Annotated in this window: 48 protein-coding genes and 1 other annotated feature (2 of these 49 only partly in view); of the genes, 36 read left to right on the forward strand and 12 right to left on the reverse strand. The window is 33.7% G+C overall.

The window, feature by feature from the left end:
- Positions 1–254, reverse strand: partial view of a cysteine synthase A gene (gene cysK, locus BKP45_RS11450; protein ID WP_071389815.1) — the 5' portion only. Its footprint begins 682 nt before the window's first position; 254 of the gene's 936 nt are visible here — the first part of the coding sequence; its start codon is at positions 252–254; its stop codon lies off the left edge, out of view.
- A 210-nt stretch (positions 255–464) separates the two neighbouring features.
- On the opposite strand from cysK, the gene thpR reads away from it, so the two are divergent.
- From thpR to BKP45_RS11470, 4 genes are all read left to right on the forward strand, one after another.
- Positions 465–1,028 (forward strand): RNA 2',3'-cyclic phosphodiesterase, encoded by a 564-nt coding sequence (thpR, locus tag BKP45_RS11455; RefSeq protein ID WP_071390148.1) that lies wholly within the window; start codon positions 465–467, stop codon positions 1,026–1,028.
- A gap of 128 nt (positions 1,029–1,156) precedes the next feature.
- Positions 1,157–2,104 carry a nuclease-related domain-containing protein gene (locus BKP45_RS11460; protein WP_071389816.1) on the forward strand — a complete coding sequence of 316 codons (948 nt, stop codon included), beginning with the start codon at positions 1,157–1,159 and terminating at the stop codon, positions 2,102–2,104.
- A 650-nt stretch (positions 2,105–2,754) separates the two neighbouring features.
- Positions 2,755–4,887 carry a type I pullulanase gene (pulA, locus tag BKP45_RS11465; RefSeq protein WP_139193815.1) on the forward strand — a complete coding sequence of 711 codons (2,133 nt, stop codon included), beginning with the start codon at positions 2,755–2,757 and terminating at the stop codon, positions 4,885–4,887.
- 612 nt (positions 4,888–5,499) lie between these two features.
- Entirely contained in the window at positions 5,500–6,285 is a 786-nt protein-coding gene (locus tag BKP45_RS11470; protein ID WP_071390150.1) for a phosphotransferase family protein, read from the forward strand.
- A 161-nt stretch (positions 6,286–6,446) separates the two neighbouring features.
- On the opposite strand, the gene BKP45_RS11475 is transcribed toward BKP45_RS11470, so the two are convergent.
- The gene (locus tag BKP45_RS11475) at positions 6,447–6,710 is read right to left on the reverse strand and encodes a YtzH-like family protein (RefSeq protein ID WP_071389817.1); all 264 of its coding nucleotides are present in this window, start codon (positions 6,708–6,710) and stop codon (positions 6,447–6,449) included.
- 75 nt (positions 6,711–6,785) lie between these two features.
- Positions 6,786–7,592 carry a hypothetical protein gene (locus BKP45_RS11480; protein WP_071389818.1) on the reverse strand — a complete coding sequence of 269 codons (807 nt, stop codon included), beginning with the start codon at positions 7,590–7,592 and terminating at the stop codon, positions 6,786–6,788.
- Between the two features lie 175 nt (positions 7,593–7,767).
- On the opposite strand from BKP45_RS11480, the gene BKP45_RS11485 reads away from it, so the two are divergent.
- From BKP45_RS11485 to BKP45_RS11495, 3 genes are all read left to right on the forward strand, one after another.
- Entirely contained in the window at positions 7,768–8,118 is a 351-nt protein-coding gene (locus BKP45_RS11485; RefSeq protein ID WP_071389819.1) for a hypothetical protein, read from the forward strand.
- A gap of 77 nt (positions 8,119–8,195) precedes the next feature.
- Complete coding sequence (gene trmB / locus BKP45_RS11490) at positions 8,196–8,834, forward strand: tRNA (guanosine(46)-N7)-methyltransferase TrmB (RefSeq protein WP_071389820.1); 639 nt, start codon at positions 8,196–8,198, stop codon at positions 8,832–8,834.
- 166 nt (positions 8,835–9,000) lie between these two features.
- Complete coding sequence (locus tag BKP45_RS11495) at positions 9,001–9,864, forward strand: YtnP family quorum-quenching lactonase (RefSeq protein WP_071389821.1); 864 nt, start codon at positions 9,001–9,003, stop codon at positions 9,862–9,864.
- Positions 9,865–10,146: 282 nt separating this feature from the next.
- On the opposite strand, the gene BKP45_RS11500 is transcribed toward BKP45_RS11495, so the two are convergent.
- Positions 10,147–10,467, reverse strand: a complete 321-nt coding sequence (locus BKP45_RS11500; protein ID WP_071389822.1) for a PepSY domain-containing protein — start codon at positions 10,465–10,467, stop codon at positions 10,147–10,149.
- A 299-nt stretch (positions 10,468–10,766) separates the two neighbouring features.
- Here BKP45_RS11500 and BKP45_RS11505 point away from each other — a divergent pair, with 299 nt between their 5' ends.
- Complete coding sequence (locus BKP45_RS11505; protein ID WP_071389823.1) at positions 10,767–11,840, forward strand: M42 family metallopeptidase; 1,074 nt, start codon at positions 10,767–10,769, stop codon at positions 11,838–11,840.
- 440 nt (positions 11,841–12,280) lie between these two features.
- Positions 12,281–13,492: a methyl-accepting chemotaxis protein gene (locus BKP45_RS11510; RefSeq protein ID WP_071389824.1), complete on the forward strand. Its 1,212-nt coding sequence runs from the start codon at positions 12,281–12,283 to the stop codon at positions 13,490–13,492.
- Positions 13,493–13,624: 132 nt separating this feature from the next.
- Here BKP45_RS11510 and phnC read toward each other — a convergent pair whose 3' ends face one another.
- The 3 genes from phnC to phnD all read right to left on the reverse strand — a co-directional run bounded on the left by phnC (position 13,625) and on the right by phnD (position 16,224).
- Positions 13,625–14,359, reverse strand: a complete 735-nt coding sequence (gene phnC / locus BKP45_RS11515) for a phosphonate ABC transporter ATP-binding protein (protein ID WP_071389825.1) — start codon at positions 14,357–14,359, stop codon at positions 13,625–13,627.
- Positions 14,360–14,369: 10 nt separating this feature from the next.
- A complete protein-coding gene (phnE, locus tag BKP45_RS11520) occupies positions 14,370–15,131 on the reverse strand; it encodes a phosphonate ABC transporter, permease protein PhnE (RefSeq protein WP_071389826.1) in 762 nt (253 codons plus the stop codon).
- Between the two features lie 169 nt (positions 15,132–15,300).
- Complete coding sequence (phnD, locus tag BKP45_RS11525) at positions 15,301–16,224, reverse strand: phosphate/phosphite/phosphonate ABC transporter substrate-binding protein (protein ID WP_071389827.1); 924 nt, start codon at positions 16,222–16,224, stop codon at positions 15,301–15,303.
- A gap of 295 nt (positions 16,225–16,519) precedes the next feature.
- On the opposite strand from phnD, the gene BKP45_RS11530 reads away from it, so the two are divergent.
- The 9 genes from BKP45_RS11530 to murC all read left to right on the forward strand — a co-directional run bounded on the left by BKP45_RS11530 (position 16,520) and on the right by murC (position 26,971).
- Positions 16,520–17,023: a hypothetical protein gene (locus BKP45_RS11530; RefSeq protein WP_071389828.1), complete on the forward strand. Its 504-nt coding sequence runs from the start codon at positions 16,520–16,522 to the stop codon at positions 17,021–17,023.
- Between the two features lie 222 nt (positions 17,024–17,245).
- A complete protein-coding gene (locus BKP45_RS11535) occupies positions 17,246–18,259 on the forward strand; it encodes a PTS transporter subunit IIC (RefSeq protein ID WP_071389829.1) in 1,014 nt (337 codons plus the stop codon).
- 66 nt (positions 18,260–18,325) lie between these two features.
- Positions 18,326–18,655, forward strand: a complete 330-nt coding sequence (locus BKP45_RS11540; protein ID WP_071389830.1) for a thioredoxin family protein — start codon at positions 18,326–18,328, stop codon at positions 18,653–18,655.
- A gap of 138 nt (positions 18,656–18,793) precedes the next feature.
- Complete coding sequence (locus tag BKP45_RS11545) at positions 18,794–19,591, forward strand: DUF1444 family protein (RefSeq protein WP_071389831.1); 798 nt, start codon at positions 18,794–18,796, stop codon at positions 19,589–19,591.
- Positions 19,592–19,868: 277 nt separating this feature from the next.
- Positions 19,869–22,358, forward strand: coding sequence for a DNA translocase FtsK (locus BKP45_RS23320; RefSeq protein ID WP_071389832.1), 2,490 nt, complete (start codon positions 19,869–19,871; stop codon positions 22,356–22,358).
- 439 nt (positions 22,359–22,797) lie between these two features.
- Entirely contained in the window at positions 22,798–22,989 is a 192-nt protein-coding gene (locus tag BKP45_RS11555; RefSeq protein WP_071310129.1) for a hypothetical protein, read from the forward strand.
- Between the two features lie 86 nt (positions 22,990–23,075).
- On the forward strand, positions 23,076–24,173 hold the full coding sequence (locus BKP45_RS11560; protein WP_071389833.1) for a nicotinate phosphoribosyltransferase: 1,098 nt from the start codon (positions 23,076–23,078) through the stop codon (positions 24,171–24,173).
- Between the two features lie 99 nt (positions 24,174–24,272).
- Positions 24,273–25,349, forward strand: a complete 1,077-nt coding sequence (locus BKP45_RS11565) for a mechanosensitive ion channel family protein (protein WP_071389834.1) — start codon at positions 24,273–24,275, stop codon at positions 25,347–25,349.
- Positions 25,350–25,675: 326 nt separating this feature from the next.
- Entirely contained in the window at positions 25,676–26,971 is a 1,296-nt protein-coding gene (gene murC, locus BKP45_RS11570) for a UDP-N-acetylmuramate--L-alanine ligase (RefSeq protein ID WP_071389835.1), read from the forward strand.
- Between the two features lie 508 nt (positions 26,972–27,479).
- Here murC and BKP45_RS11575 read toward each other — a convergent pair.
- Complete coding sequence (locus BKP45_RS11575; RefSeq protein WP_071389836.1) at positions 27,480–28,595, reverse strand: aminopeptidase; 1,116 nt, start codon at positions 28,593–28,595, stop codon at positions 27,480–27,482.
- Positions 28,596–29,213: 618 nt separating this feature from the next.
- On the opposite strand from BKP45_RS11575, the gene BKP45_RS11580 reads away from it, so the two are divergent.
- From BKP45_RS11580 to ytxJ, 3 genes are all read left to right on the forward strand, one after another.
- Entirely contained in the window at positions 29,214–29,651 is a 438-nt protein-coding gene (locus BKP45_RS11580) for a DUF948 domain-containing protein (protein ID WP_071389837.1), read from the forward strand.
- A gap of 63 nt (positions 29,652–29,714) precedes the next feature.
- The gene (locus BKP45_RS11585; RefSeq protein ID WP_071389838.1) at positions 29,715–30,194 is read left to right on the forward strand and encodes a YtxH domain-containing protein; all 480 of its coding nucleotides are present in this window, start codon (positions 29,715–29,717) and stop codon (positions 30,192–30,194) included.
- A gap of 174 nt (positions 30,195–30,368) precedes the next feature.
- Complete coding sequence (ytxJ, locus tag BKP45_RS11590; protein WP_071389839.1) at positions 30,369–30,695, forward strand: bacillithiol system redox-active protein YtxJ; 327 nt, start codon at positions 30,369–30,371, stop codon at positions 30,693–30,695.
- 21 nt (positions 30,696–30,716) lie between these two features.
- Here ytxJ and BKP45_RS11595 read toward each other — a convergent pair whose 3' ends face one another.
- The gene (locus tag BKP45_RS11595; RefSeq protein ID WP_071389840.1) at positions 30,717–32,885 is read right to left on the reverse strand and encodes a cell division protein FtsA; all 2,169 of its coding nucleotides are present in this window, start codon (positions 32,883–32,885) and stop codon (positions 30,717–30,719) included.
- A gap of 238 nt (positions 32,886–33,123) precedes the next feature.
- On the opposite strand from BKP45_RS11595, the gene BKP45_RS11600 reads away from it, so the two are divergent.
- From BKP45_RS11600 to BKP45_RS11620, 5 genes are all read left to right on the forward strand, one after another.
- A complete protein-coding gene (locus BKP45_RS11600; protein ID WP_071389841.1) occupies positions 33,124–34,200 on the forward strand; it encodes a bifunctional 3-deoxy-7-phosphoheptulonate synthase/chorismate mutase in 1,077 nt (358 codons plus the stop codon).
- Between the two features lie 669 nt (positions 34,201–34,869).
- Positions 34,870–35,868: a catabolite control protein A gene (ccpA, locus tag BKP45_RS11605; protein ID WP_071389842.1), complete on the forward strand. Its 999-nt coding sequence runs from the start codon at positions 34,870–34,872 to the stop codon at positions 35,866–35,868.
- Positions 35,869–35,968: 100 nt separating this feature from the next.
- The gene (motP, locus tag BKP45_RS11610) at positions 35,969–36,781 is read left to right on the forward strand and encodes a flagellar motor protein MotP (RefSeq protein ID WP_071389843.1); all 813 of its coding nucleotides are present in this window, start codon (positions 35,969–35,971) and stop codon (positions 36,779–36,781) included.
- Positions 36,771–37,538, forward strand: coding sequence for a flagellar motor protein MotS (gene motS / locus BKP45_RS11615; RefSeq protein ID WP_071389844.1), 768 nt, complete (start codon positions 36,771–36,773; stop codon positions 37,536–37,538). Before motP ends, motS begins: the two co-directional genes overlap by 11 nt.
- 199 nt (positions 37,539–37,737) lie before the next feature.
- Positions 37,738–38,436, forward strand: a complete 699-nt coding sequence (locus BKP45_RS11620; RefSeq protein ID WP_071389845.1) for a 5'-methylthioadenosine/adenosylhomocysteine nucleosidase — start codon at positions 37,738–37,740, stop codon at positions 38,434–38,436.
- Between the two features lie 292 nt (positions 38,437–38,728).
- Here the strand turns inward: BKP45_RS11620 and BKP45_RS11625 are convergent, their stop codons facing one another.
- Positions 38,729–41,671, reverse strand: coding sequence for a transglycosylase domain-containing protein (locus BKP45_RS11625; protein WP_071389846.1), 2,943 nt, complete (start codon positions 41,669–41,671; stop codon positions 38,729–38,731).
- Positions 41,672–41,806: 135 nt separating this feature from the next.
- Positions 41,807–42,038 (forward strand) — a binding site (T-box leader).
- A gap of 228 nt (positions 42,039–42,266) precedes the next feature.
- Here BKP45_RS11625 and tyrS point away from each other — a divergent pair.
- Complete coding sequence (gene tyrS / locus BKP45_RS11630; RefSeq protein ID WP_071389847.1) at positions 42,267–43,529, forward strand: tyrosine--tRNA ligase; 1,263 nt, start codon at positions 42,267–42,269, stop codon at positions 43,527–43,529.
- 446 nt (positions 43,530–43,975) lie between these two features.
- Here the strand turns inward: tyrS and rpsD are convergent, their stop codons facing one another.
- Positions 43,976–44,578, reverse strand: coding sequence for a 30S ribosomal protein S4 (gene rpsD, locus BKP45_RS11635; RefSeq protein WP_071389848.1), 603 nt, complete (start codon positions 44,576–44,578; stop codon positions 43,976–43,978).
- A 563-nt stretch (positions 44,579–45,141) separates the two neighbouring features.
- On the opposite strand from rpsD, the gene BKP45_RS23015 reads away from it, so the two are divergent.
- The 8 genes from BKP45_RS23015 (at position 45,142) to BKP45_RS11675 (ending at position 56,099) form a co-directional block, all read left to right on the forward strand.
- A complete protein-coding gene (locus BKP45_RS23015) occupies positions 45,142–47,475 on the forward strand; it encodes a sensor domain-containing diguanylate cyclase (RefSeq protein WP_245747455.1) in 2,334 nt (777 codons plus the stop codon).
- A gap of 332 nt (positions 47,476–47,807) precedes the next feature.
- Positions 47,808–48,461, forward strand: a complete 654-nt coding sequence (gene refZ, locus BKP45_RS11645) for a forespore capture DNA-binding protein RefZ (protein ID WP_071389849.1) — start codon at positions 47,808–47,810, stop codon at positions 48,459–48,461.
- A 401-nt stretch (positions 48,462–48,862) separates the two neighbouring features.
- Positions 48,863–50,554, forward strand: coding sequence for a septation ring formation regulator EzrA (gene ezrA, locus BKP45_RS11650; protein WP_071389850.1), 1,692 nt, complete (start codon positions 48,863–48,865; stop codon positions 50,552–50,554).
- 205 nt (positions 50,555–50,759) lie between these two features.
- Positions 50,760–51,083, forward strand: a complete 324-nt coding sequence (locus tag BKP45_RS11655; protein WP_071389851.1) for a hypothetical protein — start codon at positions 50,760–50,762, stop codon at positions 51,081–51,083.
- Positions 51,084–51,282: 199 nt separating this feature from the next.
- On the forward strand, positions 51,283–52,425 hold the full coding sequence (locus BKP45_RS11660; protein ID WP_071389852.1) for a cysteine desulfurase family protein: 1,143 nt from the start codon (positions 51,283–51,285) through the stop codon (positions 52,423–52,425).
- 5 nt (positions 52,426–52,430) lie between these two features.
- Positions 52,431–53,636: a tRNA uracil 4-sulfurtransferase ThiI gene (thiI, locus tag BKP45_RS11665; RefSeq protein ID WP_071389853.1), complete on the forward strand. Its 1,206-nt coding sequence runs from the start codon at positions 52,431–52,433 to the stop codon at positions 53,634–53,636.
- 438 nt (positions 53,637–54,074) lie between these two features.
- Complete coding sequence (locus BKP45_RS11670) at positions 54,075–54,287, forward strand: alpha/beta-type small acid-soluble spore protein (RefSeq protein WP_071310108.1); 213 nt, start codon at positions 54,075–54,077, stop codon at positions 54,285–54,287.
- A gap of 204 nt (positions 54,288–54,491) precedes the next feature.
- Entirely contained in the window at positions 54,492–56,099 is a 1,608-nt protein-coding gene (locus BKP45_RS11675) for an amidohydrolase (protein WP_071389854.1), read from the forward strand.
- Between the two features lie 67 nt (positions 56,100–56,166).
- On the opposite strand, the gene BKP45_RS11680 is transcribed toward BKP45_RS11675, so the two are convergent.
- Positions 56,167–56,976, reverse strand: a complete 810-nt coding sequence (locus BKP45_RS11680; RefSeq protein WP_071389855.1) for an NAD kinase — start codon at positions 56,974–56,976, stop codon at positions 56,167–56,169.
- A 119-nt stretch (positions 56,977–57,095) separates the two neighbouring features.
- On the opposite strand from BKP45_RS11680, the gene sppA reads away from it, so the two are divergent.
- Positions 57,096–57,671, forward strand: partial view of a signal peptide peptidase SppA gene (gene sppA, locus BKP45_RS11685; RefSeq protein ID WP_071389856.1) — the 5' portion only. The gene runs 441 nt beyond the window's last position; 576 of the gene's 1,017 nt are visible here — the first part of the coding sequence; it begins with the start codon at positions 57,096–57,098; the stop codon falls past the right edge of the window.

Here is a 57,671-nt window from a genome sequence, read left to right on the forward strand (position 1 = left end):
GCAGCAGCGTTCATGGCAAGTCCTATGCCGGTGTTACCACTTGTAGGTTCAATAATTGTAGATCCCTTTTTTAAATACCCGTCTTTTTCTGCTTGTAAAATCATTTGATAAGCTGCACGATCTTTTACACTACCACTAGGATTCATAAATTCTAACTTTAAATAGACATCTGCTCCCGATTTACTTGGAAGATGGTTTAATTTTACTAATGGCGTATCGCCAATTAAATCTGCGATGTTATTTACAATACGCATATATTACACTTCCTTTACTTTTTATAAGATAATAGATAAATTTTTTATTATATATTATATACATATTATTTTATCACAATTATGTTGAGAAATCCTATCATCTTGATAGGAATAAAGATAAGATTTAAACGGTAGAATTTGACTTTAATTTGACAATAATAAAGAATATACAAATAAAAGTTTTTATTGAAAGGAGAGCCTTTAGTGACAATGCAACCCCATTATTTCATTGCAATACCCATTGAAAAAAGAGTAAGGAAAAAATTGGCAGCATGGAATCGGGATGAAACACCACCGTTTGAACGCTTTGTTCATGAAGAGGATTATCACATTACATTAGCTTTTTTAGGTGGAATTGAGTTCTCTTTAATAAAAAACCTACAAGAAAAACTTCATGTTATTGCCGACAAACATCAAACATTTCCATTAATAATTGATCATATTGGGCATTTTGGACCAAATCATGCCCCGCGGATTTTATGGGCTGGTATAAAAAAAGAAGACAAGTTATTTAAGCTTCAAATGGATGTTTTCCAGGCATGTTTACAACTCGGTATGGAGTTAGACAAACGTGCTTATAATCCTCATATTACAATAGCACGTAAATTTAAAGGTGCTTCACCTTTCGATAAGTTACAGTTAAATAGGTCATTTCAATCAGTTGTAATAGAAGAAAAGTGGAAGGTATCAAATTTTGTGATATATCAAACACATCTACAAAGAACGCCTAAATATGAAGTTATCTCTTCATTTACTTTAGCAAATGAAGAATGAGTACGGATTATTATACCTACTAACCTAATTAACATAAACTCTTCCATTCCAAAATAGGTAGATGTTATGATAAAATTTTATTGTACTTTATTAAATATTTAGACATCGTCGTTTTTGGAGGAGTGCTTGTGGCTCACTTAGTAAAATTAGAGGATTATGTTTCACGTTATCAATATGACATGTACCGATACCCAAGCCAATTTTCTCGTTTAAAGCGAGAGCGTTGGGCAAGGTTAAAACGAGAATGGGAAGCATCCTATTTAGTAGAAAATCCTTCGGTGGAATATTTTGTTGAACAACAAAAAAAGAGTATTAGAAATGCATTCAGTAAACTTAAACATTTTTATAAACGTAAAAATCAAACAGAAGATTTTTATAATGATTTTAAAGAACACCAATATCAATTTAAGTATAAATCTTTGCCAGAGTTAAAAATGAACTTTCTACGAGAATTATTTGAGTTTCAACTTAATTGGGCAAGTTCCACGTTAGTGGAAAAGTCATTATTAAAGAAATCATATTTACGTGATGAAACATTGAAGTGGTTTCTTCAATCACTTCCAGATAATTATTTTGTATTTTATTATCCAGTAGTCACTTACCCAAAGGCTGCGGTACAGTTTGATATCCTAATCGTTGGTCCGACTGAAATTTGGTGCATTGTAAATCTGGAAGGTAGGGAAAATTCAATTTTTCAAACATATTCAGAAAGATATTGGTTGGAATTAAATGGCGATGATGAACGGAAAATCATTAATCCTTTACTATCTTTAAATCGAATGAGTACTATTTTGAATAAAATATTAGAAGTCACAGAAATAAGGTTTAAGGTGAAGAAAGCAGTCTTAACACGAGAAGGTTATATTGATGCTACTACTTCATCATGGGGTAGAACTACCTTTCTTGATCAACGGAATATAAATGAATGGCAACAAAAGTTAAAGAATAATTCAACTCCGATTAAATCAACACAGCTTAGGTTTAGTCAAAAGTTGTTAGACTTATGTCAAACAACCTCTGAACCTCGTTCAGAACTTGAACAAGATTTCGCTGAGGAGAACTACGAAAATTTATAATTAAAAGTCAACGATTATGGTATCAGATGAATTCAAAAACGATTTATTGGCATAGAATAATGAATAATCTGAAACGATCACTAAAAGTGGAAGAATGATCTTTAATGTGATCTTTTTTAACGGTATTACCTTTATTAGTGTAATGGATTTCCAAGCTACTAAGAAATCTAGTTGGTGTACTCTAAACTTGAATGATTAGTGGTGCAATAGGATTTTATATTCACTCGAGTAAATAAGAAAAGAATTTGTGAATATTTAAAAAATATTCTAATTAAATTCTGTATAATACATAAATCAAGCATATCAATTCCATTTTTGTTTTATAGTAATAGTGTAGATGCCATTAAGAGTTTAGTTTCTAAAGGGTTTTTAAAAATGGAAATATCCTCCTTGATATAGGTGACACTTAAATAATTAAATAGAATAAGGAATAGAAATGTCTTAATTGCAACTATGACTGAAAAAATTCTAAGTTTTTCTACTAAGTAGGCTTTTTTTCTCATAAAGATTGTTATAGGAATTAATACTTAGTTGAACGAAGTTACTATAAATTTCATATAATAAACTAGGTAGTAAACTAATGTAACAAATATTTTTGAAAATATTATAATGTTTTTCTAAAAAAATACGTAAAGAGAGGAGAGATATTTGTGGTAGCCAAAAATGCATATATAGATGAACTAATGTTAATCACAATACCCTTTTCAGAAGTGGATGAAGAACTCTCCCATTTTACAATTATAAATACACAAACCAATGAACCATTGACCATAAAAACTTGGAGAAAAAGCAATGAAAGATGGCGTTATGAGCTTTACTTGGAGAAAGCAGTAAATCTAGGTACGGAATATAGAGTTTTTACAAATAAGCAAATATCTTTTGATGTTAAAACAGGTCAAGTAGTTCGTACTGAAACTTTCGATGACCTTTACTTTTATGATCTTGATGATTTAGGTATTACGTATACAAAAGATGAAACAACTTTTAAACTTTGGGCACCAACTGCGACTGAAGTCCAATTAATTTTATTTAACGGTAATCAACAACAAAGGTATCCTCTTACAAAGGCAGATAAGGGTGTATGGCATTATACTGTTTCTGGAGATTTAGAGGGCACTGCTTATAAATATCGTTTATTGATTGATCGAATGTGGAGAGAAGCCGTTGACCCTTATACTAAAGCAGTAACTGTGAATGGGGAACGAGGGGTAGTTGTAGATCTTTCTCAAACTAATCCAAATCAATGGAATGAAATCAAGAAACCCTCCTACGAATCAAGAAATGATGCAATTATTTATGAAGTCCATGTTAGGGATTTTTCGATTGACGAGAATAGTGGGATGAAACATAAAGGTAAGTACAAAGCTTTGACTGAAACGGGAACGCGCGGTCCTTGGGGTACTCTTACCGGATTAGACTACCTTGTAGATTTAGGTGTTACGCATGTACAATTATTACCTGTTCAAGATTTTGGTAGCGTAGATGAAACAAAATCGTTGGATAAATATAATTGGGGATATGATACGATTCACTACAATGCCATAGAAGGAAGTTACTCCTTAAATCCCGAGGATCCGAAACAAAGAATACTTGAATTAAAAGAAGTTGTTAAATCCTTTCATAAGCAAGGAATAAGAGTGATTTTAGATGTTGTTTATAATCATGTTTATATACACCATAGATCAAATTTTGAGAGAATTGTACCAGGTTACTATTTTCGATATAAACTAGATGGAAGTTTAGCAAATGGAACAGGAGTCGGAAATGATATCGCTTCAGAGAGAAAGATGGTAAGGGAATTCATTGTAGATTCAATTAAATTTTTAGCTGAAGAATATCAAGTGGATGGCTTTCGTTTTGATTTAATGGGCATCCTTGACCTTGAGACAATGAATAAAGTTCGAGATAAATTAAATGAAATTGATCCATCAATTATAGTCATTGGAGAAGGTTGGGATTTAGCTACCCCAATTCAAAGAGAAAAGAAGGCGATTATTGCTAATTCTGATTTATTACCTAGTATCAGTCATTTTAATGATCAATTTCGCGATAAGCTTAAAGGAAGTATCTTTGATCATACGAAAAAAGGATTTTGTAATGGAAATGGTGAGTTAAAAGAAACTTTTAAAATGTTAGTAAGTGGGAGCATAAAAGGATTTTATCATATAGAAGGTATTTTTCGTGAGCCATATCAGTCAGTAAACTATGTGGAATGTCACGATAATCATACGTTATGGGATAAATTGGAGCTTTCAAACGGTGATCAAAAAGAAGAAGTAAGAGCTTCAATGCATCGTCTTGCAACAGCATTAACATTATTGAGTCAAGGAATTCCATTTTTACATGCAGGTCAAGAGTTCTATCGAACGAAAAAAGGTGTTGAAAATAGCTATTGTTCTTCAGACGAAATAAATAAATTGGATTGGAAAAGAAAAGCTCTTCATATGGATTACGTTGATTATGTTAAAGGTTTAATAGCGTTAAGAAAAACACATGATGTATTTCGATTTTCGACCGCTGATCAAGTGAAGAAAAATATGCATATTCTTGATACCCCTTCATATTGCTTGGCCTATATGTTAAAGGATAACTCAGGGATGTTTGTAATAGCTCACAATAGCTTTGAAGGTGAAAAGGAACTAATATTACCATCCAGTGGATACTGGGATGTTTTAGTCGAAGGTAATAAATCGGCTGTTTCACCACTTAGAACATTTGAAGGGGCAAAAATTAATGTGCAAGGGATAAGTACAACAGTTCTTTTTCATCCGAAATCTTATTAAAAATATTGTGTAGAATGAAAAATTCATAAAAGGAGCAGTAATGAGCTCCTTGAGTTTTCTCATTCTACACTTTTTACAATAATTTTAATTTTTTCTTTACAAAAAATAAGGTATACTAGTATTATTATAATTTGTGGAAGTAAAATTTCGTGAAATACAGAACAATTATTTCAAAAAAACTTTTAGGGAATTGTTGGGAAATATATGTTTTTATTGGTGAAATGATTACTATGATTCCAGCGACAACAAAGTATGCTTAATTGAAACTGGTTCACATGAAATCTTTATTTTACAATCAGAATTTATAATTTCTAACTTAGAAGCTGTCTAGCTTCAGCGCCTACGAGCTCGGTCACTTCAGTCAAGTTTCTGACTTCACTGACTTCCTGGATTGCTTCTTTGATGATGCTTCATGCTACTTTGCTTCGAGGAAGCCTACTTCGAAGCATTGCTGTAAGACGCAGAAGCACGCGGAAGCCAAAGAGCGGCTTCTGTCAAAGGCCTTCCAGTGCCTTTCGCTCGTGACCAAGGCGCTTACGCTTTTCTTGTGAAAATTATTATTAAAGTTTAAAAATATATCCCGTTAGAATTAGGAAGTTGAGGGTGAATTTGTTGGAACATTTATTAGGAAAAGGGTGGGAGGTGACTCCTGCTGGTGGAGCAACAGGAGAAGCATATTATGCCCGGTTTGGGGAAGAGAAGCTTTTTTTAAAGCGGAATTCGTCACCTTTTCTAGCTGTTTTATCAGCTGAAGGAATTGTTCCAAAATTACTTTGGACAAGGCGTTTAGAAAATGGCGATGTCATCACTGCTCAACGATGGGTAAATGGGAGAGAATTAAAATCTTATGAAATGAAAGAGGAGATAGTAGCTCAACTTCTTAGTAAGATCCATCGTTCTAAAGAACTCCTAGAAATGTTTAAACGAATTGGTAATAAGCCACTTACACCTCAGTCAATTGTCGAAGAAATAGATGGGAAAATTAAGAATAGTGGCTTGAATTTACAGAGTATTAATGACGCTCTAAATTATTTGAATAAACGTGTGCAAAGTGTAGAACATAGTGAGTACGTTGTTTGTCATTGTGATATTAATCATAATAACTGGGTTTTAAGTGAAGAAGGAGATTTGTTTCTGATTGATTGGGATGGAGCTATTGTTGCAGACCCAGCACTGGATTTAGGATTACTCCTTTATTTATATATACCTACAAAGGATTGGGAGAGTTGGCTAGAAAATTATGGAGTAGAGTTAGATGAGGGATTATATAATCGCATGCACTGGTATGTTGTTTCTCAGACTATATACGCTATTATCTGGCATAACCAACGTAAGGAATATACCGATATGAATTACTGGGTAAATTATCTTACAAAGCTTTTAGCTGCTGATATTTAATCTAGTTAACATAGATTGTAAAGATAATAAAAGGACATGAGTGTTTAAGTGACTTATGTTCTTTTTTTATAAGCAAAACATCAAAAGCCCCGCTTTTGATGTTTTGCTTTATTATTTATTTTGTTGCATTAGAACCTAGAATAAATAGTACATAAACTTTCTTATTCGTGAGGGTAAGGTATTGTGCTCTCGTTTATGGATTGAATCCACTGATCGATTTGTTGTGAATTATTACAGTCTCGAGTCGAGCAATAGTTTGTAATATTTGTTAAAGTTTGTTGCATCGTTTCGTTTAATTGTTCTTGGCCTTGAAGTGATTGTGCTAATCGCTGAATTTGATTGAATTCGTCTTCTGTTCCATATTGCTGAGCTTGTTGATTTTTCAAAATGTCAGTTAATAGAGTTAATTGGTCTTGATAGTTCATATAATAACACATCCTTTATGTATGCTTTTCAAAATTAGGATGTGCTATATATGTAACATTTATCCCTATTAATTGTTATACCCTTAGCTGTACATGAAATTCTTCAACATCGTTAAGCGTTATTTTTTTTACATATTTTTTATAGTTTAAATATTGAAATACCTTATCTATAGCACGTTCGCGCCCCCTTGCTGTTGATAAATTCACTTTCTTTATCACACTTAATAGCTTTTCAGCTTCAATAAAAAGTCTTTGGTAGTTTGGTTGTAAACGTACTTTGTATTGTTGATAAAGTGATCGGTCTGAGTAATGTAAGTAAATTAGCTTTGTTAATAAAAACACACCATGTTCATTTTCAAAAGGTGATATATTTCTAAGTTCTGTAAAATGTATTGCATTTGCCAAAATATCTTCAGCAAGTGATGCCTCCCTTTCGTGAATGCGATACCCTTCCTTTTTTAATCTTTTTGTGATATGTATTTCCTCAACAGTTTGTTGGAAATCATCAATGAAAATTTTAATAGGATCAGGAGTCGACTCATCATATAAAAAACGAAAAAATTCGTTTCTATCCATAAGAACTATTTTTTCTAATTCTTGTGCAATAGCAATATCGATTAGTTCACTTGTGTATTCATCAAGGTCTTTTGTTCCAATTACAATAATCGATTTTTTATTATCGAATAAAGTAGTGGTAACTTCTCCGTATGTAAAAGAGATAGGATGTTGTGTACCGTGGATAACGATAACATTCGTTTTATTAACAGCAAGTAAGTATTTTCCATATGTTTTTTCTGAAACAAAAAGTTCGTCTGTTTCTCCATTACTTGAAGTATAGTAAGGAATGGTAAAACTAAAAACTGGTTCCGGTTGATTAATCATCTAATCACTCCTTTATTTTCATATTTCTTAACATCTTACCCTATTTTATACTATTCAACTTTAGAAAAAGGAGAAATTAATATATTTATGCAAGTTTTTTGATCAATGATGTGTTAAAGATATAGAACTTTTATGGTAAACTACCAAAGGAACTAGCTAAAAGGAGAGAGTACGAGTGATTTTTTCTGAAGAATTATTGGATTTTATTTATATAGAAACGACATCAATCTTAAAAGGAATTAAATCAAACAAGGGTGATCTCATAGAAGAGGTAAAAATGTTTGAATTATCAATGAGTCAGATAAAAAATCACCCTTGGCATAATTTAACGGTAAAAAAGGCTGAGCATGATACAAGTAGCCCTTTATATCATAACATCCAATCAACTTATGTTGGGAATGATCCTGAGGAAGACTATAAAGAAGTACTTATATGGAAAGTAGCAGATATGCTGTATGTTACAGCGGCAGTAGATCATCATCCTGAATACTTACTAAAATGGGATGTTGTTGTATTTAATGGATAGGAAAGTGGACTTGCACAATAGAATTTTTGTGTGGTTCTTATAGTAGAGAATAATTATTTTGAGTGAGGATGAAGAAAATGAGATTAAGAAATAAACCTGGTGCATCTGAGGCTTTATTGAAACAACCGACAATTGTTATACAAAATCCGTTAAATAATAAAGGGAAATGGCGTGAAATATTTGGTAATGATAATCCGATTCACGTCGAAGTAGGTACAGGTAAGGGACAATTTCTGACAGGCATGTCACAGCTACACCCTGACATAAACTACATTGGGGTAGAGAAATATGATAGTGTCATTATTACAGCATTAGAACGTATCCAACAAGCTGATTTAACGAATTTTAAATTGTTAAATGAAGATGTAGTAAATTTAATAAATTATTTTGCGGAAGGCGAGATTGACAGAGTGTATATCAATTTTACTGATCCTTGGCCAAAAAATCGTCATGAAAAACGCAGATTGACGTATGAAAGCTTCTTAAAAATGTATGAACAAGTGCTGAAAAAGAATGGTGAAATTCACTTTAAAACTGATAATCAAGGATTATTTGAATACTCGCTTCACAGTTTTTCGAAGTATGGGCTGATCTTAAATAATGTTAGCTTAGATCTTCATAATAGTAACATTGAAGGAAATGTAATGACAGAGTATGAAGAAAAGTTTTCTCAAAAAGGTATGAGAATATATCGCTGCGAAGCCCAGTTCCGGTAAAGCTGAACTTCAATCAGCGAGGGGTTCCTTCATCCCCCACTGATTGTTAGTTCAACTTATACCTCAGGCATAAGAATAATAATTATCAGCTTTCGTCGACGAAAGTTATTCTATATCGGACCTTAAGAGTGGGATAAAAGAATATTTGCAAGGGAGAACGAAAGTAGTGGAACAAATAACTGTAGGTGATTTAACCTTAACATGGCTTAATGGCGGAGTAATTCATATGGATGGTGGAGCAGTCTTTGGTGTAGTCCCGAAGCCGTTATGGTCAAAAAAGTATCTATGTAATGAAAAGAACCAAATAGAATTATGTACAGATCCTATCTTAATACAAGTCGAAGGAAAAAACATTCTCCTTGAAACAGGTATAGGAAATAATAAATTTTCAGATAAGCAAATAAGGAATTATGGGATAACATCAGAGTCAAAACTTTCTTCAGATTTAAATCGACTAGGACTTTCAACGAGTGACATTGACTATGTATTAATGACTCATATGCATTTTGATCATGCTTGTGGCATCGCAAAATGGGAAGGGGATAACCTCGTACCTACTTTTGAACATGCAACGATAATAGTAAATGAAATAGAATGGGAAGAACTAAAAAAACCTAATTTTCGCTCCCGTAATACTTATTGGGAAGAAAACTGGAGTCCAATCTTGGATAAGGTCCAAACATTTAATGGGATGCTTGAAGTATTTCCAGGTATTGAAATTCATCACACAGGTGGTCATAGTGATGGACATAGTATTGTTTTAATAAAACGGAATGGTGAATGTTTTATTCATATGGCTGACTTAATGCCTACTCACGCACATTCAAATCCTCTATGGGTTTCTGCTTATGACGATTACCCAATGATTTCAATTGCCGAAAAGCAAAAGTGGCTAGAAAAGGGATTAGATGAAGGTTCTTGGTTTATTTTTTATCACGATAATAAATATCGTGCGTTAAAGTGGAACAAAGAAGGGGAAATTATTTCAGAAGTTTTGAGAAATCAAAGTATTAAAATAAAAGAAACCTAATAAATACCCGTCCTTTTCGGTATGGTATCAGTTACTCCATGACAATATTTTAACAAACTCAAAAATCTAAACTTTATCCCACTCTTAAGGGGCAAGTAAGACCCCCACCTCAAAGCTTAAGAAAATCGAGAAGTTTAGGTGGGGGATAAACTGCCCCTAAAGGTCCGATAAGTTGAACTAACAATCAGTGGGGGATGAAGGAAAACCCCCACTGATTGAAGTTCAGCTTTATTCTTTAGCAATCAGTGGGGTACGAAGAACCTCACTGATTGCAGTTGAGCTTTATGTATCCTGATCTTGTGATGATAATTCTAAAACTGTTCCAGTCTTGGCATCGACGATGAACTCAAATTGATGAAAGTCTCCTTCAATTGAACATGAAACTCCTCCTCGATAAACAGTGTAATTTAATAATTTTTTTTCGAAATCTTCAGGAATCATATGGATCCATGACCCTTCTACTACCCCTTGTTCACCGACTTTCCCTTTCACAATTCGTAATGCCTTTTCAGGTGAGATATACTCCTGGATCAGTTGATCTTTTAAAACCGATCCTACAACGAATCCGATTCCAAGGCCAATTAAAAATCGTTTTATGCTCACTTTTAGCACCTCTTTCTTTAAATTGCATCATATTTTTAATTTTTTTTTTTGAAAACACTCAAATAATAAAAAATAGATAGATATTGATCTTGGGTAAAATCATCTTTCAGTGCTGTACACTCAAATGTGGTCAATATAATACGTCAATATCTATTATAGTATACCTAAAATATCCATTTTATAAAAATGGATATTAATAATATGCTTTTAACAAAATGAAGGTATCGGTGGAAAGTCAAATTTATTTTCGTTAAAATAGACAATGTAGATAATATTACGGTATCCGAAAGGAGTATACGATGAATCAGGAGACATTACAATTATTTAAGACATTAACAGAGCTTCAAGGTGCACCAGGGTTTGAGCATCAAGTACGGAAATTTGTTCGTGTTGAACTGGAGAAATATACAAATGAAATTATTCAAGATCGTCTAGGTAGTATTTTTGGTGTGAAACGTGGTGATGAAAAGGGTCCGAAAGTAATGGTTGCAGGCCATATGGATGAGGTTGGTTTTATGGTCACTTCTATATCAGAGAAAGGACTTATTCGTTTCCAAACATTAGGCGGATGGTGGAGTCAAGTGTTACTTGCACAACGTGTTCAGATTATTACTGATAATGGACCTGTAATAGGTGTTATCGGATCCATTCCACCACATTTATTAGATGAAGCAAAACGCAACAAGCCTATGGAAATTAAAAATATGTATATAGACATCGGTGCAGATGATAAGGTAGACGCACAGAATATTGGAGTGAAACCTGGCCAACAAATTGTACCAATATGTCCATTCACACCGATGGCTAATAATAAGAAAATTTTAGCTAAGGCTTGGGATAATCGTTATGGTTGTGGACTTGCAATTGAGTTACTTAAAGAGTTAAAAGATGAAACAACTCCAAATGTTTTATATTCAGGTGCTACTGTACAAGAGGAGGTTGGTTTAAGAGGAGCTCAAACTGCAGCAAACTTGATTAAACCTGATATTTTTTATGCATTAGATGCAAGCCCTGCTAATGATGCTTCAGGAGAAAAGGATACATTTGGACATTTAGGTAAGGGTGCACTATTACGGATTTTTGATCGTTCAATGATTACACACCGTGGAATGCGTGAATTTCTATTAGATATTGCTGAAACAAATAATATCCCTTATCAATATTTTATTTCCCCTGGTGGAACAGACGCAGGAAAGGTTCACCTATCAGGAAGTGGTGTTCCATCAGCAGTAATCGGTATTTGTTCACGATACATTCATACATCAAGTTCAATTATTCATGTGGATGATTATGCAGCGGCAAAAGAGTTTATTATTAAACTTGTTAAGAATACTGACAAAACAGCTGTTGAAACAATTCGAAATAACAGTTAATATAGTTATATAGGTGATTGATCATCTAGCACAATTAATCTAATTGTAAATTGCGGTAAAACAGACTCGGACGCCAGCCGAGTCTGTTTTGTATGAAACTCTAAACAATAAAGAAAGTGAAATTATATTGAAATGAAACGGTAAGTATGCTAACTTTATATGAAAAGGGTTACTTGTATCAGTAGTTGAAAGTATATTTTTACGTGTTACTGATTTGATCAGGCATGAGTAAACAAATTTAAGAGTTATTAAAACCTTAACTTTATTTATTCATGCCTTTTGCTGTTTTCTTGTCTTACCAAATAAACACTCAAGAAAGTAGTTAACACTAAGATTGTCTAAAAAGTCAGTCACACATAGGTATGGATGGATTTAATCTAAAAGTCTAATAGAAGTTTTATAGGCAGTTTATTACATTACTAAAGAATTGAGGAGAGCATATGAAAAAAATTAAAAAAAGTATGAGTAAATTTTTTATTAGTGTAGAAAAAATTATTACATCAGTTGTTCTAGGCGTTCTTATTTCCCTTATTTTTCTCTTGATCAGTAATAATGAAATTATGTCATTAAATTCATTACTATTAATGGTAATGATAAGTGGAGCGTTTTATGGATTTAGATTTATTATTGGTGTTAAACAAATAAGAAGCATTAGGGATATGGAACACCAATTAAATGAAATCTTAGAAGATCCAAACACGGCACCTACGAATTTTCAAAATCTAGCATACTTAATGAAGGATGTAGTTGATGCTAATAACTCTCGTATTGAAGAATTAGAAGAAAAAGAGGCACGCTTAATAACTTTATTTAATAAAATTGAAAGTAAACTAGTAAACCAAGAAGAACAATATAACGAATTTAACTCAATATTATTTGAGCTATCAGGGGGCTTAGATACACAAGTGAAGTCTGCGAGAGATACCTCTCTAGCGATGGAAGAAATCGCTACAGGGGTAAATCAAATAGCTGAAACAAGTGGGATTGCAAATTCATCTAGCATCGTTGCTTCTCAAACTGCACAGGATGGAAAAAGACAAGTAACATCGGTAATAAATCAAATGAATAAAATTGATAGTTCTTTTTCAACATTGGCAGATACAGTTAAAGAATTTGAAGTAAGTACAAAAGAAATTGGAGCAATTATTGAAGAAATAAGTAATATAGCTAATCAGACTAACCTTTTGTCATTGAATGCAAGTATTGAAGCAGCAAGAGCAGGAAATGAAGGAAAAGGATTTGCGGTTGTAGCAAATGAAGTAGGTAAACTTTCTAAGCAATCTAACCAATTCGCAGAAAGAATCTCAGAATTGATAAAAAGTATTCAAGTTCAAGCAGATCGTGCTAGTGAAGCAATGGACATTTCGAAAGGTGACGTAGTATCTGGGTTACACATTGTAGAGAATTTATCCTCATCATTCGAATCAATTAATAAAGCTACCGAAACAATTAATGAACAAATTCATGAAATATCTGCTATTAGCCAACAGATGGCTGCAGGAACTGAAGAAGTGGCTGCTAGTTCTGAAGAGATTACTAAAATATCTAGAAAATCAAGTGAGAACTTTAATGTAATTATTCCAATTTTTATTGAACAGTTCGATGTAACGAATACAATTTCAGACATCATTACACAAACTAATAATAAATAGCCTGTCAATTTTTAGATGGAACCTCATAGTTGAAATCGTGGAGGTATACCATTCGTTAGTTATATAAAAGCAAGCATGGGTAACTAAATGCCATGCTTGCTTTTCCTTTTATATTATAAAATAATTTCTATTCTAAAGATAAACTTCATTATAGGTTTCATCAGTGAAATACTCTGGAGTATCATCAAATATGACTTTCCCTTCTCTTAAAGCAATAATTCTTGTTGCAAATTTTTTTGCTAAAATTACATCGTGAACATTTATTATCGTTAATAGATTATATTCATTATGCATTGTTTGTAATAACGAAAAAATTCGGTTAGCAGTTCCAGGATCTAAGCTAGCTACTGGTTCATCTCCTAGAAATACTTTTGGATTTTGTAGCAATGCCCTAGCGATGGCCACACGTTGTTTTTGACCACCGCTTAATTCTTCAATACGCTTATCTTTATGAGGAGTTAAATCGACACTCTCAATCATCTTATTAGCTAATTGTTTTTCTTCTTTTGAGAATAATCCTAGTAAGTTTTTCAAAGGTGTTCGACTACCGAACATTCCTGTTAAGACATTTTGATATACTGTTAATCTTGGAATGAGATTAAAATGCTGAAATATCATTCCCATTTCAACACGTACCCTACGTAATTCAGTTTCTTTTAAAGAAAAGATATTCTGATGATTTAAAATGACAGATCCTGATGTTGGGCGTTGTAGGCCGTTTAAACATCGAATAAAGGTTGATTTACCCGCACCACTTTTTCCTAGGATACATATAAATTCTCCTCTATTAAATGAGAGACTAATGTTAGATAAGGCTTTTTCTTTTACCTTCGGATATTTTACATGTAAATTATTTAATTGAAGCATACACATCACCTTATATAACCCTTTCTCTAATTTTTCCGCCTATAAAATCAACTACAATAACTAATATCATAATGACCAATATGTCAGTTGCTACAGATTTATATTGGAACGTTTGGAAATGATTAAACAATTGTTGTCCAATCCCGCCAGCGCCGATAAACCCTAAGATTAGTGAAGTACGTATGGCCACTTCAAATCGGTAAAAAAAATGGCTGAGTACATTTGGCCATATTTGCGGTAATATTGAGAATAAAACTGCAACCCACCTTGTAGCCCCTACAGATTTCATTGCCTCTTGAGGGCCTGTTTCTGCAGATTCAATTAATTCAGAAATTAACTTTCCTAATACGCCGATGTTGTGGAGCATAATTGCTAAAACAGCTGGAAATGGTCCTAGTCCAAGAGAGACGACAAATATAAGGCCAAAAACAATTTCAGGTATTGAACGTAAACCACTAAGCATTGAACGATTAAAGGTATACAGAGCTGCATGTCGACTAGTATTTCTAGCTGACATAAAACTAAGAGGAATCGCTATTAATAGAGCAATGAAAGTACCTAAGAACGCCATTGCTAACGTAACGATTGAAGCGTCAATTAATCGTGGCATAATGGACCAATTTAGAGGGAAAAACTGATCTTTAATGAAGTGAAACATAGTAGGTATATTTTTAAATTTTTCAAACTGAAACTCGGTCAGATCAATACTAATCCAGACAAAGAACAATAACAATAAACCTATAATAATAAATTTTGGGTTAAACCAAACCATTTTAATCTCCTTTTTGATAGCAGTATATGATGAAAGAGGGATGCAATAATGCACCCCAAAAATCTGTATTTATCCCACTCTTAAGGGGCAAGTAAGACCCCCACTGATTGAAGTTCAGCTTTATTATACTCCTAAGTGGCATGTAAGCACCAAAAAAGAGAAAACCTTCTTAATCAAGCGGAGCGTCCATACGTCCATCAATGATTGCAGCTTCTCGAAGTGAGGCATAATCCTCATTAGTTGCTGTAGTAAATGCAGATGCACCAAATGGGTTTAATATTTCCTCATCAGTAATCCCGATAAAAGCTTGTTGAAGCTGTTGTTTCAAGGAGTCATCCATATTTGGGTGAACAGCCCACGGATACTGGAAAAGAGGCTCTGATTGCCAAATAATTTTATAATCATCAGCATCTAGATTACCGGAACGAATCATAGATTGAAAAAGCGCGCTATCGATAGCCCCAGCGTGAACATCCCCATTTAATATTACCTGAGCGGTAATGTCGTGTGAACCAGTATACCTTACAGTTTTGAAGTCATGGTCATCTTCAGTTCTAAAAACTCCACGTTCTTTTAAAGCTACACCAGGAATTAAAGAACCAGACGTCGATGACATACTTGCAAAAGCAAAATCAATATTTTCTTTATCTAAAAGAAGTTCATCTAAAGTATCCCATGATGAATCACTGCGAGTAATTATATATGAAAAATAGTAAGGTTCTCCATCAACTAATTGTGTAATAATCGCCTCTGCACCGCTTCTTTCATGTGCAATTACATAAGTAAGTGGGCCGAAATAGGCCATATCAATATGTTCATGAATTAATGCTTCTACTACCCCATTATAAGCAGGATAATGGTCAATCTTTACAGGCCGCTCGAGTTCTTGTTCTAATATCGCTTGTAATTTGACCATTGCTGTTTCCATTTCACCTTCAGATTGAGATGGTATTAAACCAATAACAAATTCTTCTTTTGTTTCATTTTCTTTGCTTGAATCAGTTCCTTCTCTGTTAACATTCTCATCATTTTGCCCACATCCTGTAATTACTAGAATAAAAGCAAAAAATAAAGTGAAAATAACTTGTTTCATCCTCTCAACACCCCTGTATAAAAATTAGTAATCAAACAGATAACAAATTATTATTAAGATACCATAATTAATAGTTTTCAGCAAATGAATACGTTCTTCAAAATAATAAAGAGAGCTTATAATATTATTAGTTGCTTGGAGAAAGAGACTTTTGTAGAATTTTGTCAAGGGTTGTCAACGCAGTGTTAAGTAAGTTATTATAATAATGACGGTTTCAAACATAAAATGATAGAAATCTAGTAGTTATTTTAGGTGATATTTCCGAGGGCTATAAAACAGCGGAGGAGGTGCTATTGTGAGGATTATATTAGCAAAAATCAGCATAGTGTTAATTTTTTTGTTTCTTACAGGATGTACAGTAACAAAAGAGCAAGCAGTAGAAACAGCTAAAAATTCTTTTGAATCAGGTGTTATTTCCGAACCTAGAGAACCCAATAATGAAACTGAGTTATTTAATTATTATCTACCACCAGGGTTAAACATTGAAGAAGAAGCGGGAAACAACCTTATTTTAAATAGAGGAGAACAGATATTTATCATTTTTTCAAATCCTGCCGAAGATTTTACTAGTCAAGTAAACTTTGAGCAAGATAAGATTGTTGAAGATAAAGCAATTTTAATAGAAACAATAGAAGTTGAAGGAACTTTTAATTATATTATTGTCGCACCATTTGACAATGATAAGTATAAAGTAATACTTGGAAGCGGTGGAGAAAAAGGCACTACTATTACTGAATTATCAAATATTAAGGATAGTGTTGAAACTTTAGTAGAGATCATTAGATCTGTTAGCTATTAAATATATGTACAATGACTTGAGGCAAGTGGATCACTTGTCTCTTTTTCGTGTTAGGAATGTATAAAAATTTAGCAAGCTGATCCTCTAAGTACTAAAAGAGCTATGTATAAGTCTAACACTATATATTAACTTTACATATATCTTGTCAACTGAATGGTAATTAAATATGATAGAAAAGGAAAGAATAAAAACAAATAAATATTATTAGGAAGGTGTTTTGGTTTGAGGAGTTTTTTACATAAAAAAGGTGTTGAATTATCGTTAAAGACATATTTTGTAACATCTCTTAGCTATATGGCTCTTGGTCTTTTTTCTTCACTTATTATTGGATTAATCATTCGTACTACAGGTCAGCAAATTCCTAAACTTGAGTTTTTGGTTCCGATGGGACAATTGGCCATGGATTTAATGGGTCCAGCTATCGGTGTTGCTGTTGCATATGGACTAAAAGCACCAAGACTGGTACTTTTTTCGGCCGTTATTACTGGAGCGGCAGGGTCTCTACTTGGTGGTGGTCCGGCAGGAAGTTTTATTGCAGCGCTGATTGCTACTGAGATAGGTAAATTAGTCTCTCAGGAAACACGTTTGGATATTATTGTTACTCCGTTTGTAACAATTGCTACTGGTTATACTGTTGCAACCACAATTGGACCGGTAATAGCTGGAGGGCTTGATTACTTTGGACAACTAATTATGTGGTCTGTAGACCGCCAGCCATTTGTAATGGGAATTTTAGTAGCACTTTTGATGGGACTTGCGTTAACAGCACCAATTTCTAGTGCAGCAATTGCTTTTATGCTAGGCCTTGAAGGTCTTGCTGCTGGTGCAGCAACCGTTGGGTGTGCAGCTCAGATGATTGGATTTGCGACAAGTAGTTATCGTGAGAATGGGTTTTCCGGATTTGTTGCTTTAGGAATTGGTACTTCTATGCTTCAAATTGGAAACATCGTGAAAAACCCATTAATACTAATACCGCCAACTGTTGCGGGTATTGTGTTAGCCCCTTTTGCTACTATTGTTTTTCAAATGGTTAATAATCCAGCTGGTGCTGGTATGGGAACGAGTGGATTAGTTGGACAAATAATGACTTTTACAGTAATGGGCTTTACATGGGAGGTTGCTATTGGAGTGCTGTTACTTCATTTTATAGGTCCTGCTGTGATAAGCTTAGTATTATCAGAATGGCTTCGGAAGCTCGGCTTGATAAAATTAGGAGATATGAAAATTGAACAATAAACCATACACTTTATTCAGTGTTTTAAATAAATGGTTATTTTAAATTGATGTTAGGAGAGGATAGATATGAAATCGTTGCTATCAAAAGAAATGTTTATTGATGAAATTAAGAACGGCCTTTCAGTTGTTGTGTTTTCGGCTGACTGGTGTCCAGATTGTAGAGTGATTGAACCTTTATTGCCTGAGGTAGAAAAAATATTCTCACAATTTACATTTTACTATGCTGATCGCGATAAATTAATAGATCTGTGTGGTGAAATGGATATTTTTGGTATACCGAGTTTTGTTGCTTTTCAGAATGGAAATGAGCTTGCTCGTTTTGTAAGTAAAGACCGAAAAACAAAAGAAGAAATCGAACAATTTTTACAAAAAGCTTTAGAAAAAGTTGATAAATAATGAATTGGGGTAGCTTTAAGTAGCTACCTCTTTTGCATGACTGTCCTATTTGCTAATATAGTTGAAATCAAAATCTTTGGTCGTGCGGTGTGATCATGGTAAAATTATTGAGATTAGATAAAAGGAGGCTTATTTGTTATGAAGCCATTAGAAATGAAACGAGAACTAGAAAAACGTTTACTCTCACAAAATAGACGAATATCATACGATAGAGATGAACAAAAGCTAAGGATAGAGGATAAAACAATTAATAAAGGAGTTACATTATCTATCTCAAAACTTATTGCTAAGTGGAAAGTGAAAAAGGAACAGGCAATTGAGGAAACTGTCCATTACGTTGAAGCAGCCTTACAAGCAATGACGACACCCATTGTAGTAAAAGGTAATGAAAAAAATATATTTCCTGTAATACGCTCAACCTCATTTCCGACACAATCTGGAGATGGAAAAGAGTTTTTATGGGAAGAACATACAGCCGAAACTAGAGTGTTTTATGCCATTGATCAGGGTTCAACATTTGCTTTATTAACTAATGAAATTTTGGAAAAAGAAAATGTAGACAAAGTAAGAATAAAGGAAATGGCATTATTTAATCTTCGTTCTCTACAGAATGAACCGACAATAGACGAAGTTGCGGGTAATACATTTTATTTTTTAAACAAAAATGACGGGTATGATGCAAGTAAGGTGTTAAATGACCAGCTATTAAAAAAATATTCAGAAATAGCTCGTGGTCAGTTAACTGTTTCTGTACCACATCAAGATGTTTTAATCATTGCTGATATTAGAAACGAAACAGGGTACGACATTTTGGCACAAATGGTTTTTCAATTTTTCACAAATGGAAGAACTCCAATTACAGCATTACCGTTTATTTATAAAGAAGGAGAGTTAGAACCTGTATTTATACTCGCTCACCGAAAACCAAAACAATAAAGAGGCTGTCTTTAGAATTGTCAGTTCATCTCAATGATATTAATAAATTGAGGTGGCTGATACTTCTACGATAGCCTCTTCTATTTTTATTTCAGTTATGATAAAATCACTCATTGCATGAACATTAAAATTAAATGTAAAATAGCTAGTTGTTTTTTGTCTATTTAGTTATGATTATACTAGAAAATATACGAATGATGTATGATTAGTAGATAGAAAACTTGTACTGATAATTATTGTAAGAATGGAAAATTGAGATTATAGAAAAGGTGATTTTATGTTTAAACGTGTAAAAATAGCTTATAAAAAAGTTCATTCCTTTTTATTTGGACAAGAGGAGGAGCATATACATACTCGAGAAGAAAGAAAAAAATATTACGGTCGAATAACAACAGATATCGATACAGATGCCCGTATGATACATCAATATCCGAAACAAGGGAAATTTCGCTTTCCAATAATTGAAGATGAGAAGAAATCAGCTAGAACTAAACCAAGTTTAGAAGGTGAAAAAGTACGACCTGTTCGGAAGATAACAGAAAAAAAAGTGGAACAAAGAGAAAATGTACTTACTCATAAAAAACAAAGTGAACAAAAGGATTTACCTGGTAAGGATGAAGAAAGAAAGAAATTTCAAGGAGTTAATTTTAAAGCACAAAATATCCCTTCTCCCGTTTATGCGTTTAATAAGCCACAGCCAAAAATAGAAAATAACTTTGAGGAAGAGGTAGCACCTACGCTAGAGTTAATTGAAAATCAAGCATTCTTACCGAATGAAAATGTTGGGGTCCCTATACTAATAAATAAAGATATCCCATCGGAGATAGAAACTACAAATATTAATAGAGAAATTGTTAGTAACGAATTACTTAATGTAAAGGAAGATGAACTGTTTCAAGAAGGTATTTATGCTGAATTTGAGATAGAAGAAAATGGCGAAAATAGAGCAGGCGATGAAGTGTGTCAAACTGAACCTCTCGAAAAGCAGCTAGCTTTTGATCAGGATGAGAAGATAGATGAGGGAAATGTTGAGTTAATTGGAAATGATCAGGATGCTATAACTTACAAAGGCGCTCATAAAGAAAAGATTGTTGAAGAGGAGATTATCCCTACTCTCAATATAGAAAATATTGAAACAGTAGCCCCTGTAGAGACATTTGATAAGAGTAAACGAAAAGATAGTGAACAAATACAAAAGAAAAATTGTGGCCTAACTGAACATTCTACCTCTATGATGAATACAAATATAAATAAGTCTAACAAAACAACGCAAGATGCGTCTTCAAAAAACATTGTTCCTTTCAATGTCTTGATGCTTAAGAAAGATAAGGTAGTTCAAAAAAAACTTGACCAGAATAACTATCAATTTCCTACACTACAACTTTTAAATATACCTGAAAAAAAATCAGGCGATAGTTACCAATGGTTAGAAGAAAAAAAACAATTACTAGCAGCCACACTTATAAATTTTAATGTTCAGGCGAAAGTTGTTGGTGTAACAAGAGGCCCTTCCGTTACGCGTTTTGAAATTCAGCCAGAAGCAGGTGTGAAAGTAAGTAAAGTGACAGGTTTAACAGATGACATTAAACTAAGTCTTGCTGCTAGAGATATTCGTATGGAAGCACCAATCCCTGGAAAAAACGCGATTGGAATTGAAGTTCCAAACGACGTTAGTTCCCCTGTTTTCATTCGGGAGATTTTGCGTAGTGGCGAATTTTTAAATAACCCTTCCCCCCTTACTGTTGCAATGGGTCTTGATATTGAAGGGAAACCAGTCGTCACAGACATTCAAAAAATGCCACATGGATTAATTGCTGGTTCGACGGGGTCGGGGAAAAGTGTATGCATAAATTCTATTTTAATTAGTATTATGTTTAAAGCGACACCTGATCAAGTAAAACTAATGCTTGTAGATCCGAAAATGGTTGAACTAGCACCATATAATAATATTCCTCACCTTGTAACGCCGGTTATTACCGATGCAAAACAAGCAACAACTGCTTTAAAATGGGCAGTTGAAGAAATGGAACGCCGTTATGAGTTGTTTGTTCAAAATGGTGTCCGTGACATTAAGAGATACAACGATGTAATGAAGAAGGATAATGATACTATACTAGCGATGCCTTACATTGTTATCGTAATTGATGAGTTGGCGGACTTAATGATGGTTTCTCCTCAAGATGTAGAAGAAGCGATTTGTCGAATAGCTCAAAAAGCAAGAGCTTGTGGTATTCATTTGCTATTGGCAACTCAACGTCCTTCAGTCGATGTTATTACCGGGTTAATTAAAGCCAATATACCTTCTCGTATTGCTTTTTCTGTATCATCACAAGCTGATTCAAGAACAATAATTGATTCGGGTGGGGCAGAAAGGTTATTAGGAAAAGGTGATATGCTTTTATTTGAAAATGGTGCATCAAAACCTATACGAGTACAAGGTAATTTTGTCTCAGATGAAGAAATAGATAGAGTAATATCTCTTGTGAAACAGCAAAGAAAGCCAAACTATTTATTCGATAAAGAACAACTTGTTAAAACGTACGAAGCGAATGACCAAGAAGACGAATTGTTTGTAGAAGCTTGTTATTATGTCATTGAACAAGGTGTGGCATCATCATCAAGCTTACAGCGACGTTTCAGAATTGGCTTCAATCGTGCAGCGCGCCTTATTGATATGATGGAATCTAGAGGGATCATCTCTGAAGCAATGGGTTCGAAACCTCGAAACGTCCTTATTTCCGAAGAGGAATTACATGATAGGATTTAAGAAGATAATGTGCAGAGTTTAACAATATTGTAAAATAAGATAAATAAAATTACGTAAATATAAGGTATTATATAAGTGAATTTCATAATTTCATTAATTGAGCGATAGAAAACTATATCTAGTTGGAAACGTACCGATCGAACTCTATATAGTTTCTCGATCTCCTGATATCAGTATTATGAAATTCATTAATATATAAAATAAGTGAAAAAACTAGAATCAAATTTAAGTTTTGTATAAAATTAGGGTTAATAAGAGAACATCTTCTGTTTAAATTTTTCTTGTTTTCTCTTAAAAGGTTTTATATGATTAATATGTTCTTGTTTTTGGAAAAAATTGAATAAGGGATGAAAGAAAGTGAGAAAAACATGGTTTTTACTTTAAGTTTTTCTGTAATATGACTCTAGCTATACCATACTTTCTATAAGGAGTGGTCACGATGCAAGAGATTCAATTATCAAGCTTAGTAAAATCAATTTCTCCTCAATGGCTTTCCTTATTGACGGAAGATGAATTAAGCATGCTTATCGTTCTAAAGCACGGATTTGCCAATTTGAATGAAGGCGATGTTAAAGAAATTATTGAAGCAGCAATACTTGAGCAACATAAAGGAATTGCATATCTTCACTAATCGTTAACCTTGCCCGTGACAGGATAAATTTGTCCATCACGGGCAATCTAATAATAAATGACACCGTATAAACCAAGGGGTAAATTATGAAAGAGATAAGACTAAAATTAGAAGGTAAAATTAAAAGATTAACGAACCAAACATTTAAATTTGATGAACGTGTGAAAGAAGGTTGGTTTTCTGCAGTTTATTTTTTGAAAACTCGTGAAATTGTTGAGCGCTACAAAAAAGATAACCATGTAACAATGCAATTTTTCCAAAAAACTGATGCTGTCCTTTGTGGAACTGATGAGGTTATTGCACTTGTTAAAACATTTGCTAGAAATGTAGACGAGCTCGAAATACATTCATTAAAGGATGGTGACAAGATAAAACCATTCGAAACAGTATTAACAATTTCAGGTCCTTACCAAAATTTCGGTTATTTAGAAGGAGTCATTGACGGAATTTTAGCGAGACGTACATCTGTTGCTACGAATGTATATAATGTGGTGAAATCAGCGAGTCTCTCTGGTAAGAAAAAGCCTGTTATTTTTATGGGAGATCGTGACGACCACTTTACACAACAATCAGGAGATGGATATGCTGCTTACATAGGAGGTTCAATTGCCCAGGCTACACATGCTATGAATGAGTGGTGGGGAAAACAAGGAATGGGTACAATGCCACATGCACTTATTCAATTATTTGAAGGTGATGTAGTTGAAGCAACTCGCGCTTACCACGAAACTTTCCCTGATGACGACTTAATGGCACTTGTTGATTATAATAACGATGTAATCACTGATTCCTTAAAGGTTGCTAGAGAGTTTGGCGAATTGTTAAAAGGGGTTCGTATAGATACATCTAAAACTATGGTTGATCAGTACTTTTTTAGAAATCCTGATGTATTAGGCTCTTTTGATCCACGTGGGGCCAATCCAGAATTAATTTTTGCTTTACGCAAAGCTTTAGACGACGAAGGTTTCAATCACGTAAAGATTGTTGGTTCGGGAGGCTTTGATGCAAAACGTATTGAAGAATACGAAAAAAGAGGAGTTCCTGTTGATATTTATGGTGTTGGAAGTAGTTTGCTTAAAATACATATTGGATTTACTGGAGACAATGTATTATTGAATGGAAAACATCAAGCAAAAACAGGTCGTATATTCCGACCAAACCCTCGTCTTGAAAGAGTTGATTAAAATTAACACACAAGCTTCTGAATAAGGGCTTGTGTGTTTTCTATTTTGATTATTGATTGTAAAATATAAATTAATGAATAATTCACGAGGTAATCTAATATGGAAATAATAGATTTATTAATTTCACTACCTATTTGGGTTGATGTCGGTATCTCCTTTTTAATTTTTATGTTTTTTTTATTGCTTAGGAAACTCTTTACGAAATATGTTTATAAGTTGATTATAAAAGTAGCTAAAAAATCACCTAGTGATTTCTTTATAAATTTATTTATGGCATTTGAAAAACCGCTAGGATGGTTTTTTGTATTAATTGGTCTTTATATTGCTATTATTAATTTACCTTATATTCATGGCTTTGAAGAGCAAATTATAAAAATATATCGTACATTGTTGATCGTTTTAATTACATCAGGTTTATATAATTTAGCAGCTACTTCGTCACCGATATTTGAAAAAGTTAGCGAAAAATTACACATTGAGGTAGATCGTATATTAATTCCTATACTTTCAAAGATTTTGCGCTTTTTTATTGTAGCACTAAGTTTAAGCGTAATAGCTCAAGAGTGGGGGTTCGATATTAATGGTTTTGTGGCGGGTTTAGGTCTTGGCGGTCTAGCAATTGCTTTTGCTGCCCAAGAAACAGTAGAGAATTTCTTTGGTGGTATAGTCATTATGACAGAAAAACCTTTTACGAAAGGGGATTGGATTAAAACCTCTATTGTAGAAGGAACAGTTGAGGAAATTAACTTTCGAAGTACTAAAATTAGGGTGTTTCGACAAGCGTTAGTAACTGTGCCGAACTCATCACTTGCAAATGAAGCAATTCTAAATTGGTCGCGAATGGGTAAAAGACAAATATCGTTTCATTTAGGGTTGAAGCTTAACACCCCAAAGTGGAAATTGGAAAAATGCATGAATGAAATCGAAAAGATTTTAAGAAATCATGATGATGTTCATCAAGAAACAATTTTCGTTCATTTTGAAGGTTTCAGTGAAAGTAGTTTAGACATATTTTTGTACTTTTTTACTAAATCAACTGTTTGGGGAGAATATTTAGAGGTAAAACAATCCATTAATTTTAAGATCTTAGAAATACTTCAAAGAGAAGGGGTAACAGTTGCGTTTCCATCTAGAAGTTTTTACATTGAATCAAATTTTCTTGATAATCAACAATAGAATATTCTTTAACTATTAGGTACACATGTAGGCCTGAAAGTATAAATGAATTTATAAAGCAGTGGTTAAAATAATAATATAAGCATTTTATTTTAATTTATATAATAAACTTATTAACATGTATTTGTTTAAAGAAAATATGTTCATGGTTATAATACATAATTTCTGTTATAATAATTCAGAATGTATTCAAAAAAACATTTATACATATTAGACATATACTTAAATTGAGGTTTATTAATTATTACAAATATATTTGCTTTTTAATAAAGTTTGGATGCATATCAAAATGAATAGGTTATTACGGAAGTGTGGAGGTCCAAAGTATGACAGTCTACCATTTTATTGGAATTAAAGGCTCTGGAATGAGTGCTCTTGCTCAAGTATTACATGACATGAAGTATGAAGTACAAGGTTCAGATGTTGATAAAAAATTTTTTACTCAAATACCATTAGAGAAAAAGGGAATTAAAATATTACCTTTTGATAAAGGGAATATTCAAATGGGGCAAACGATCATTGCTTCACCCGCTTATAATGAGGAAAATGAAGAAATTTCAGAGGCAATACAAAAATCAATCGATGTTCATAAATATCCACTGTTTTTAGGACAATTTATTCAAAAGTTTACGAGTGTTGCTGTTACAGGCTCTCATGGTAAAACATCTACAACAGGATTATTATCACATGTATTAGGAGCTGCAAAGCCGACCTCATACTTAATTGGAGATGGTACTGGTAAAGGTGAAGAAAATAGCGAGTATTTTGTATTCGAAGCATGTGAGTACCGTAGGCATTTTCTCAACTATAAGCCTGATTATGCAATCATGACAAATATTGATTTTGATCATCCTGATTACTTTTCTGATGTGAAAGATGTTTTTAATGCTTTTCAAGAAATGGCGATGCAAGTAAAAAAAGGAATTATTGCTTGTGGTGATGATGAGCATTTACAGAGTATTCATGCGAATGTTCCGATAGTATTTTATGGCCTTGAAGACCATAACGATTTTCAAGGTACGAATATAAAAGCTACTCCTGAAGGGACAAAATTTGACGTGTTTGTTCGTGATACATTTTACGGTACTTTCATAATACCGGGCTATGGTGCGCATAATGTTAAAAATGCTTTAGCTGTCATTGCCATATGTGATTATGAAGGTGTATCTATTGAAATAATTTCAGAACAACTCCGAACATTCCCAGGGGTGAAACGTCGTTTTAGTGAAAAAAGAATAGGGGAGCAAGTTTTAATTGACGATTATGCTCATCACCCAACTGAAATTTCTGCAACAATAGAAGCTACAAAGCAAAAATATTCTGACAGAGAAGTAGTAGCCATTTTTCAACCACATACCTTTACTAGAACCAAAACTTTTCTAGATGATTTTGCTAAAAGTTTAAGTAAAGCTGACCAAGTTTATTTATGTGATATTTTTGCTTCAGCAAGGGAAAATGTTGGAACCTTAACAATTCAAGATCTCCAAAAGCTGATTCCTAATTCTAAACTAATTAAAGAAGATGAGATGGACCAACTTAAACAGCATTGTACAGGTGTTTTGTTGTTTATGGGAGCTGGAGATATTCAAAAATTCCAACAAGCATATGAGAATATAATTTAAACAACTCAATGAACAAAACGCAAAGAATAGTAGTTCTTTGCGTTTTGTTCATTTTCATGTAGATTAAATAAATGATGATAGTCACTCTGAATACCTATTTTATCTTACTCTTAATGGGTAGTAAGACCCCCACCTCAAAACTAAAGAAAATCGAGAAGTTTAGGTGGGGGATAAACTGCCCCTAAAGGTCCGATATAGAATAACTTTCATCAGAGAAAGCTGATGATTAGTTATTCTTATGCCCGTGGTATAAGTTGAACTAACAATCAGTGGGGGATGAAGGAAAACCCCCACTGATTGAAGTTCAGCTTTATTAGAAATGGATAATTATTTTAATTAATTATTTTTTTACTATGAGTGAAGTTCTTAATTACCAAAAATGAGTCACATAACCCTATAACTAGTTACGAATGTTTCAACGAAACTAGTTATAGCATCTTAGTGGCGAAAATAATGAATGATGAAATTCTTTAACCTACAAGTTCTAGTTAGATGAATCTCACTCCTATTATTTTAGGTTTTCTGGGTTTAATGGATATAATTCTTCAATGACGAAACGTCCGTCCTTACGGATTAACACACCATCAAAGTACATCTCACCACCACCATATTCTGGGCGTTGAATATGAACGATGTCCCAATGAATAGATGAATGATTTCCATTAAAAGCATCGTCATAACATTGCCCTGGTGTAAAGTGGAAGCTGCCGTCAATTTTTTCATCAAATAAAATGTCTTTCATTGGATGCTGTATGTAAGGGTTGACTCCAATCGCAAATTCACCAATGTAACGAGCGCCTTCATCTGTATTAAAAATATTGTTGATGCGATCTGAAGCGTTTGCTGTTGCCTCGATAATCTTTCCGTCTTTAAATGTCAATTTAATATTTTCAAATGTAAAGCCTTGATAAGGAGAAGGGGTATTATATGATATAGTTCCGTTAACGGAATCTTTAACAGGTGCAGTATATACTTCACCATCAGGAATATTCATTTCTCCTGCACATTTGACAGTTGGGATATCTTTGATAGAAAAAGTTAGATCAGTTCCATCTCCAGTAATTCGTACTTTATCTGTCTTATTCATCAAATCTACTAAAGAATCCATCGCTTGACTCATTTTGCCATAATCTAAATTACAAACGTCGAAATAAAAATTTTCAAAGGCTTCTGTACTTAGTCCAGCTAATTGCGCCATAGAGGCACTTGGATAGCGAAGCACAACCCATTTCGTTTTCGGAACACGTATTTCTCTATGTACTTTTTTCCCTACCGTTTTCCCATGCAATGCCATTTTCTCTGAAGGAATGTCAGATAACTCACTTATGTTATCTCCAGCACGTAAACCTATGTAGGCATTCATATTTTTCATAACGTTTGCTTCAAAATCAGCCATCATGTTCATTTGTTTTTCATTTGCATGAAGTAATAAACTACGGTCTATCTGGTGATCTTTAAGAGAAACAAAGGGATTTCCACCCGCTTTGTATGCTTCTTCAACTAATGCTTTTACAAGTTCTTTTTGTATGCCGAAATTTTCAATTAAGACACTTTCTCCTTTTTGTAGCCTTACCGAATAATTTATTAAATTTCTCGCTAAAGTTTGAATACGTGGATCTCTCATTTACGTAAATACCTCCTTTTGTATCTAAAAATAGTTTACCCTTATAACATCTTTTCGTCTATTTTCAATTACCTTTTTTCACGTTAGAAAGTTTAAAGTTGCGGATTATGATAGTAACGTAGAACTTTTTAATTTCAGGGTAAGAAAGCATTTCTAACTTGGAAACTGTCTAGCGCAAGCAGCCTTGTAGCTCGGTCACTTCAGGCAAGTAACTTACTTCAATTACTTCTTGAAATCCCCCGTTCATTAGCTTCATGCAGCTTTGCTCCTGCGATTACTCGTCGCACGGAAAACAATTGCTGCTGCGATTACTCGTCGCAGAAAACACTGCTTCGAGGAAGCTTACTACGAAGCATAAAAAATAGTAACACTGTAGTAAATATTTTTGTGAAAATTGAGTCGAGTTTAGGATGCAAATTATTGATTTTCCTAAAACACTTAGTTTTTTTGAGAGGAAAAGTAGATGTTTTGTAGAATAAGTAAAGAAATGCTAGTATATAGAAAGTCAAATAAAACTAATACTAGGCAAGTGTATACCATTACTACGTTTAGGATATTTTGTAAAGGGTATAGGTTTTATAAGATAATAGATAAGAAGAGAGAATGGGGGTGTGTACAATGGAATGGATATTGTATTTAAGTATTGCCCTTGTAGCTATAGCTTTTACAGTATTAGTCGTTTTTGTTTCGAAAACATTAAGTACTGTTCAAAAAACTTTAATGGGCGTTGCTATTACATTGGAACGATTAAATAACCAAATGGAAGGTCTCACGAAGGAAACTACAGAACTAATACATAGAACAAATCAGTTAGCTGATGATTTTCAAGAGAAGTCTAAGTCTTTAAATACAGTGTTTGACTCTGTGAAAGATCTCGGCGGATCCATAAGTAGCTTAAATCGTTCCATCCAAAAAGTGTCTAATTCTGTTTCTAAATCAGTAGATAAGCAATCTGATAATATTGCACAGACAGTTCAATGGGGAAATATGTTGATCGATTTATATGCAAAGTGGAAGGCGAAAAAGGAAGCAGGACAAAATAAGTCTGAAACTTAATAGAGCGATTTTCCTATATTTTTTTATAGGTGAAAATAAAACACTAATAAGGAGGACGAATGCATGAGTAACGATAATAACATGAACACGAAAGATTTTTTTATTGGGGCATTAGTTGGAGGATTGGTCGGTGCTGCATCTGCTCTTTTACTGGCTCCTAAATCTGGAAAAGAGTTAAGAGAAGATATTAATATCCAAGCACAATCAGCTCGTGATAAAACTAATGAAATCACTCATACGGCATTTGAAAAAGGTACAGAATATGCTTCGTTTGCAAAAGAAAAATCTTCAACTCTTGTCAAGGCGGTTTCAGAGCAATCCACACAATTATTAAATCGTGTAAAAGAATTATCAGAAAGCGTAAAGCGCGATGTTGAGGAAATAAGTCAATCTGCTGACGAATTAACCGAGGATTTAAGAAGTAGTAGTTCAGTAATTGCAGAAACTGTCCGTAATGAAGTTGCGGAACTTCATGAAGTGGTTGTCCAAGAAGATACAATTAATGATGAGGCCAAAGAAGAGGTCGCACCTACAAAAGCCTAAATATAATCAAATAGTTATTTTGTTTTTTAATAAATGAAGGCTGTCAATGAAACGACAGGCCTTCATTTTCTAAATATAAAGTAAATGTGTAAGATAATGATACTAAAACTAATGATTTCGCTACTGATAAGTTATTTGTGAAAATTAGAGTTTTCTAAAAAAGGAGAGTAAGAAATGGCGCTAATTAAGCTTACATCGTTCCAAGAGTTAGATCAATTACTACAGGAAAAAAATTCATTAATTTTGTTGAAAAATAGTATCACGTGTCCAATAAGTCATGAAGCACTTCAAGAGTATAATAAATTTGCAACTGAACAAGAAGAATCGGTTTACTACTTAAATGTTCAAGAAGAAAGAGCTTTTTCAAACGAAGTAGCTGAGAAATTTGCAATTAAACATGAAAGTCCTCAGGTTTTGCTGTTTAAAAACAAAAATGTTATCTGGCATACTTCCCATTGGAATATTACGTATAAAAACTTGAAAGAGAACACCAATACATAAATAAAAAAGCTAGGAATTGTCCTAGCTTTTATTACTTTTTTTTTCCGCCCATTTTATTTCGAGGTGATCACCATTATGAATTGGAGTTGAAAAAGTAGCATCCTTTTCATTTCTCAAAATAATAAGTGTTTTATTTTCTTGTGCTGTTAAGTTGAAGTCAACAAATCGAAAGATATCCTGAAAAATAAATGTCTCCTTTTTGTTCAAGGTGATTGTTAGACTATCCCCAGCGTATATACGACTTTTTTCAGTAAGTAATTCATCCCCTCGTTTTGGAATGACTAATGGTTTAGATATTTCAATGGATTCTCCATTGAAATATACAGTAATATTATAACTAGCTTCAATTTTTTCCTGAATAAGCAATTCTTCAAGAGTGATGAATGGTTGGCTTTTCATTTTTATCAACAAAAAGTCTCCATCTTGGACTAGAGCATTCTTGGTAGTTTTTTTGCCGTTTTTTACTAATGTGTCTTCAACGTTAAAAATAACTTGGCTTCCATTAATATGTACGTTAAAAGGTTTTATTTGCTCGATCATATCATACAACTTTAATGAAGCCAGTACTTCTTCGATTGAATTAGCTGATTGGACTATTATTTCATCTCTGTCCTCAATTTTCTCCGTTAGTAGTGCCTGTTGTCCATTTTTTATGATAGTTGCCTGTAGATTATACATTTTCCCATTTATAGATATTGCTTTCGTTGGTAGTGTTTCAATTACGTCACTAATGGTAGCCTTGGCATCTTTTCCATTGGCACCACTTTGAGCAATGATTGTGTCTCCGTCTTTCAATGGTGTATCTAGGCTACAGGATTGGTGATTTTTCTCTAATCTTGGTGGTTGTCCGTGTTCTCCTGGAATAGAAATTAATCGTTCATTTACTTTTACCATAATAGCCATGCCAGGTTTACCGTAAAGTTTTGAAAGCTCTATACCTGCAGCTAATAACCCATCACCCACCGTTAACTTTTTAATATCAAAGAGTCGAATTATTTGGTCGTTTACCTTAATACTTACATACTCAACTGGACTTTCTTTCGCTGCAATTGCTATTCCAATAGGTGTGACGAGCTCTGGACCAGCTTTTATATCTTCAGGAATAATCAGAGACTTAATTGCATCAATTCCCCTTACGGCAACTCTATTTTCAGGTAATTGTAACGAATTGGCAATGTATCGAGCTAAGTTAGGAGTAAGGCTACCACCGCCAACTAGCATTACAGCTTTGGGTGATTTTTTATTTAGGTTAAGAATTTCTGTTGTTATTTCGGTAGCGAGAGTTTCAATAGCTTTTGATATAGGTTCAATAATATCTTCTTTTGAAAAGGAAGTTTCAAAACCAAGAATATCAGTAAGCACTACTTCATCTTGCGATGTTAATTGTCGTTTTACAATTTCAGCTTCCGGAAAATCTAATAGAAAGTGATCACTAATTGCTTCAGTAATTTCATCCCCGGCAATAGGGACCATGCCATAAGCTGTAACAGTCCCTGAATCGGTGATGGCAATATCGGAAGTACCAGCACCGATATCTACAAGTGCAACATTTAACCGTCTCATTGTAGGTGGAATTAGGACATTAATTGCAGCAATTGGTTCTAGTGTTAATGCTTCAAGCTCTAATCCAGAACGACTTAGAGCAGCAAGTAGTGACTCTACAACTACCTTAGGTAAGAAGGTGGCAATTACTTCAACTGAAGCAATATACCCGCTTTGATCAACAAGACTTCCAATTTCTTCTCCGTCTAATTGATAGGATAAAACTGAATACCCAACGCAGAAATAATTAACACTTTTGCCTTCATACTCTTTTGCTATTTCATATTGTGCTTTTTGGACAGCACTAAGTTCTAAATGTAATATATCTTGGTGTTCAAATATTGGTTTTTTTGATATGTCAAGTGCAACAATTGCTCTTTTAGTTTTTAGGGAGCGACCTGCAGCTGCTACACATACTTTACGTAAAGGTCCATGTTTGTGCTCTAACTTTTCTTTAATAGAAGTAATGACTTTTGTGACGGAAAGAACATTATGAATTTGTCCATCTAGCATTGAACGATCTTCATGTTCTTGAATTTCAACATCTAGAATTTCATAGCCTGGTTTATTATTCTTTAATAATAAACCAACAACAGATCGAGTACCGATATCTAAACCGAAAATTGGTAAATCAGAATGTGATGTCATTTATTACACCTACTTAGATAAATTGTTTAAAGTTTTTTAAATTAGTTACTATTAATATAATAGTTTCATAAAGGTATTGTAATATACAATCACAGTACTTTAGTGCTTAAAAGCGTTTAATCAATAAAGATAAAAGTCGTGACAAGTAAATTATAATCGTTTATAATAATCCCTAACTTATAAGAAATGTAACATATTTTTCAAAACTTTTAAATACTAATTGAGGAGTGTGGTAACAATGGGGAATGAACAATTAGAACAGTTGAGAGTTAAGTTAGATGATGTTAACCTTAAATTATTGGATATCATTAATGAAAGGGCTAAATTAGTTCAAGAAATTGGTCAAGTAAAAAAAACACAGGGTGTAAATCGTTTTGATCCAGTCCGTGAAAGAAAAATGTTAGATATGATTGCAGAAAAGAATGAAGGCCCATTTGATACCGCAACGTTACAACATATATTTAAACAAATCTTTAAATTAAGTCTAGAACTCCAAGAAGATGATAGTCGAAACACTTTGTTAGTTTCTAGAAAGAATCAACCTGAAGATACAATTGTTGATGTTAAAGGTGAAACAATTGGTGATGGTAAGCAACGTTTAATTGCTGGACCTTGTTCAGTAGAGAGCTATGAACAAGTTGCTAGTGTTGCTAAAGTGTTAAAAGAGCAAGGGGTAAAGTTGCTTCGAGGTGGAGCATTTAAACCAAGAACTTCTCCTTATGATTTCCAGGGACTTGGACTAGAAGGGTTAAAAATATTAAAGCGAGTAGCTGATGAATTTAATATGGCAGTTATTAGTGAAATTGTTGATCCTAAAGATATAGAAGTAGCTGTTGAATATATTGATGTAATTCAAATAGGTGCAAGGAACATGCAAAATTTTGAATTACTAAAAGCGGCGGGGTCAGTTAAAAAACCAGTATTATTAAAGCGTGGTTTATCGGCAACAATTGAGGAATTTATTAATGCAGCTGAGTACATTATTTCAAAAGGGAACGGAAATATCATGTTATGCGAACGAGGAATTCGGACGTATGAAAAAGCAACTCGTAACACATTAGATATTTCGGCTGTACCAATTTTAAAGCAGGAAACACACTTACCGGTATTAGTTGATGTTACACATTCGACAGGAAGAAGAGACCTACTACTTCCAACTGCTAAAGCAGCACTTGCAATTGGGGCTGATGCAGTGATGGCTGAAGTGCATCCAGATCCAGCAGTAGCCCTCTCCGATTCAGCACAACAAATGGATTTCGATCAATTTGCTAAATTTATGGATGACCTCCGAGGTTCAGGGTTATACAAACTATAAAAATAATAGATACTAACGGCCTTCTGCAGATTATGTGGAAGGTTTTTTATATATTCTTATGGGTACAAAATTTAGAGACATAACACCGTGTAACAAACGTTATTGTGAAATATCTCATTAGCAATTAAATGTATGTTTCTATTAGTGGAACAGTAAGAGAACTCGTTCTAGCTTCGCTAGAACATCGGAATTTCAGATGGAGTCTCAACTCCACCTGAATGGAAGTTCCCACCTACGCTACGCTTAGAGGTGGGGGATTAACTGCCCCTAAAGGTCCGATATAGAATAACTTTCATCAGTGGGGGATGAAGGAAAACCCCCACTGATTGAAGTTCAGCTTTATGAGTAAAAGTATACGAATTCAAAATTGGAGATATCCTAACAGAAAATGGTTGTATAAATAATCGAAATTTGTAAAAATAAAATGAAAAATAAATCAATTATACACTCTTTTGTCGATTGTGGTGTACAATAACATTAGGGCTAGAAATCACGAATGGTATAAATTGTTAAGATTTAAAATGTTCATTTCAATTAAAAAATGAATGTTTTTTGTCGATATAAGTACAGTAAGTGATTGCAGACCTCCTAAATGTGTCGTATTATAGCATTAAAATCATGAAAACATGAAAACCAATTACTGGTAAAATAGAGGAGGCTTACGTATCAGTGAATACAACAATTTACGATGTTGCAAGAGAAGCAGGAGTATCGATGGCAACCGTTTCTCGTGTAGTTAATGGAAATCCAAATGTAAAACCAACAACAAGAAAGAAAGTATTAGAAGCAATTGAAAGACTAGGTTATCGCCCTAATGCAGTTGCACGTGGTTTAGCAAGTAAACGAACAACTACTGTTGGAGTAATTATCCCGGATATCTCTAGTATCTTTTTCTCTGAATTAGCGAGAGGAATTGAAGATATAGCAACAATGTATAAATACAATATCATCCTATGTAACTCTGATCATAACAAGGAGAAAGAAATTCATCTTTTAAATACGCTACTTGAAAAACAAGTGGATGGAATAGTATTTATGGGCAGTCAAATAACGGAAGAACATGTAGAACAATTTAAACGTTCACCTGTTCCAATCGTATTATCAGCAACTGTGGATCCAGGAAAAGAGTTTCCTTCTGTTAATATTAATTATGAACAAGCTGCTTACGATGCAGTAAAGTTCTTAATAGAAAATGGTCATACGAAAGTTGCTATGCTATCAGGTTCACTAGAAGATCCAGTAAACGGATACCAAAAGTATGCTGGTTACCGTAGAGCAATTGAGGAAGCGAATATCACTTTTAATGATGATTATGTTGTGATTGGTGATTACACATATGATTCAGGAATTGAAGCAATGGAAATGTTTTTAGGATTAAATGAACGTCCAACAGCAATATTTGCAGGTACTGATGAAATGGCATTAGGAATTATTCATGGTGCTCAAGATAAAGGTTACAATGTACCGAATGATATTGAGGTAATTGGATTTGATAACACAAGGTTAGCAGCAATGGTTCGTCCAACTTTAACATCTGTTGTTCAGCCAATGTATGATATTGGTGCAGTTTCAATGCGTTTGTTGACAAAGTATATGAATAAGGAAGAGGTCTCAGACGAAGTTGTCTTATTACCTCATCGTATTGAATTTAGACAATCAACCAAATAAAGGTGAGAAACTTTAGTTTTTGTTTAGATGGCATGCAGAAGCTAGAGTTCTCTCATTAAGATTTAAAGATATCTTATGTATTGTAGTTAGGGAGAGGTTTATGAAAAAATTTGACATAATGACACCAATAGGAATTGTAGCTGGTATTATAGCAATAATGTTTGCGATATTAAATAATGCGGGGCCATCAGGTGTAGCATATTTTATCCATATATCTTCTGTTTTGATTGTAATTGGTGGTTTGGTTGGGGCTATAATGATTAATTTCTCGTTAGCTGAAGTTAAACTTGTTCCGAAAGTGCTTCGTGAAGCCTTTCGAGAAGCGCAACAAGATTTACCTACGTTAATTGACACTTTTGTTGATTTGTCAACAAAAGCTAGACGTGAAGGACTTTTGGCTTTAGAGGTTTCACTTGAGGAAGTAGACGATCCTTTTATTAGAAAAGGGGTTTTATTAGCTGTTGATGGAATTGAACCTGATATTATTAAAGACATTATGATGGCTGAGGTTGTTGCTACTGAAGAAAGACATAGGAAAGGACGCCTAATCATTGAAAAGTGCGGAGAGTACGCACCAGCTTGGGGAATGATTGGAACTCTCATTGGTTTAGTATTAATGCTACAAAACTTAAATGATCCTGCAACTTTAGGACCCAATATGGCTATTGCACTAATTACGACACTTTATGGTACATTACTTGCTAACTTAGTTTTTATTCCGATGGCTAGTAAACTAGCAAATAAGACTGAAGAAGAAGTATTTGTAAAACAAATTATCGTTGAAGGAGTTATTGGTGTTCAATCAGGACAAAATCCAAAAATATTAGAAGAAAAGCTAAGTGCATTTTTACCTGAGACAAGTAAACAAAGAGACATTGAAGAGAGTGAAGGAGTGGCAGTTGATGGAGCGTAGGCGCCAGCAAAAGCAAGATAAAGGTGCGCCAAAGTGGATGGTAACCTTTTCTGACTTAATGACTCTAATTTTAGTCTTTTTTATCCTTTTATTTTCTATGTCTGTTGTTGATGCGTCAAAATTCCGTGCAGTTGCTGAGTCTTTTCAACAACGAGCTATGTTTGAGTTTTATCCATCATTAATTCCTTTCGATCATCCAGCTGAAGATATCGAAATTAAAAGAGATCCTTTTGATGATGTTATCGATCCGTTTAAGGACGTGTTAAAAGAGGAGCTAACTAATCAGGAATTAAACAACTTGTATGAAGAAGTGAAACAATTCTTAATAGATAATCAGTTGAATGAAGTAATTTCAGCCTCTAGAGATGATCGTGGAGTAGTTCTTGTCCTTCAAGAGCGGACATTATTTGAAACAGGAGAAGCACAAATACTTGATGGTGCAAAGCCTTTTTTAACAAAGGTAGCTACTTTACTAGAGTCGATACCGAATTTAGTAAAGGTAGAAGGCCATACTGATAGTAGACCAATTAATACCTTTCGTTACCCTTCTAATTGGGAGCTTTCTGGGGCAAGAGCAAGTAGTGTCATTCGTTTTTTAATAGAAAATAACGATATTGATCCTTATCGGTTTTTAGCAGTAGGATATGGAGATACTAGGCCTGTTGTTCCAAATACAACAAAAGAAAACCTACAAAAAAATCGCCGTGTTGTTATTGTTATCTCTGATCCTAACTATAATGAAAATGAATTATATTAAAACCTAGGTATTACCTAGGTTTCTTTATATTTTTTTGGAGAGAGGGTAGAATGTTAATGTTGTTATTATAAACTACATAAATATTCGGTTCTTAAGGAGCGGTAAAACACCACAGCAAAACTTTTAGAAATTGAAAAGTTTTGCTGTGGGTTAACTGCCTCTAAAGGTCGGATCAAAATATTTTGAGAGGGTGCATAAAGTGGTAATTGGAATAATAGGAGCAATGGATGAGGAGATAAGATTATTTAAGGAAAGCATTGAATTTAAAGAAGAAGTTGTAAAAGCAACAATAACTTTTTATGTTGGCATTTTTAAAGGAAAAGACGTAGTGATTTGTAAATCTGGGGTTGGAAAAGTCAATGCTGCCATTACTACTCAACTTCTTATCGATCACTTTTCTGTTTCCAAAATTATTTTTACAGGAGTAGCAGGTGCTGTTGACCATGATTTAAATATTGGTGATATTGTTATTTCTACTAGTGCAGTCCAGCACGATCTTGATGCATCTGCATTAGGGTTTAAAAAAGGTGAAGTACCGATGTTTGATTTTTCTTCTGATTTTCCAGCTGATAGTGAGCTTATAGAGTTAGCTCAACAAGCTTCAAGTTGCTTGGAAGGAGTAAATGTAGTAACTGGAAGGGTATTAAGTGGAGATCAATTTATTGCTGATCATAAAAAGGTAGAAGAGCTTGACAAAGTATTTTCAGGGAAATGTGTGGAGATGGAAGGGGCTTCTGTTGCACATGTGGCAATGTTAAATAGTATACCTTTTGTTGTGATTAGATCAATGTCAGACAAAGCCAATGGTGAAGCAAATGTTAATTTTACCGAATTTACTAAGCTCGCATCAGAACGTTCTTATACTATTGTTCAAAATATGCTAGAGAAAATACTGTAAAAAGTCAGTGGAAGCAAAAACTGTGAATGCTTCCACTTTTTTCACTTTCAAAGTGTGGAATAAATTAATTAGATTCGAATCAAATTTACAAACTTAAAACTACTTTCTTTTAAGTCACGTATATGAGCGAGTACAGTTTCAACTGTGATTTTGTTTCTTTCGCTTCTTTAAATAAGGAAAACGAATTTGGCATGGCATTATAGGATAAGCGAGCATTCAAAGTTTAACATTCTATTAGTTTTGTTTAAAAAAACCCGGCTAAAGATAAGCCGGGTGAAATTGGTAAAATATATTAATCTGTAGAGTTTGGAGGATTTTCACTCTCTCCATTGTTGCCATTTCCATCGTTTTCATCATTATTACTAGGTTGCTTTTTATTATCTTCGTTGTTTTCATCATTATTACTAGGTTGCTTTTTATTATCTTCGTTGTTTTCATCATTATTACTAGGTTGCTTTTTATTATCTTTGTTGTTTTCCTCTTTTTTACTCTCATTTTTCTTTTCATCATCACTATCTGCATTATCATCCGGTATTTTTTCTTGCCAATTACCAGTAATGATTTGAGATGATGCTTCTGATTCCCTTCCGACAACATCAACTGCAGTTACTTTGTAGGCAAAGGCTCCGCTACTTAATGTGATGGAAAGCTCTTGATCTGATCTAATGCTTTGATAACGTGTGAAATTACCACTCCCATTTGGAGCACGGTAGATTCGATAGCCTATGATATCGTTATCCGGGTGCTTTTGCCACTTAAGATTTCCGTTTTCATTGATGACCGTAGTCAATCGACTAGGTGTTTTTCCATTGTCTTTAGCCGTTTGATCGGGAATAATTTTACCCCAATTATTAGGGAGATAATCTAAGATATTGTTAATATCTTTAAACAAGTCACCTTTAATTGAAATTCCTCTTTGTGTAAATTCTTGTGGTGAATTCGCTAATGCTAGGTATGGTTTACCATTAAGCATTACAAAATTTACTCTTTCTAAGCTATTATCAACCTTATTAGGGGTATATTTAGCATTAAATAAATCTGTTTTTACAAGACCTGCTTCCCGACATAAGTCAGATGGTAATAGTCCAGTTACTCCGCAAAATGATTGACGTACGATACCACTCGGCATTTTAAACCTTTCGTTTGTACCAATAAAACCAGGATCAATCTTATGTGCAGCATTAGCAAGACTAGCCCAAATTTGCTGTGTTCTTGGTCCGGTTTGTCCCTGTAGTGGACTGTTAGTATCATAACCAATCCATACCCCCATAGTAAAGTTTGGATTAAACCCTACGTACCATGAGTCATAGGTGTCACTCGTTGTACCGGTTTTACCAGCAAGGTCAGTTCGGAAATTTAGCATTCCTGGTAATCTTGAAGCTGTACCAGGAGAGACTTGGACATCCCTTAGCACATCAAGTGTTAAATACGCAGTTTGTGGAGAGAAAACTTCAATTTCTTCATGTTCATGGTTATAAATAATTTCGCCATCTTTAGCTACAATTTTTTCAATCATGTATGATGGAATAAACTTCCCTTCATTAGCAAAAACAGAGTAGGCATTAGTATTTTGTTCAACCGTAACACCATACATAAGACCACCTAAAGAAGTAGATTCAAATGGCTCATTTGGATGTAAGTTTGTAATCCTCATTTTAAGTAATAATTCACGACCATAATTTTGCGGTATCATATTAAAGGCTTTTACAGCCGGAACATTTCTGGATCGTTGCAGTGCTTCTCTTACAGTCATTAATCCCAAATGGTTATTGCCAAAGTTTGTTACCGCCTTATTAGGATTGCTTTTGTAATAATACGGTGTATCAGCCATAATATAACCTGGTTGAATTGCACCTAGTTCCATTGCTGGAGCATAAGCTAATAATGGTTTCATCGTTGAGCCATTTTGCCGATACGCTTGAGTAGCATGGTTTAAGCTTTGCCGTTGAAAGTCTCGCCCACTGACAAATGAAATAATTGCTCCAGTTTTATTATCAAGTAAAATCGCTCCTACTTCTTCAGGTTCACCTAGTTTATTAGCAGGTCCGAATAAGTTATTGTTTTTTATTACTTCTTGATGAGCATCATAAATTTCCTTATTAATGGTCATGTGTATTTGATAACCATCTCTGCGTAAGTCACGACGAGCTTTTTCACGGTATTGGCTTTGTAATATTATTCTTTCATCACGATCTTCTATTTCATTAAGGTTTACCTCGTCATCTTCCATTAACTTATTTGAGAATATTTCAATGGCTCTTCTTTCTGCTTCTTGCATAAGTGCTCCATATTTTTGATGACTTGATGGAAGTGGGTCCGTTAAGTTAGCTCTAATATCATAATTTAATGCTTCTTCAAATTCTTTTTCGTTTATATAGCCTTTTTCTCGCATTCTCGTTAACACAGTTCTCATCCGGTTTAACGATGGGTCTAAATTTTCTTTCACACCTCGACCTTGTGATAAAAATGGAGTGTAGCCAAAAGGACTTTGAGGTAAGCCAGCAATGTAAGCAGCTTGTGGAAGCGAAAGATCTTTAGCGTCAACTCCAAATATCCCTTGAGCAGCAGCTTGAACTCCAGCGATATTTCTTCCATTAGCATTTCTTCCAAAAGGGACAACATTTAAATATGCTGCTAAAATTTCCTCTTTTTCAAAAAAGTTTTCTAAGCGCATTGCTAATAGAATTTCTTTGGCTTTGCGATCAAATGAAACTTCGTTTGTTAAAATTTGGTTTTTAATTAACTGTTGCGTTAAAGTGCTTCCACCGGTTTGAAGTGAGGAATTGGAAAATTCCTGATAAGTTGCTCTTAAAATAGCTTTAGGTACAATTCCCTCATGTTCGAAAAAATACTCATCTTCTGTTGCGATAATAGCATTAATCAAATGATCAGAGACATCTTCTAGTTGAACTTCTCTTCGTTCTAATTCAGAAGGTAATGCACCGAGGAGTACGTTGTCTGCAAAGAAAACTTCTGAAATTTCTTCATAATTGTAAATATCCATTTTCATTTCTTCTTTGCTACGTATTTCTTCGTCCATTACAAGAGATGCAAAATAACCTGCGCCTGCCCCACCTACAAAAAGAGCAAGTGAAACAAAGCAAATAAGGAATATTAACAGTAAATTCCAAACTACTTGATATGTTATACGAAAGCTTTTAAATATCTTTTTTTCACTTAAAAATTTGGCAATCATATTGATTGAGAAGCGTCGTTCAGACCGTTTATTATCCATAAATAATACCTCCTACATAATCAACAAACATTATAGCATACATTGTCGATTTATTGTTTGAATGTTAACGAAAAAAGAAATATTGACACGTTGGTATTTTTTTGATAAAAATTAACCAATAATATATTTAAATAAGGCTAAGCTATGAATGGAGACAGTAGTAAGTATTTCCCTGTTTTAGAGAGCTGGTGGAAGCTGAAAACCAGTACAAAAATACTTATGAATTACTTCCAAGAGCATCCTCTGTGAACAAATATTATTTGTATATTTAACTAGCAGTGGACGGTTAATCCGTTATATTTCCGAGGTGGGAAGTATTCATTACTTTCAACAAGGGTGGTACCGCGATCGTAAGTTCGTCCCTTCTTTGGGGCGGACTTTTTTTGTACTTTATTGAAATTTTTTTACTAATTCAACCACGTAAAACTATACCTAGTTGAAATGCACAATTAATAGATACAGTTTCCAAGTTGAGAAAAATCTGTATTATGAAATTCATTAATGTATATAAAATTTCAATTAAAGTAAAAAGGAACGGTTTAAAAAACGGCATGGTTTAAAGTCAAATTTGTCATCAAAATAAGGAGAGAAAAAAATGGATTTATTAAAGGATTTAGAATATCGAGGTTTGATCAATCAAGTAACAGATTTAGAAGGATTAAAAAAGCAATTAGAAGAAGGACAAGTAACATTATACTGTGGATTCGATCCGACTGCAGATAGCTTGCATATTGGTCATTTATTAACAGTATTAACGTTACGTCGTTTTCAATTATCTGGAAATAAACCTCTTGCTCTTGTTGGGGGGGCTACGGGATTAATTGGAGATCCGAGTGGAAAAAAAGCTGAACGTACTTTAAATGAAAAAGAAATTGTTATCCAATTTAGTAATCGCATTAGAGAACAATTATCTCGTTTTTTGGATTTTAGTGGAGACAATGCTGCAAAAACGGTTAATAATTACGACTGGATTGGGAGTTTAGATGTTATTTCGTTTTTAAGAGATGTAGGTAAGAATTTTGGACTGAATTATATGTTAGCGAAAGACTCAGTTGAGTCAAGAATTCAAACAGGGATTTCGTTTACTGAATTTAGTTACATGATTTTACAATCTTTTGACTTTTTGAAGTTGTATGAAAATGAAAATTGTCGTTTGCAAATTGGTGGAAGTGATCAGTGGGGGAATATTACAGCAGGACTTGAGTTGATTAGAAAGTCAACAGAAGGTGAAGCGAAAGCTTTTGGTTTTACAATTCCATTGGTAACGAAAAGTGATGGAACTAAATTTGGTAAAACTGAAGGTGGAGCAATATGGTTAGATGAAGAAAAAACCTCTCCGTATGAACTTTATCAGTTTTTTATAAATACTGATGATCGTGACGTTGTTAAGTTCTTAAAATACTTCACTTTCCTAAGTCATGAAGAAATTAATGTCTTAGAGGAGGAAGTACGTACAGCACCTGAAAAGAGAAGTGCTCAAAGAAAATTAGCAGAAGAAGTAACACAGCTTGTTCATGGAAAAGAAGCATTATCTCAAGCAATTCGAATTTCAGAAGCATTGTTTAGTGGAAATATTGCAGACTTGAATGCTAATGAAATAAAGCAAGGCTTTAAAGATGTTCCGTCTTTTGAAAGTAGTGAGAAAGAAATTAGCTTATTAGATTTGTTAGTTACTGCTAAAATTTCACCATCAAAGCGCCAAGGGAGAGAAGATATTCAGAATGGTGCTATTTATGTTAATGGTGTCCGCACAACTGAACTAGACAAAGTGATTACTACTCAAGATCGGATTGAAAATCAGTTTACAATTGTCCGACGTGGTAAAAAGAAGTATTTCGTGATTAAATATAACAATTGATCGAAATTCATAATTACCAAAAATCAGCCGCAAAAATCTATATCTAGTTACTGGTTCGACTAACTAGATATAGTATCTTATTGACAAAAAATGAATTGTGAAATTCATTAAATCAAGAAAAGCGCAAGCGCCTTGGTCACGAGCGATAGGCTGCTTGCGCTAGACAGTTTCCAAATTAGAAATTTATAAAGCTGAACTTCAATCAGTGGGGGTTTTCCTTCATCCCCCACTGATTGTTAGTTCAACTTATACCACAGGCATAAGAATAACTAATCATCAGCTATCACTGATGAAAGTTATTCTATATCGGACCTTTAGGGGCAGTTTATCCCCCACCTAAAATTCTCGATTTTCTTAAGCTTTGAGGTGGGGGTCTTACTGCCCCTTAAGAGTGGGATAAATTCTGATTATGTAAAAAAAAACCACGCAACGCGTGGTTTTTTTTATTAACGTGAGTAGTATTCAACGATAAGTTGCTCAGTAACTTCAGCAGGTAACTCAGAACGCTCTGGGTAACGAGTGTAAGTACCTTGTAATTTTTCAGCATCAAACTCGATGTAAGAAGGTACGAAGTTATTAACTTCAATAGCTTCTTTAATTACAGCAAGGTTAGCTGATTTTTCGCGAACACTAATCGTTTGACCAGGTTTAACACGGTATGATGGAATATCAACACGTCCACCATCTACAACGATGTGACCATGGTTTACTAATTGACGAGCTCCACGACGTGTGCGAGCTAAGCCCATACGGTAAACGATGTTATCTAAACGTGACTCAAGTAAAATCATGAAATTCTCACCGTGAATTCCAGGCATTTTACCAGCATCATCGAAAATGCGACGGAATTGACGCTCATTTACACCGTACATATGACGAAGTTTTTGCTTTTCTTGAAGCTGAACACCGTATTCTGATAATTTCTTTCTTTGGTTAGGACCGTGTTGTCCTGGTGCGTAAGGACGTTTTTGTAATTCTTTTCCTGTTCCGCTTAATGAAATCCCTAAGCGACGAGATAATTTCCAAGATGGACCTGTATAACGAGCCATGAATGACTCCTCCTTTGTTATTTTAGTATTGATAAAATAACAACAGTTTTAGTAATCCCTTCAAAAGCTCATTTTATATTCATGCACTTTCGCTTCGACAGCTGGAAGTTACACAATGCACCTCTTTACTAATTGCAGCCGCAATAAAGGAGGTATAAAATGAGAAGAGTGTCAGATGAAGTTTACCTTGGCTGTCTTATTTTACACAAATAAGAGTATATGTTTTCTAGTAAAGAAAGTCAAGTTTTACTTAATAAAAAGTTAACCTTAGTCTGGTCAATAAAGGATTGACTAATTATTCTACCTTAAGATGTAAGATAAAATAGGTTATATACTTTCAAAAAATATTTAGTGAGAATTTCATAAGTCCAATCCGCCGACATCAAACTATTTTTAGTTGAAAATGTACCTTACCTGTCAAAGACAAAGGTAAGTAGTATTGTGCGAAGATAAATAGAATGTTAATTTTTAGGTTTTTATAGTAAAAAATAACTATTTCTAATATAATTATAGAATAGCTACAGAAATTTAACGTAACTTGTGCAATAAGTGAGGTGAGCTTAATGATTAAAGGGGATAAGAATATAGATGTTATAGATTTTTCTGAAATCTTTTATAGTGCATTTCACCTAGAAGAGCAGTTCTGTGAAACCATTTCTCCTTGCGTTTTTTTTATAGCTAATAAAGAGGGGCAAATGGTAATAATGAAAGAAATTGGGGTTGTTGATCCCAATGACTTAGAAATAATAAATTGTTTTCCTAATAAAATCGAATTAGATCATGTACCATATAAAAAGCAGGATTACCTAATCGACGCTATTCCCCTTACACTACGAGTGCCAAATAATTATCATTCTTGGGACGGTTATTTAGGTATCATTATTGCAGTTATAGATACTGATCCTAAAATGGTTCGCCCTTTATTGTTTGGGTTAAAGCAATCGCTTGTCATGACATCTAAATACATTGCATACAAAAATGACACGAATTATCAAGTTGAAACCTTTGACAGAATGATTATTCAAATATTAAAGGAAACAGATTATACTGATGAGTTTCCAGTATTTGCAGAAGCGTTTTTAAATGAATTTAAAAAAATGTTTAGTGAACATGATTTTTTATTAACTCTTCTAAATCGGAATGAAGATTTATTAAGACCTTGTTATGCAACAAGCTCATTTGTACTTTCTGAACGTTACCTATTACGAACTGAAGATATTAATAAATTATTAATGACAGTAGAAGATCGTGACTGTGTAAATGTAATAACGAAACGTGTAGCTAACGAAAATGGAATTCTAGTTTATGATGAATGTTTTGAGGATTTTGTATTAATCCCAATTGAGTATAATCAATTACTATGGACGGTTTTGGTTTGCGGAAAAAAACATGGTAAGATCAAATCTGATCATATTAATATTGTTGTAGAGATAATTGAGAAAGTTAAAAAGTTAATTTATAAACTTTTAACATATGAAAAAAAACAGAAAGATCAGAAGCGAAAAGAACTTTTACTACAATTGACGAAGAAGTTCCATTCTACAATGGATGTGAGTGCAATCTTAGCTGAGATTATCAATGCTTCAAAGCAAGTATTCTCAACCTTTGAAATACAACTTCTATTGTCACATGAGTGGGAAGTAGGCGAAGATTTACCAGTTCAACAACTAAGTTATAGTAAAGATACAACAAATGAGATGGCGACTAATGCCTACTTAACTGGGAAAATACACATTGAAAGGTTAAGGAAGGGAAAAAACTCTATTGTTTATGCTCCTCTAAGAGGGAAACAGGGAGTATATGGTGTGTTGAAAATTATTGGGAGACACTCTTCGGTTTTTAAAAATCATGAAATAGAGTTTATAGAAGTATTAGCAGACACAGGGGGAAATGCCATTGAAAACGCCGAACTTTATCAGCAGTCAAGGCAACTTGTCGAAGATTTACAGTTAATAAATAAAACAGCTCACCAACTTAACTTAAATTTAAGGTTATCAGAAACTATTAATTATATGACAAAGCAGATTAAGCTTTCATTTAATGCTCAAGAAATAGGTTTCTTTATGTTTCGAAAGAATGGTCAAATTAAAGTGATTGAAGGTAGTACGAAATACTTTTTAAAAGAATCAAGTACAGAAGAAATAGCACCTTTTTTTGAACGAATTAAAATGGATATGGATGCATTGTTTATTGGAGATCTAGCGTCTCAAGAACCCCATTTATTAAGACCGTTTCGTTCCTTTATTGCTGTTCCAATGGTGCAAAAAGGTGAACTAAAAGGAGCGGTTATCATTGTACACGAGCATGCATATCATTTTTCTTTTAATAAGTTTAAATTACTTCAGTCATTAATTCATCACTCTACATTAGCTTTTACAAATTCTATGCTACATGAGGAACTAGAAAAATTAGTTATCACTGACCATTTAACGAGACTTTATGCAAGAAATTTTTTAGATGAAAGAATAAATGAATCGATGGAAAAGGATGCTTATGGTTGTTTTTTATTAATAGATATTGATAATTTTAAGGAAATAAATGATATCCATGGTCATCAAATTGGTGATGATATTATAATTCAAGTCGCTAATGTTTTAAAGGAAAATATAAAAAATACTGATATCGCTGCTAGATGGGGCGGAGAAGAATTAGCTGTTTACCTTCCAAAGGCAGACAAACAGGTTGGGGAATTAGTTGCCCAACGGATCAGAAAAAAAGTTAAAGAAATTACAAATCCCACAGTAACGATCTCTTGTGGGGTTTCGGATTGGAAGCAGATTGATCGAGATAAATCATTAAAAACATTATTTAGATACGCTGATCAAGCTTTATATAAAGCAAAAAGAAGTGGGAAAAATGCTGTAGTTATCTACGGAGACGATATTGTTAATACGTAAAAAATATGGAGTTGATAGTTATTAAAGGTTTCCTTATATGACTATCAACTCTCTTTTTTTTTCTATGCATTTCGAGATTAAACTCTATTTTTCGGAATTTCTTACTTTTTTTCTTCGTTTATTTCAATTTTTTATCTCGTTTTTTATCAGATATTGATGAAAGATTTTAGGTTACTATCGATAATATTAGGCAGGAGATCCTATGGAATAGTAAGAAGTAACATATTAAGCGGAGTAGCATGGATAAAAAAGTAATGAAGGGGTCTTTTTTCACCTAGCAGATAAATCATGAATGATTGAAGAAAAAATGAAAAAGGGTAGAGGTGAAGGTTATGGATAAAGGTGAAAAAACAAAACGAAAAGTAATAGATGCCGCAGTATCGCTATTTAATGTAAAAGGTTATAGTGGTACGTCAATTCGGTCAATTGCTGATCGAGCTGGAGTGAATGTTGCGTTAATTTCATATTACTTTGGTAATAAACAAGGGTTACTAGAGGAGTTAATGGTTGAATTTTTTGAAGGTTATAACAAAATTTTAGAAGAAGCATATCAAGATTTAAAATCGGCATCTCCAAAAACCTGTTTGTTTTCAATAGTGGAAAAAATACTGAAATATCAACAGCATAACCATCATTTAGCAAGGTTTGTTCATAGGGAAGTAACATTAGATTCAACATTAGTTAGAGAATTAATGATGACTTATTTTATGAAGGAAAAACATTTCATGAAGGCGATTATCGAAGCAGGAATTGATAAAGAAGAGTTCCGAAATTTATCTTGTGATTTTATTTCAATACAAATACGAGCACTATTAACAATGCCTTATTCACAACCTCAATATATCCGTGAAGTTTATCATCTATATCCTCATGAGAGTTACTTTGTTCAACAATATATGAAGCATATTAAAAAATGGTTGCAAGAATTTTTGTATACTGAAAATGATGAAAAAATTAAAAAACAATTGAATATAGCTTTATATTAAGTGACGATCAAAGGGTAATGATGGTTCTCCAATATAGGAGAAAATGAAACCTTTTGATTTTTTTTTGCCTTGTAAAAAAAAATAAGTCAAAATTTGTTTATTCATGGTATCATGTTAATATTGAAAATATGAATTTTAGTACACTCTTAAACTGAAACATAAATCCAACTTAAAACTTATGAGAAACAAAAGGGTTAGATGGGATGAACTGTCTTTAAGATTGCATTATTTTAATTGACATTTAGTTGTGGATGAAAAAAAGCCACTGTTTAAAGAATTTATCTAATATACGGAAAATTTATGGTGTTAAATATTCATAACAAATCAAAATTTACTTAGGGGAAATTTCAAGTAAGAACGAACATACATAAAATGATTATTAGGTGGGAGGACTCGTACAGATGCAGGTTGTTTACGGATTATTAATCATTACTTTAGCGTTTATTATTTATGGCGTAATATCAAGGAAAAAAATATACAATGAAGTCGATCGGCTAGAAGCTTGGAAGATTCAGATTATGAATAAACCGGTCGCGGATGAAATTTCAAAAATTAAAGGCTTAAATATGTCTGGGGAGACGGAAACTAAATTTGAAAGTTGGCGCAATGAATGGGATGATATCATTACTTTAAAGCTTCCAAATTTAGAAGAAAAGTTATTTGATATTGAAGAAGCAGCAAATAAGTATAGATTTGTAAAAGCAAAAAATATATCGATAATAATTGCAGAAGAATTAACGAATATCGAAAATAGTATTCAACTAATGATGGCAGATATAAAATCATTGATACAAAGCGAAGAAGAGAATCGTCAACAAATTGATGAAATTCGTAGTTTTTTCAATGAATTGAAGGCTCATTTTTCAGTAAATAAAGGTGCTTTAGGTACAACGGTCAATTCTTTTGAAAGCAGAATAAAAGAGATTGATAAATCATTTTTGTTTTTTGAGCACGCTACAAAAGAAGGTAATTATTTTGAAGCTAGTGAAATATTAACGATGATGAAAGAAGAGATCGCTAAGGAAAAGTGGAAAATTGATGAAACACCTAAAATTCTCGTGCAAATTCAAAAGGAAATTCCATCCCAAATCGAAGAACTTTTACTAGGAATAAGGGAGATGGAAGAGGACGGCTATATACTTGAACATTTCTCATTCAAAAATGATATTCAAGAAATAAAAAAGGAATTAAAACAACTTTTTAATCTTGTTGAAGAAGGGGACGTTGAAGCTGTCACTAGTCCAGTTACGGGAATTTACCATATTATTGATGAAATATATGATACGCTAGAACAAGAGGTGTTAGCTAAGCAATATGTACATTATGAACTTTATAACATTAATGAAGAAACCAAAAGTTTACATGAACAATTTTTGGGACTGAAAAATGAAGTGGAGAATGTGAAACTTAGTTATCGTATACCTGAAGATGATTTAAAATTAACTTTGAAAATTGAAAAGCAAATGAAAGATCAATTAAATAGATTGAGGGTAATTGAGGAATTAGTTTTCGGATATAAACAATCGTATATTGATATTAAAAAGAGTATTGAGGAATATAAAGAAGAACTAGTCGATCGGAAAAGTACACTAGAAAATTGTCAACAGACACTTAATGCATTACGTAAAGATGAATTAAAGGCTAAAGAAACCTTAAAGGAACTTAGAGGGAAAATTCATCAAGGTCAACGAATAATTAAAAAAAGCAACATACCGGGTTTGCCAGAGGAAATTCTCTATAAATTGGATGAGGCCCAAGCAAGTCTGAGTGAAGCTAATGATAGAATGGAAAAAATTCCCCTTGTTATTCAAGAGGTGAATAATGCAATGGAGTTAGCATTAGAAAATGTAAATGAAGTGTATAACTTGATTACAGCTACGGTCGAACAGGCATTAACTACTGAGAGAGTCATCCAATACGGGAATCGTTTTAGAAGCAACAATGCTTATATCCATGAGGAATTAAATAAAGCGGAAGAAAGTTTTCGAAACTATCAGTATGGAGACTCGCTAGAGATTGCGTTAACAGCGATTGAGACAGTTGATCCTAATGTGTTAGAAAAAATTAGTTCTTATGTTATGGAAAAGGTCTAGCTTATGCTAGATCTTTTTTCAAAGGATAAGAAAGCGTAAATCCTCAAGTTGGAAAATTGACTAGTGCCAGCACCTTTTGATTTGAGAGTTTTCTTTCTCCTTATAATGAATAGTGTATGTTAAATATGAGGATGAAATTATTGGCAGTTGTGTACAAAAACAGCTATTTTAGGGTAATATTAAAAGTGAAAAGGTGGTGATGTTGGTGGTAAGATGGCTATTGCTCTCGGTTGTTGGAGTAGCATGTATAACGGTTTGGTTCATGGTTATGCATACATTTCTTGTCAATGAAAAAACTCTTTATAGTGAACCAACCCAAATTAGTAGTCTACAAAATGCAGAAGAGGAACCAACAACAGATCCAAGGGAAGAAGATGTATTAAAAGAACAAAAAGAAATAGCAACAACTAACGATGGAATTGATATAATAACTCGTGGAATTCGAAAAGGAGATTTTGCGAAATATGCCCCAGATGGAGTAATTTCGATTGACGTTTTATTATCAATTATAAACAAAGACCAACATTGATTGTTGGTCTTTAATTCGTTTAAGTGAGATACTATGGTCGTAATGTAAAAGTTTTAAAATACAGCTGTATTCGGGTACTATTTTAATCCTTATTCAGTTGTGATATTATATTTAAATGCAAAGATTTTGTGAAAAATCCGTTAGTATTATTTCTTTGCTCAATAATTTTATTTTTAGAAATTTTTAAAGGAGAGTAGCAATGATTTACTTTGACAATAGTGCTACAACTAAACCTTATAAAGAAGTAATTGAAACCTATGGTAAGGTTTCAGAAGTGTTTTTTGGAAATCCTTCGTCTTTACATACATTAGGAAAAGAGGCAGAAATACTATTGGATCAAGGAAGAGATCAAATAGCAAAGCTTCTTAAAGTTAATAAAAAAGAAATTATTTTTACTTCTGGTGGGACAGAAGGAAATAATTTAGCAATAAAAGGGACTGCCTTACAACATCAAGGTCGAGGGAAACACGTTATTACTACGCAAGTAGAACATGCGTCAAATTTTGAGGCTTATGAGCAATTAGAAAAACGTGGCTTTCATGTAACGTATTTGAACGTAAATGAAGCCGGGGTTATTTCTATAGAAGAATTGAAAAGGGAACTACGTGATGACACAATTCTTGTATCGATGATTCATGTGAACAATGAATTAGGGTCAATACAGCCTATTAGAGAAGTTGGAGAGCTACTCGCAAAATACCCTAAAGTATATTTCCATGTTGATCACGTACAAGGAATGAGTAAAGTGCCAATATCAATAAAAGATTATCATATTGATCTGCTTACGATTTCTGGTCATAAATTTCATGGGCCTAAAGGGACTGGGGTTTTATATGTCCGCAATGGTGTAAGGTTATATCCATTGCTTACAGGTGGAGTTCAAGAACATAATTTACGCGCTGGAACAGAAAACATTCCAGGGATTATTGCGATGGCCAAAGCGCTAAGAATATCTATGGAAAAATATGTGGAAAATAAGGAACACTTAAGAGAGCTAAGAGATCATTTAGTTAATAATCTTCATGAAATAGAGGGTGTAATAATTAATAGCCCTATGGAAAATAGTGCCCCACATATTATTAATTTTTCAATACCGAAAATGAAGCCTGAAGTGGTTATTCAAGCGCTAGGTGAAAGAAAAATGTACGTTTCTACTAAGTCTGCTTGTTCCTCGAAATTAGCAGAGCCTAGTCGTGTATTAATGTCTACAGGTATTGGTTTAGAAAGGGCGGAAAGTGCTATTAGGGTTAGTTTTTCGTTTGGAAATACAGTAGATGAGGTTAATGAGTTCATTTTAGCTTTAAAAGAAATAATAAAACAATTAAAAGAAGTGATGAGGTAATAAGTATGAATTATGATCACATAGTTATTCGATACGCCGAACTAGCATTAAAAGGAAAAAATCGATCTACGTTTGAAAGAAGATTGCAAGAAAATATTAAGGTAGCATTAAAGCCTTATCCAGCTGCCAAAATTGAGAGAACGTTTGGAAGAATGTTTATTAAATTAAATGGAGAAAATCATGAAGAGATCGCTGAAAAACTGTCAAAAATATTTGGCATACATTCCTTTAGTTTAGCGGTTAAGGTTGATAATGAGCTTGAAAAAATTCAAGATGGAGCATTAAGAGCTATTTCGGAAGTACTGTCTGGAACAATGACATTTAAAGTATCCGCCAAAAGAGCGAATAAAGGTTTTCCGATTAATTCGCAAACGTTAAATTACGAAGTTGGTAGCTATATTTTGAGGAATACTAAAGATTTAACAGTAAATGTACATAAACCCGATATTGAAGTAAAAGTAGAAGTAAGAGAAACTTCTACTTATATAAGTTGCGCGGTTTACAAAGGTTCTGGTGGGCTTCCTGTAGGGACTGGTGGTAAAGTAGTACTAATGCTCTCAGGAGGGATTGATAGTCCTGTTGCTGGTTATTTGGCTATGAAACGTGGTGTGAAGATTGAAGCAATTCACTTTCACAGCCCGCCTTATACAAACGAACGAGCAAAACAAAAGGTTATAGACTTAACCAAAGTCTTAACAGAGTACGGTGGAAAAATTAGACTTCATGTTGTTCCTTTTACAAAAACTCAAATGACAATACACAAAAATATACCAAGTAACTATACAATGACTATTATGCGTCGAATGATGCTTCGAATAAGTGAGAGAATAGCTCAAGAACAAAAGGCTTTTGCTATTACTACTGGTGAAAGCCTTGGGCAAGTTGCAAGTCAAACCTTACACAGTATGCATACGATCAATGAGGTAACGAATATGCCGATGATACGTCCATTAGTAACTATGGATAAATTAGAGGTAATTGAACTCGCGCAAAAAATTGGAACATATGATTTATCAATTCTTCCTTATGAAGATTGTTGTACAATCTTTTTACCACCGGAAACAAAAACTAAGCCAACTAGAGATAAAGCAAATTTATTTGAAGAAAAGTTAGATATTGAAGCATTGGTGCAAGAAGCTGTTTCAAATGTAGAAATAATTGATATTTTCCCAACTAAAGAAACCGATAATGCGTTTGGAGAATTATTATAATAATTAGCGATAAAGCTGAACTTCAATCAGTGGGGGTTTTCCTTCATCCCCCACTGATTGTTAGTTCAACTTATACCACAGGCATAATAATAACTAATCATCAGCTATCACTGATGAAAGTTATTCTATATCGGACCTTTAGGGGCAGTTTATCCCCCACCTAAACTTCTCGATTTTTTTAAGTTTTGAGGTGGGGGTCTTACTTGCCCCTTAAGAGTGGGATAAATATTTTTCAAGTTCTAGCTTTTGGAGTATTTCAACTCACATAAAGTAGGTAAAGAGCAACCCTTTGTGTGAGTCTCCACTTTTCTTTGTCTAGTTCCGGTGCCAAGGACCTAATCGAGGCACCTCGACTTTTCTTGCAACAATTACCAGGTGGTTTTTTGTATTGATTCCCTCAAGGATACACATCATATGTGTACAAGGGGGTGAGATACAATGGCAACTAATAACAACAGTTCAAATCAACTATTAGTCCCTGGTGTTCAACAAGCTCTTGATCAAATGAAATATGAGATCGCTTCTGAGTTTGGTGTTCAATTAGGACCAGATGCAACTTCTCGCGCTAACGGTTCTGTTGGTGGTGAAATTACTAAGCGTCTAGTTCAAATGGCTGAACAACAATTAGGTGGCGGTTATCAACAACAATAATTAAATAAAAATGGCTGTGAGGGGTGACTTTTTGTCTCCCCTCTATTTTTTATAAGGTAAAGTATAATAAAATTTGAAGTTGGAAAGGTGCCGAGCTTCAACGACCTCGCTCGTGACCAAGGCGCTTGCGCTTTTCTTGTGTTGCAAAACTTCCTGAAATTTGTAACTATAAGTAAAGGTATTTAACGAGAAAGGAAGAAAAACATGGGAACATTATGGCATGGTGGTACCATTTACACATTACAAAATCCTACACATACTGTGGAAGCTTTGTTTGTAGAGAATGGGATTATTTCTGATTTAGGGAATGTTAGTGAATTAAGAGAGCAGTATCAAAAAAATATTACGTCGGAAATAAATTTAGAAGGTAGTTTTTTGTATCCTGGATTTGTAGATAGTCACTTACATATGATTGGACACGGTGAAAAATTAATTCGTTTAGACCTTTCAAATATGACCTCGATTGAAGAAATATTATCACATATAGAGAGAAGAGTAAAAACAATTGAAAAGGGTGAATGGATTATTGCGGAAGGATGGAATGAAAATAATTTTGAAAAACAAGAAATCATTCATCGTGGGCAACTAGACAATATTTCAACAGAACATCCGATAATGTTAACTCGTGTATGTCGTCACGCAATTGTTGTGAATAGTTGTGCTTTAAAATTAGCAGGAATTGATGAAAGTACAGAAAATCCTGAAGGTGGGGTAATTGTAAAAGATGATAAAGGTATACCGACTGGTTATTTATTAGACCAAGCTCAAGAACTTGTTAAATCGATCATGCCACTAGTATCAGATTCTTACCTCACAAAAGCCTTATCTCATTCAATAGATGATCTTCTCAAAAAGGGATATGTTGGAGGGCATACAGAAGATTTAAATTATTACAATGGTTTTGAACATACGTTTCAAACTTTTTTAAATATTATCGATGGAGTAAAAATGAAGTTTCGTACAAATATGCTCGTACATCATGAAGTTGTCGACGATATGCATATGTTAGGATATCACTTTGGAGATGTTTCGCCTTTTATTCAATTAGGTGCGATGAAAATTTTTGCAGATGGATCTATCGGTGGTAGAACGGCACTATTAAAAGAACCATATTCAGATGAGCCGCTTGAAAAAGGAGTTGCTATTCAATCGTTAGAGGATCTGAAGGAATTAGTTCAAAAAGCAAGGATTTATGAGATGCCTGTTGCTATTCATGCAATTGGAGATTTAGCCTTAGAATATGCTCTTGATGCTATTACTACTTATTCATGTAAAGAGGGTTTACGTGATAGGATTATTCATGCTCAAGTTGTAAATGAGCAATTAATTCAAAAGTTAAAAAAACTGCCGGTAGTGTTAGATATTCAACCTCGGTTTGTTGCTTCAGATTTTCCGTGGGTAATCGAGCGCTTAGGAGAGAAAAGGATAAAATATGCATATGCTTGGAAGACGTTTTTAAAAGAAAAAATTATGTGTGCAGGTGGCTCTGATGCCCCGATTGAACCAATTGATCCTCTTTTAGGAATTCATGCAGCAGTGACGAGAAGAAGTCCAAATGAATATCATCATATTTGTTACCATCCGGAAGAAAAGTTAACCCCCTTTGAAGCTATACAACTTTTTACTGTTGGTAGCGCTTATGCGATTGGCGAAGAAGGTTTTCGAGGCAAGATAAAAAAAGGTTATTTAGCTGATTTTACAGTTTTCGATAAGGATCTATTAAACATTAGTGGCCCAGATGAGATAATAGATGCAAAAGTTTTGATGACGGTTATTGATAATACAGTGATGTATAAAAGAAATGAATTTTAAGAATAACTTCTATCAGATGTGGTTTTACTACATAAAACAGAAGAGGCCAATTCGTTGGCCTCTTACGTTAATTTTTGTTTAAAAAGGTCTTCTGTACTCTTTGAAAAAAAGAATTGTCTTTTAGTTTCAACATTTTTATTTTTATATCAGCAAGTTTTATTTTAACATCGTGGCAATGGCGAATGCTTAATGCTTCGTTATCTGCACCAATAATTGGATAGTCGTTTCCGTCTTGAACGACGCTCAGTTTCATGGAGCTATTACCACTTAATATTAAAGGGGATCCTAAAGTACGAAATTCATTATTATTCAAAGATGAAATTTCTGTTAATTGAATTGCTTTTAAACGAGGGTCCACTACAGCACCCCCCACTGATTTATTATAAGCAGTACTCCCTGTAGGAGTGGAAACGATTAATCCGTCACCACGGAAACGTTCAAAAAATATGTCATCAATGAAAACATCAACGACAAATGTCCGGATAACATTTGAACGGATTGAACATTCATTAAAACAGTAAAATGGTTTTTCGTCATTAATTGTTACTTCAATAGCTGGGTATTGGCGGATTTCGACATTTTCATTTTTTAGAGCTTCATCGATGGAAGTGAGGTCATTCAGTGAAAAGTCAGTATAAAAGCCTAAATGATCACCATTGTTCACACCTAAATACAAGGCTTCTTGTTGAAATTCTGTTTTTCGTAGTGCTTGAAGAAAAGCGCCGTCACCGCCAATACTAACGATGATATGGGCTTCCTTGTAATTAGAAACGAGCCGATAGTTGTATTGTACTAATAGTTCTTTAAATGGCTTAATTTTTTCTTCAATTTCATTAGTGGGCTTATAAAATAGAAAAACGTTTCTTTTAGTAAGCATTTTCGTTCCTCCTTTAGCTAGGTATTTTAGACGAAATGTTATACTATCCTATTATTTCTAATGTTTAATAGGAAAATCCTCCATAAAATACTATAATTTCATAAAAGGAGATGGTTTTTTTGAGTAGTAAACGTTGGTTTGCTTTAGGGTTAGCTTTTTTACTTTTCTTACTTTCCATTGCTATTAGTTCGGTCACAACTAGGACGACGGGGCAATGGGCTGGGTGGTTAGCTAGTGGTGATGATGAAGTTTGGCATGAAAAGGTAATCGAAAAAGGTAATGGGCAAGGGAAAATTGTTGTTTTGTACGTGAATGGTGTTATTCAAGAAGGTTATGATGCGCCATCTATTTTTGAAACTGTGACATATAACCACCGAAACTTTCTTTCGATGTTGAGACATGCTAGTCAAGACCACCTTGTAGATGGGATTATTATTCGAATTAATTCCCCAGGGGGTGGAGTAGTAGAAAGTGCAGAAATTCATGATTTAATATTAGAAATTCAAGAAGAATATCGTAAACCTGTCTACATTTCTATGGCGAGCTTAGCGGCATCAGGTGGGTATTATATTGCAGCCCCTGCTGATAAAATATTTGCAAATGAAGCAACTATTACAGGTTCATTAGGAGTTATTATGCAGGCGATTAATGTAAGTGAGCTTGCCGATAATTTGGGCATCCGTACAGAAACAATC

This window comes from Anaerobacillus alkalidiazotrophicus (assembly GCF_001866055.1).

Bases quoted from the DNA above. Each gene is read 5' to 3' on its own strand.
- BKP45_RS11505 (WP_071389823.1), top strand. From the start codon at position 10,767: ATGAATCAGGAGACATTACAATTATTTAAGACATTAACAGAGCTTCAA.
- BKP45_RS23320 (WP_071389832.1), top strand. From the start codon at position 19,869: ATGTTTAAACGTGTAAAAATAGCTTATAAAAAAGTTCATTCCTTTTTA.
- BKP45_RS11625 (WP_071389846.1), bottom strand. From the start codon at position 41,671: ATGGATAATAAACGGTCTGAACGACGCTTCTCAATCAATATGATTGCC.
- ezrA (WP_071389850.1), top strand. From the start codon at position 48,863: ATGCAGGTTGTTTACGGATTATTAATCATTACTTTAGCGTTTATTATT.
- BKP45_RS11565 (WP_071389834.1), top strand. From the start codon at position 24,273: ATGGAAATAATAGATTTATTAATTTCACTACCTATTTGGGTTGATGTC.
- refZ (WP_071389849.1), top strand. From the start codon at position 47,808: ATGGATAAAGGTGAAAAAACAAAACGAAAAGTAATAGATGCCGCAGTA.
- BKP45_RS11680 (WP_071389855.1), bottom strand. From the start codon at position 56,976: ATGCTTACTAAAAGAAACGTTTTTCTATTTTATAAGCCCACTAATGAA.
- BKP45_RS23015 (WP_245747455.1), top strand. From the start codon at position 45,142: ATGATTAAAGGGGATAAGAATATAGATGTTATAGATTTTTCTGAAATC.
- BKP45_RS11575 (WP_071389836.1), bottom strand. From the start codon at position 28,595: ATGAGAGATCCACGTATTCAAACTTTAGCGAGAAATTTAATAAATTAT.
- BKP45_RS11475 (WP_071389817.1), bottom strand. From the start codon at position 6,710: ATGAACTATCAAGACCAATTAACTCTATTAACTGACATTTTGAAAAAT.
- ytxJ (WP_071389839.1), top strand. From the start codon at position 30,369: ATGGCGCTAATTAAGCTTACATCGTTCCAAGAGTTAGATCAATTACTA.
- phnE (WP_071389826.1), bottom strand. From the start codon at position 15,131: ATGGTTTGGTTTAACCCAAAATTTATTATTATAGGTTTATTGTTATTG.
- rpsD (WP_071389848.1), bottom strand. From the start codon at position 44,578: ATGGCTCGTTATACAGGTCCATCTTGGAAATTATCTCGTCGCTTAGGG.
- thiI (WP_071389853.1), top strand. From the start codon at position 52,431: ATGAATTATGATCACATAGTTATTCGATACGCCGAACTAGCATTAAAA.
- motS (WP_071389844.1), top strand. From the start codon at position 36,771: ATGGAGCGTAGGCGCCAGCAAAAGCAAGATAAAGGTGCGCCAAAGTGG.
- BKP45_RS11560 (WP_071389833.1), top strand. From the start codon at position 23,076: ATGAAAGAGATAAGACTAAAATTAGAAGGTAAAATTAAAAGATTAACG.
- BKP45_RS11510 (WP_071389824.1), top strand. From the start codon at position 12,281: ATGAAAAAAATTAAAAAAAGTATGAGTAAATTTTTTATTAGTGTAGAA.
- BKP45_RS11555 (WP_071310129.1), top strand. From the start codon at position 22,798: ATGCAAGAGATTCAATTATCAAGCTTAGTAAAATCAATTTCTCCTCAA.
- BKP45_RS11545 (WP_071389831.1), top strand. From the start codon at position 18,794: ATGAAGCCATTAGAAATGAAACGAGAACTAGAAAAACGTTTACTCTCA.
- BKP45_RS11600 (WP_071389841.1), top strand. From the start codon at position 33,124: ATGGGGAATGAACAATTAGAACAGTTGAGAGTTAAGTTAGATGATGTT.
- trmB (WP_071389820.1), top strand. From the start codon at position 8,196: ATGAGATTAAGAAATAAACCTGGTGCATCTGAGGCTTTATTGAAACAA.
- phnC (WP_071389825.1), bottom strand. From the start codon at position 14,359: ATGCTTCAATTAAATAATTTACATGTAAAATATCCGAAGGTAAAAGAA.
- BKP45_RS11540 (WP_071389830.1), top strand. From the start codon at position 18,326: ATGAAATCGTTGCTATCAAAAGAAATGTTTATTGATGAAATTAAGAAC.
- BKP45_RS11585 (WP_071389838.1), top strand. From the start codon at position 29,715: ATGAGTAACGATAATAACATGAACACGAAAGATTTTTTTATTGGGGCA.
- BKP45_RS11480 (WP_071389818.1), bottom strand. From the start codon at position 7,592: ATGATTAATCAACCGGAACCAGTTTTTAGTTTTACCATTCCTTACTAT.
- phnD (WP_071389827.1), bottom strand. From the start codon at position 16,224: ATGAAACAAGTTATTTTCACTTTATTTTTTGCTTTTATTCTAGTAATT.
- BKP45_RS11670 (WP_071310108.1), top strand. From the start codon at position 54,075: ATGGCAACTAATAACAACAGTTCAAATCAACTATTAGTCCCTGGTGTT.
- thpR (WP_071390148.1), top strand. From the start codon at position 465: ATGCAACCCCATTATTTCATTGCAATACCCATTGAAAAAAGAGTAAGG.
- murC (WP_071389835.1), top strand. From the start codon at position 25,676: ATGACAGTCTACCATTTTATTGGAATTAAAGGCTCTGGAATGAGTGCT.
- BKP45_RS11675 (WP_071389854.1), top strand. From the start codon at position 54,492: ATGGGAACATTATGGCATGGTGGTACCATTTACACATTACAAAATCCT.
- tyrS (WP_071389847.1), top strand. From the start codon at position 42,267: ATGGATTTATTAAAGGATTTAGAATATCGAGGTTTGATCAATCAAGTA.
- BKP45_RS11660 (WP_071389852.1), top strand. From the start codon at position 51,283: ATGATTTACTTTGACAATAGTGCTACAACTAAACCTTATAAAGAAGTA.
- BKP45_RS11580 (WP_071389837.1), top strand. From the start codon at position 29,214: ATGGAATGGATATTGTATTTAAGTATTGCCCTTGTAGCTATAGCTTTT.
- BKP45_RS11595 (WP_071389840.1), bottom strand. From the start codon at position 32,885: ATGACATCACATTCTGATTTACCAATTTTCGGTTTAGATATCGGTACT.
- motP (WP_071389843.1), top strand. From the start codon at position 35,969: ATGAAAAAATTTGACATAATGACACCAATAGGAATTGTAGCTGGTATT.